Source organism: Chitinophaga oryziterrae (assembly GCF_009758125.1).
Classification (GTDB): domain Bacteria; phylum Bacteroidota; class Bacteroidia; order Chitinophagales; family Chitinophagaceae; genus Chitinophaga; species Chitinophaga oryziterrae.
In genome coordinates this window covers 461372-519042 of the sequence record NZ_WRXO01000004.1, presented here as the reverse complement: position 1 = coordinate 519042, position 57671 = coordinate 461372, and the positions used below count along the sequence as shown (strand labels likewise).

Genomic DNA, 57671 nt, shown 5'->3' with positions numbered 1-57671 from the left:
ACAGAACGCAAGACAAGCAGTTATAGATTCTATGAAAGCAGTTGACTCTATGAGAGCAGTTAAAAGGGCTCATCATGAGCACAACTCAGTAGCGGTACAGAACAACGAAGGTGGCGGAGGCGGCGGTACCAGCACTGCCGATGCAACAACGACCACTACAAAGAAAAAAGGATGGAGTCATACAGCTAAAGGTGCGGTAGTTGGTGCAGGCGCTGGTGCCATTACCGGTGCGCTCATTAACAAAGATCACCTGAAAGGTGCTGCAATTGGTACCGTAGTAGGTGCTGGTGCAGGTGCAGGGATAGGCGCTATTGTTGATCACGAGAAGAAGAAAAAAGCAGCAGCAGCTAATCAGTAATTTCTAATTGCTTTTTACATAATTGTCCCGGTTACGTTTGTAACCGGGATTTTTTATATAAATGAGATGATTGCCCAAAGTGCGGCAGCAGAGATGCCCACCCATAAGATCACACCCTGTATCATGGGCTTCACGCCTACTGACTGTAATACTTCACGGGATAAACCACAACCTATCAGGAATAACGTGAGTGTAAGTCCTGATTTGGCGATATATACGGCATAACGACTGAATACCTGTATTCCCGGAACATATGTGTTAATGATCATTGCGCCTATAAATAATCCTATAAAATAAGGTACTTTCAGTTTGCTGCTTTTATGCTTAAAAATGAAAGCGGATAAAAAGGCCACCGGGATGATCCATAACGCCCTGGCCAGTTTTACCGTAGTAGCGACTTCGAGCGCTTCTGCTCCGTATTTACCGGCAGCGCCTACTACAGAACTGGTATCGTGTATGGCGATGGCACACCATAAACCAAACTGCGTCTGGGACAAGTTCAGTGCATGCCCGATCACAGGGAACAGGAACAGGGCAATAGCATTCAGAATGAATACAGTGCCCAATGCTACGGAAATCTGTTTTTCTTCTGCTTTGATAACAGGTGCAATAGCAGCGATAGCACTGCCTCCGCAGATCGCAGTACCGGCAGATATCAGGTAAGACGTTTTCTTTTCTATTTTAAAGACCTTCCCCATCAGGAATCCTGCTGCCAATGTGCTGATAATAGAAATGATAGTGAACAGGATACCCTGTTTACCCGCTTTCAGCGCACTTCCCACATTCATCCCAAACCCTAATCCTACAACTGATACCTGTAATAAAATATGTGTAGCTTTATGGTTAAGATGTAAATAGGGATGCCCTACAAACTGGGCGATCACTAATCCCATTAATAAGGCCACCGGAGGAGAGATCAGTGGAGACAGGCAGAAAACGACTGCCAGTAAAAATATCACTTCCCTTGTGGTAATGCTTTTGTCCAGTATTTTATCGATCGCTTTTTCCATAATGACGCAAAGCTCATACTTACAGGGCTTATTCAGAAATTGCCATTAGTTATGGATCATAACTTTAAGTTATGCGTACCCTGCCACCAGAGTTAGGGCTGCCGGGATCTTTAAGTCTTAGGTGCAAGGCTTCTCCACAGATAAAATACCAGGTAGCTTTCCCATCCTTTGAAATGCCGGAAGAATGTATTGATGCCTTCAATATCCTTTTTATCACTGATAATCCTGTGTGCAATTAATCCGTTTAATAGTCCGGCATCTCCGTATGGAATGGAAGTAGGTATTCTCAATGTTTTCATCAGGGTATAATTAGCTGTCCATATACCGATGCCTTTTATAGCTGTCAATGCTTTTTGCTGCGCAGCTACATCTGGTAAATCCAGTAAGATTTGTTTACTCATCTTCCCTTCTTTAAACACATTGGCTATCCCTGTCAGATAGGCTATTTTCTGTGCGGAGAACTGCATCGCTTTCAGTTCTTCCGGGTTAGCTGCCGCTAATGCTTCCGGAGAGGGGAACGCATAATAGTCCTGCCCTTCGTAAATGATCTTTGTCCCGTATCTTTCTACCAGTCTGCGTTTGGTCTTATAAGCAAAGGTTAAATTAATCTGCTGGCCAATAATACACCAGCAGATAGCTTCAAATAAATCCGGAATACCTATCAGGCGTAAGCCTTCAAAATCCTTACTCATATAAGCCAGCTCTTTATGTGCTGATAATAGTTGATAGAAGGGCTTGATATCCCGGTTGATATCGAACCAGTCATGAATAAAGTTTTCTATAACAGGAGACCCCTCTCCTTTCAGAATTTTTATTATGAGTTTACTGTTCTTTTCCCTGATCTCAAACAGTACCGGCTGGTTTTCTACCAGGATAACTTTACGCACATGATCTTCTCCTACTGTATGCATACAGTCATCGAAATTCCTGTTGAGAAACCAGAGGCATTCTTTAAAACTGAAAGGTGAAGGAAGATTCATTTTCTGATTAGCAATTTAGAGGTGGGACTGCCCCACAAGCCTGGTAAACACTACTATTCAATAAGCAAACATCTTAAACAATATACAGAAAGAGCATAAACTCTCCTGTAAACTCTTCATAACTGGTATTAGACTCCTCTATAAGCCCCCTATAAGCCCACTCTAAATAAGGTGGGCTTATAGAGGGCTATGAATGGGCTTATAGAGGGCTTATATAGGGCTTATACCACCATATAGACTGAATCTCAGCAGGTTATAAGCAGTAACTACTATTTAAATACCTTTACTGATGATTATCAATACATTAATATATATGGGAAATTATTAAGACAGAAAATTTCTATTGTTTTAGTAAGGGAGCATATTGATAAAAATCTTATACTGAAAATACTTTACTGGCTTCCCAGCCTATTATCGCATTCTTTCTGGCACTACCCCAGTGATACTGTCCCAGCTCCCCGGTTGCTTTAATCACCCTGTGACAGGGGATCAGGAAGGCTACCGGATTATGGCCCACCGCCGTACCTACAGCCTGCATTGCCCGGGGATTATCTATTTCACCAGCCACCCCGGAATAGGTTGTCAGTCCGCCCATAGGAACTTTTAACAGGGCTTCCCATACTTTCAGTTGAAAAGCAGTGCCTTTCAAATGTAGTTTGATCTCTTTTAGTTTATTCCAGTCCTGCGTAAACACGAATAACGCATTCTGCTGGACCTGATCCGTAATATGGGTATAGACCGCATTCGGGAAATGCCTGTATAACTCAGCAAATGCCTCTTCATGCCCCTGATCCACAAAAGCTAAGTAACAGATCCCTTTATGAGTAGAAGCCGCTAAAATCGTCCCAAAAGGGGTTTCTGCAAAGCTGTAATTGATCTGCAACTGCTCTCCCCCGTTCTTGTACTCTCCCGGTGTCATGCCTTCCAGTTTGATGAACAGGTCGTGCAGGCGACTGGTACCGGACAATCCTGTTTCAAAAGCCGCATCAAACAGGGTAGCCTTTTCACCTTTCAGAATGGCTTTGGCATGCTCTACACTAAGGTATTGCAGGAACTGTTTGGGCGTTACCCCTGCCCATTGCTTAAACATACGCTGGAAATGGAATGGACTTAAATTCACGTGTTCTGCAGCCTGTTCAAGTCCCGGCTGCGATTTAAAGTTAAGTCTGAAATATTCAATGGCATCCGCTATGCGTTTATAATCGATCTCCTGTTGAATTTCCATGTTGTAAAATTATGATTAGCTGAGTGCATCATGAAAAATAATACCCAGGGTATGCCGTTCTCCGCTATGCAACGGACTTACCCCATGCTTCATATTTACCCGGTAATAACCTTTACTCCCTTTTACAGGCCGGAAGTTAGTGGTAAAGATCAACATGTCTCCCCGCTCCGGTTGCAGTACACTGGCTTTCGATTGTGCCCGCGGGATTTGCTCCGTCAGCACGAATTCTCCCCCTGTGTAATCTTCTCCCGGCTGGTTTAAGAACAGCACGGCCTGCATAGGGAAGTAAATATCCCCATATAAATCCTGGTGTAAAGTGTTAAATCCTCCCTTACCATATTTCAGTATCAGGATAGTAGGCTTCACCTGTCCCTTTTCTTCACAGATAGCTTTTAACTCCTCATGAAGAGGCGGGTAACTGGTATCTATCCTCAATAACTCCATCCATTTATTAGCGATGGGCGCCAGCCGGGCATACACCGTTTCCCGGATATCAGTGATCAGCGACGGCAAAGGGTACTGGAAATATTTGTATTCCCCCAGGCCGAAACGATATCTCTCCATCGTAATCTTTTTGCGGTACGTATTATCCGCATTGTAATTATGGATCAGTTCATCGCATTGCGATCTATTGAGAACATTTTTCACAATGGCAAACCCGTTTTCGTTCAGATCAGCTGTTATTTGTTGCCAGTTCATTTGTAATTTGTTTTTTGTTTTCCCATTTGATCATGGCCGCTTTACGATCACTGCCCCAGTGATAATTTCCCACTTCCCCATTGGACTTTATAACCCTGTGGCAGGGGATGAGATATGCTACAGGATTAGCGGCTACGGCTGTCCCTACCGCCCTGGCCAGCTTCACATCTCCTGCCAACGCTGTATAAGACAATACTTTCCCTGCCGGAAGATTGATCAGTTTCTTCCATATGGCCAGTTGAAAAGGCGTACACTTTACATGTAATGTAATGTCTGCTGATTCTCCTTCCAGTATGCGTAATGCAGCTTGTTGCAGATCATCCTTTATATTGCCGTAAACCGCATCAGGAAATTGGTTGTGAAGAAGCGCAAAGGCCTCGTTTTCTGTTTCATCTGCAAATGCCATGTAACAGATCCCCGTTTCAGTAGCAGCTATCAATACCTTTCCAAAGCGGGTATTGGCAAAGCTGTAACTGATGGTTAAATTATCTTCCTCTACCGGAATAATGCTAATTGTTTTCATAACACAAAATTAGCTTGCAGGGGAAGTCCGGGAAACCCGGTTCTTGCGGTCTTTATAATATGATTCTGAACGTGAGGTTAATCCTGCCGGCCGTTACTTTGAGTTGTTTGGGGATACTATGCAGCCAGTGATGTTGTGTACTGCCTTTCATCAACAGGAAACTACCATGCGTTAAAGGTATCTTTTCTGTCAGCGTTTTATCTGTATAATGTTTGAAGGCGAAAGTCCTGGGACTGCCAAAGCTCACAGAGCCGATTACAGGGTTCACCCCTAATTCCTTTTCATTATCCCTGTGCCATCCCATGCTATCCTGTCCATCGCGATAAAAGTTCAGTAACGCACTGGTAAAACGAACCCCTGCCACCGCTTCTATCCGGGTTTTTATCTCTATTAAAGCAGGCGTCCAGGGATGTGGCTGCATAGTAATGCCGGAATAGCTGTAGGGCTTGTCCGGATCACCATACCAGGCTGTTAGCCGGGGTTGCAGGATATTTCTGCCCATAATAAAGACAGGCTCCTGTTTCCAGGCGATTTCCTTAGAGAGTTTATCAAAAAAATGATCACTCTCGGGAGTTGTGAACAACTCCGGGTAAAAGTATACTTCTCCGTCTTTAGGCAGTAAATTGTGCATTCTTCCAGTGTTTGTACTTTTCGGGCATACAATGTGCGCAGGGTCTGTAACCTGATAAAACAGCTTCTTTCTCATCTTTAAAGAAAACCCTGTTTTCTATCTTCATCCGTTTACCGGAACGGCAATGCAGGGTGCCGTAAATCTTTTTGTTTTTATACCCTCCCAGGGTAATCTCCCCGGAACGGATTTTCCACTTCAAATTACCCCCTATATCAATGTGTGCGATCATAAGCGCAAAGGTATGGGCTAACGAACAAAAGGTAAAACCCGTTTCTTGCTATAATAAAAGAGGAATAGAAGCGCAATTGATAAGCTTTAAAACAGGTTCATCCTCCGTTTATCCTCCGTTAATTAACGGAGGATAAACGGAGGATGAACCTGTTTTATTCCTGTTTTGAATCTCTTCAGAGTATTACCAACCAGTATTATTGGGTAATAAGTTCGGGTTTAATGCTACTTCTCCCTGTGGTATTGCCCACAGATAATCACGTGGCTTCACAAAAGTACGCTGTTCTACTACTACATGCTTGCCATAATCAGCCCGACTGTTATCATAATTATTCAGTATACCATAAGCGGTCCCTGTCATTACGGTTTCTGCTATCTGCCAGCGACGGATATCAAACAGACGGTTATCTTCCATAGGGAACTCTACATGTCTTTCGCGTCTTACTGCGTCTCTCATATCTGCCTGTCCGCTTACAGTAGCTGCTGTTAATGCCGGCATCATTACACCAGGGCGTTGTCTTACTGCGTTAATAGCATCATATACCGACTGATCGATCTGTCCCATCTCTATTTTAGCTTCTGCATATATCAGCAATACTTCTGCATACCGGATCAGCACTACGTCATTGTAAGAGTTGCTATCCCAATTTCCCTGAATATCAGCAGGTACATACTTCTTGTAATAAAACCCGCTGAAAGAAGCATTGTTCTTACTCAATGCGTCCAGGCCATTCTTATTGGTAACATCGATCGTATCTCCGTTAACAATGACCCCTGGCACAACGACGGTCATTTTAAGACGTGGATCACGGTTATCGTAAGGATGTGCGGCATCATACACGGCGGATTTGTCTATCGTTTTACCATCTGTACATTCATAAGCATCTACCAGTGATTGCAAAGGCACTACCTGCGACCATCCGCCTAATGAAGGGCCACCTACCCATGTTGCCATCGCACTTGGCAAGGTAGTTTTCACATAAGCAGCAGCGAAAATGATTTCCAGACTGGTTTTATTCGTACCGTTAAAGAGGCTCACATAATCTTTATCTATCGCATAGTAACCAAGATCCATCACCGCCTTTGCAGCAGTAGCTGCCTCGCTGTTACGGCCCACATACAATAAGATACGTGCTTTCAGTGCCAGTGCAGCACCACGGGTAACACGACCCTGATCTGTTGTACCATAGGCTATGGGCAGATGCGGAGAGATGGCATCTACTTCGTCCACGATGAACCGGGCAATAGAATCTTTAGATGTACGGGCTGCTTTAAACTCACTCACCGCTTGAATATGGGTAATCAGCGGTACTGCGCCAAACATACCTGTCAGTTGCTGATAAGCATAAGCCCTGATAAAGCGGGCTTCCCCTTTCAGGCGTAAATTCATACTATCAGTAAGCGCTTTGTCCCTGTCTATATTATCCAGCACATCATTACAGGAAGCGATCATTTTATAGAGGTTACTCCAGAAGTTGGAGAACACACCTGTTCCGGAAGAAGCACTGCCGTTCCCCACCAGTCTCACATCACTTGGCCAGTCGCTCCATGAGTAACTGTCGTCAGTAGCACAGGAAATAAAGATACGGTTGTCTACATCTCCCAGGCGGCGGTAGCAGTTATTGACAGCGTTAACAGCATCAGCCTCTGTATTCCAGTAGGTTTGCTGACTTACTGAATCCTGTGGCTGCTCATCCAGGTATTTTTTACATGCTGTAAAAAACACAGCGCCTGTCAGCATAATTATTATTGATAATTTCTTCATGGCTTGCTTTATTTAGAATTGCACATTTAATCCGAAGGTGAATGTTCTCACCTGTGGGTAATAGCGGCTATCATTAGGGGCTTCAGGATCTATATCTTTTGGCAGGGAAGAGAAGGTAAGCAGGTTCTGTCCGCTTACAAATAATCTGCACCTGTCAAAACCTGACCTGTTAAGGATATGATCAGGTAATGAGTAGCCCAGTTGCAGGCTTTTCAGGCGCATATAAGCGCCACTCTTTACCCAGAAGGAAGACGACTGATAATTTTGTGTGGTAGTCAGCAAACGGGGGAAAGCAGCGCCGGTATTGTCTACAGTCCAGCTGTTCTTATGTTCTTCCCTGAAATTACCATCGTTTGCGGTAGGTGCTTTTTCAATCACCAGTGTATTGATAGATACTTTACCTACGCCCTGGAAGAAAGCAGAGAAATCGAAATGTTTGAAGGAAGCGCCGAGGTTCACGCCATAGGTGTAACGGGGAATATTGCTGCCCAGGTATACCATGTCTCCCCCGGCATTTGCAGCACCTGGTTTTACAACACCATCACCTGTCTGTTCTTTGTACATGAGGTCACCAGGGCCGGTAGTTCCAACTGTCTGCTGTGCATGTCCGGAAACCTGTGCTGCTGTCTGATAAATACCTTCTACCTGGTAACCATAAAAGCCATTGATGGGCTGACCTGCAACAAGACCGGTATAGATGTTATTATTGTCTTTGGTAACAGCATCTGTGTTCCTTAAGTCTATGATCTTATTATGTACATCGGAGAGATTTGCACCTACATTAAAATTAAATTCTTTCCCTATTTTTCCGTGGTAATTTAATGCCAGTTCCCAACCGGTATTCTGTACTTTACCTGCGTTCTGTGCAGATGCATCCAATCCTACAGAACTTGGTATGGGCAGGAATAACAGGATATTCTCCGTATTCTTTTTGTAATAGTCGAAATTAATATCCAGGTGATTCAACACACTTGCATCCAGACCGATATCCGTCATTTTAGTTGTTTCCCAGGTAAGGCCGGAATTAGGATAGGTCTGAATACCCGCAGTCGGATTTAAAGCACCGCCAAAAGGATAACTGTTGTAGATATAGGCAGATTGATAAGGGTAGTTGGTGGTATTTTTATCTTTATCCAGGATGATGTCATTACCCAGTTTACCCCATGAAGCGCGCAGTTTCAGATCGTTCAGGAAAGAAATGCCTTTCATGAAATTCTCTGATGAGATACGCCATCCTGCAGAGAAAGAAGGGAACATTCCCCATTTTTGTCCGTCGGAGAAACGGGAAGATCCATCACGGCGAAGATTTGCTTCCAGCAGGTATTTATCCTTAAAGGAGTAGTTTAACCTACCGAAGAATGATACCAGAGAATAGGCAGTAGCAGTACCGGTAGTTTTTTGTCCGGTAGAAGCACCTGCATTGATCTGTTCTATCGTTCCGTTAGGCAGATTCAAACGGTAACCGGTCAGATCATCTGTAGTTTCAGATAACCGGGAAGCACCTGCCAGTAATTTAAAGGAATGGTTGCCGAAGCTTTTAGTGTATTCCGCCAATCCCTGGAAGTTCCTGAACCAATAGCCCTGATATTCTTTCTGTATGGTATTTTGCCCTAATGTGAGGGTTTTGGTATTAGCCGGATGGTCCGTATAATAATCCAATGCCTTTTCATGGATGCTATTGTAATCAGAGCGATAATTAACGGCTGCAAGTCCTGTCAATGTCAATCCTTTTGCCAGTGCATAGTTACCCTTGAAATTTCCTGTAAAGAGGTTGCTTTTATATTCGTATAAACCGCCTTCCTGCTGTAAACGGATGGGGTTTTGTCCACCTCTTACCAGTGCCCAGGTACCATCTTTATATTTATTGGGAGTAAGCGGATTTACAACGGCCGCCTGTCCAAACTGGTACCAGGCAGAACCAGACACGCCCTGCGGCTCTGTTCTGTCGCCCAAACGGGCAGCGATATCTGCGCTGAAGGTAAGTTTTCTGGTAACGTTGATATCTGTATTCAACCGGACAGTAAGGCGGTTAAAATCCATATTGGAGATTAATCCTTTCTGATCAAAATAGTTGGTAGAGAAATGATATTTCAGATCTTCTTTACCACCGGATATACCCAGACTATGTTCCTGTTGGAACCCGCTGCCGGTGAGCACTTCTTTCAACCAGTAATTATCAGGGTACAGGTCAACATCGCGGTTGGGATCGTTATAAGCCGCCAGTTGCGCATCGGAATAAGTAGCACCGCCGCCGGAGTTGGCCGCCGTCAGGTTCACCAGTTTCATAAAATCCTGTGCACCTACGTATTTAGCCATGCGGGCAGGACGCTGCCAGGCAAAATAGTTAGAGTAGGTTACTTTAGGTTTACCATTGCTCCCCCTTTTTGTAGTGATGAGGATCACACCATTTGCAGCTCTTACACCATAGATGGAAGAAGCAGCAGCATCTTTCAGTACGGACATGGAAGCGATATCATTGGCATCGATATCGTTCATGCTCATCTGCACCCCGTCTATCAGTACTAACGGATCGCTGTTGTTCAGCGTACCTACTCCGCGGATACGGATGGTACCCTGGTCCAGTCCGGGCTGACCGCTGTTGGTGGTCACTGTTACACCCGGAGCAACACCCTGTAGCGCAGCAGATACCTGGCCTACGGGTTTCCAGTTAAGGTCTTTACCATCTACGGCAGTGACTGCCCCCGTAAGGTTGATCTTTTTCTGTGTACCATAGGCAACTACCACTACTTCAGACATGGAAGTTACATCCGCGATCAGTTTAACGTTGATGGTTGTACGTCCATCTACAGCTATCTCCTGTTTTACATAACCGATAAAGGAAAATTCCAGTACGGCATTGGCATCAGGAACCTGTAATGTCCAGCTACCATCTATGCCGGTTGAAGTACCGTTTGTTGTACCTTTCACCAGTACTGTAGCACCGGGCACCGGTTGTCCTTTCTCATCTGTAACAATCCCTTTTACGGTGATTTGTGCAGGCGCTACATTCGAAGCCGGTTCTTCATCTTTTGAAAAGACGATGTAGAAATCATCTCCCATCTTTTTATACCGCAGTTTATTACCCGCAGTAATATTATTCAGTTCCTCTTCCAGAGATGAAGCCGGCACCTTTTCAAGATTTGTAAGGGGTAGTTTAGCCAGGTTGCTTTTGTACATGAAGTGTACATTGTACTTAACTTCTAACCTGTCCAGCACGCTTTTCAGGGATTTTGCCTGCGCGTTTTCATAAGGAGCCGCATGCGTCCCAAGTGCTGCCAGGTCCTGGGCATTTGCAGGCATGTTTGCATAACATACCATGCCCACAACGGCCATACAGGCGCTGATGAACTTGTTCATGTTCAAATTGGTTTGAATGAATTAAAATGTGCGGTTATGACTGCATGTGGTTGTACACCCTACATACAGCGTTACTGCGTTGGTTAATACTTGTTATCCTTTTCTATAATTACTCTATTGTTCTCATTGGTCACCTTTAAATGGAAAAGCTGTGATAGTCCATTTAAAAGTACGTCTATCCGCTGGCCAGGTACAGTACCCGTAAACTGCTGATGTAACAATGATGAATCGCGTATTTCCACTTCTACCCCATAGGTATCTTCCAGTAATTGTGATAACTCTGCGAAGCTGGCATTTTCAAAGTGCAGGCTGTTATTTTTCCAGGAAGAATAATTGAGTGTATCTGTATGTTGTTTCAACGTGGTGCGTACTTGTTTCTTATATTCAACAAGGTCGCCTGGTTTCATAATTGTGGCTTCGTTATTATTACGTAATCTTACTTTCCCACTGGTCAGAACGATCTGCATCTTGCCATGACGATCTACCAGGTTGAACGTGGTGCCCAGTACTTCTACATTTATTTTACTGGCGGTATGTACAAGAAACGGTTTAGAACCGGCGGACGGTTTTATGGAGAAATAAGCCTCTCCTTCCATCCATACCTCCCTGTCCTTATAACGTAATGTACTGTTCGCATTTAAAGTAACAACCGACTGATCGGGTAATACGACCGTACGTACTTCTCCATATGCAGTGTGGATAACGGTGTTATCATTGCGGAATGATTTCCAGCCCCCATATCCCAGTAATAATGTACCGGTGAATATAGCTGCAACCTTTAGCGCGGCGAACCTGTTTTTCCGTGGCTGTGTAGTATCTAGGATCCGTTGATATAATCCTGCTGATTCCACCGGACTATAAGTCCCCTGTTCCAGGTCGTGCGACATCGCTGCTTCCAGGTATTCTCTTCCCTCTGCAGTGGTAAACCACTCCAATACTTTTGCATATTCTTCAGGAGAACATTCGTTCCGCCTGTATTTCTGCAACAGATTCTGGTCAAATTGCTCCATATTGATGGATTATAATTAGTACTACACCCGAAGAAAGGGAAAGTATTATATGAAATAAAAAAAAAGTTAAAAAAGGAGATAAAAGAGGATGAGGCTCAGGAATGTACCCATAATGACCTTTAAAAAGCCCCGCAGCGTTTTGCTGGCCTGAGAATATTGAAACTTCACTGTATTAATGGAAAGGCCCAGCCTTTGTGCTACTTCTTCATTACTGAGACCTTCTACTGATCTCATTTTAAAGATATTCTTTTTTTGTGCCGAAAGCTTATCTATGGCAGTATCTATTACTTTCTTATAATCGTTAAAGATGACGCTGGTTTCCGGATCCCGGTGATTCCTGGCGGTATTATATAATATCTCGTATTGTTTGATCAGGCTGCGTTTATGGTTGCGGATGATATTTAATACATGGAACTTCAGGCATTTGAAGAGGTAATTACGCACACCCTGAACCGGGTCCAGCTCGTCCCGGTGGACCCATAACTTCACGAAAGTTTCATGCACAGCATCTTCTGCAGCACTTCTGCTCTTAAGATAACGATATGCCACATCTAACAATAATTGATGATAGGCTACATACAGTTCTTCAAAAGCGGCGTGTTCACTGTCGCGAAGGCGTTGAGTTAAAAGTTGTTCATTATTGGATCGTAGCATCTTCCTTATTTCTGTTTCCCCTATAAACAGCCTCCCCTGATGCGAGAATTACTATAAGCTATTTGTTTTCGATACGTGTTTTATAAAAGTAGTACAGCTTCCCGTCTTTATTAAATGGTAAATTACCAAATAGTCATGTTTTTTTACCCATTCTTTTTAGGAAATTATTCCCAAATCCTTATATTTGATGATTGTTTTTTAATCTGGCAGCCCATTGCCACATTTTGTTAACCATTTTTATTCATTCATTTCGTGAATGAGGTCCTCAATACCATGAATACAAAAGAAGTAATTAATATTGAAAAGCTGGTTTCCACTATTCAGGAAACAAACCATTATTTCTTAAACCAGGCGCAAAAACAGGTAAATACGGCATTGACTGTGCGCAACTGGGTAATAGGATTTCATATTGTTGAATATGAAAAATATGGAGATGACCGTGCAGAATACGGACAAGGGCTATTTAAAGAGATCGTAAATAAGCTAAAAAATGGTGGTTTATCTTCCATAAGAGAGCGGCATTTATACCTTTGTAAAGACTTTTATAAAGCTTATCCAAAGATTTTGCGGACAGCGTCCGCAAAATTACATCTATCTGATAATCAATATAATACAATTTTGCGGACAGTGTCCGCAAAATCTTTGGAAGCCCCTTTTCCCCAAACTCAGACGACCAGATTTCAGACAGATCCGGAACTATTACTCAACAAACTCAGCTTCTCTCATTTTATAGAATTGCTCAAATCTGACTCCCCTGCAAAACGCAGTTTTTATGAAATGGAAGCGATAAAAAATAACTGGAGTGTGCGGGATTTACAACGAGCAATAAACAGTATGTTGTTTGAACGTACCGGATTAAGTACAGATAAACAGTCTGTACTAAAAAGTCATATAAAAGAAGAACCGTTAAAACCGGAAGACATATTTCGTAATCCTTATATGCTGGAGTTCCTGGGGCTGGAAGAGGATGAACTGGCAAATATTATCGAAGCAGAACAGTACAAATTAAAGTAAATGTATAATGACCAATATCATTCACACGACCATCCTGACTCATCCTCTCTAAGAGATATAAGTCGTAATTTTACATAAATCTTTCGTTATGGAAATTTATATCAGTGAAGAAGCTATTATTTCCAACATACAAAGTGATTTCAGGCAAGCTTACCCTTTTCTTAACCTGGAATTTTACCGGCAGCCTCATGAGGTCGGCGAACGTTGCAGAACAGCGGATAAACTCCCTCCGGATACTCCTATAGATGATATCCGCATGGTGCATACTTTTGGCTGGATAGACATCAGTAAAAACCGTACTGCAGCAGAAGTAGAACATGATTTTATGCATCAGCTGGGGCTTAGTGTACAGGTAATGCGTAAATCAGGTGGAATGTGGGTGCAAACTACCAAAACAGACCACTGGACTTTACAGCAGTTAAGTGAGGAAGCCAAGCTGGCAGAAAAATCTATCTTCTTTTATCCGGAAGAACCAGCAGAATAAAAATGGTTGATATTTATAGTACATTTAAATTTTATTATAAATAATCCATATAATATCTGTATGAGGAAAATGGTATGTCCCTATATATCTTATTATGAACTATCTCCGATCTGCGTGAATAACTAATCACAACATTTATTTTAAAAAAAATCCTGGTCCGCAATTATCATTAGTATTCAATAGCCCCATAAGCTTATGCGATCACAGACGCCTTGTTAACCTGCAATATTACCTTTATCTTCGTAACCTTCTCTTTACAATAACCCAGTTAATACTCTTATGTTTAAATTCACGTTACTGCTTTCATTAATCCTGTTCTCCTGCCAATTCTCAAAATGCCAGAAAACATTCATTACCATGCATGATACCATCATCAGCCTGTATAACAAAGATGACTTTAAGGGTATCTATAATTTTGCCAGTGAAAGTATGAAAACAGAAGAGCCTGAGGCAAAATTTGTAAACATGCTGAAAACAACAAAAGAACAAACGGGAAAAATCATTTCATCAACTTCACTGGGAGAATACGGTATTACCAGGTCGTTCATGTGGACAGGTGAACACGGAAATATACATTTCGATCTGCAATCGGGAACTCCCGGTGTAATGGACGACTATTTTATAAATGATGTGATCATGCAACCTGGCGGAGAGCACCGGTCACTACCTACCGACAATCCGTTAAGGAGTAAGATCGATTCCATTATACAGCAGGCTGCCACACTTTATATGCAAAATCCTAATACGGTGGCTCTTTCTGTGGGTATTGTATACAAAGGGCAAAAATATGCCTATAATTATGGGGAAACACAAAAGAACAGCGGCCAGCTTCCTTCATCAGATAATTACTATTGCCTGGGCTCAATTGCCAAAACCTTTATAGCTACTTTATTAGCAAAAGCTGTTACCGAGAAAAAAGTAAACCTGAACGACGATATCCGTAAATATCTCCCGGGTAAATACCCGGATCTTACATATAAAGGATATCCTGTAAGACTGGTGCACCTGACCAATCATACCTCGGGTTTACCAACATCTCCTGATGCTTTGCCACCAGGACTTTCCCGACTGCAACAACTGAAGATTTTTGAAAAATATAACCGGGATAGCTTACTGGACGACCTTCATCATTTCAGGCCGGATACATTACCAGGAGTGAAATATGTCTATAACGGAAATGCATTCCATATACTGATGCTGATTTTAGAAGAGGTTTATCATCAACCTTATGAAAAGTTAATGACCGCCTTTCTGAGAACGGAACTAAATATGTACCACACCAAAAACTTCTTTTCCGTTAATGAAAAAAAGATGCTGTTACAGGGCTACAACAACCACAGTGAGCCACAGACCTATTATTACCCAATGACCGCATTCAGAGGTGGCCCGGCCATAAACTCCACACTGAACGACATGCTTATCTATCTGAAGGCTAACATCGGGGAAAAATCACCGGCTATCAAACTTACCCATCAATATACATGGGGTAACAAAGATGGTTCTTCAATGGGACTTGGCTGGATGAGAAATCTTGATGCTGCTGGTAAACAATATATAATGCATTCCGGAAATGCCGGCGCAGGGTTCAATAGCCTTTGTTTATTTTACCCGGAGAGAGAACTGGGTATTGTGATCATGGTAAATGAAACCACAGGGCAGAATCGCCTGTTTGCATTAGAAAGGCTGATCACTCAGCAATTAAAATAACGGGAAGGTGCTATCCGCTCCGGGACAGCACCTTCTGCAAATTTATTTTTGCATTTGTAAAGGAAGATGATCACCCCTTAATGAAATGCTCTTTTCCAGATCATAAATCCAGTTGATCATGGTATCCCCGGGATCAGTAATCTTAATATCATAATATTTCATCAGCAGATCCGTAATATTTTTGAATAGTTCTGTTATTTCAAAGAGCCCTCTCCAGGTATCCTCCGGATCATAGCGGCTATAGATCAGTTTCACCCGTTCCATGATGGCAGGTTCAGTCCATTCCTCTATAAACCGGCCTTTATGCCAGGTTTCATAACTATTTCCCTGCTTGCTCATCGTATACCAGGTGATCATATTCAGCAGATAAGATTTCATCATATGGTCACATTCAAACTTTGCCCCAAAATATTCTTTTCTGGATATTTTAATAGCCATGCGAAATGCTTCCTGCCAGAATGCATTGACGGTATTTTCGAATTTACCTACCGGCATTTCTGATGATAGTCTATAGGTATATACCTGCTCCAGGTAACGGATCTTTTCCAGCTTTTTTCTTTTATCCACCAGCATATAAAAGCCTCTGTGTATATAATAAGTTGATGCGGTAATAGAGCTTTCAATATTGGCTATCAACGATGAAGGCAGGATTTTCAGTAATGAGGTAAAACGGCGTTTTAAGACAGCCGTAAACCAGGCAACAGAGAATGCATTGTTTGTTATGAATGTAATATCTGCACCAACACAATTTTCAAAATAGATCCTTTTTACAAATGATTCATGGATCATACGCCCGCCATTATAACAGGAGACAACTTTCCCCAACTCTCCCGCCCATGTTGACGATTGCTGGTAGTAATGAGGTTTGTTGGTGATAACGACCATATCGATATCAGAATACTGGTCTGTCCTGTTATCATTTCTCGCAAGTGATCCGGTGATAAGGATAGCACTGATGTCAGAACGGGAGATGCCCCATTTCCGGATAGCATTAATAATTTCCGTTCTGGCATTTTCTAAAACTAACGTAGTCTTCATAAGCGTTAACTCTTAAATTTTAATGAAAAATAGGGGGTGAATAGCATGCCTGCCCAATAATATTGCAAAGCTGTGCCGCGTAATTATGAATAAAAAAATGATTGCCGGGAAGCAGGATGGTCCTGACATCTGACAATCCAAAATTCTTCCAGTTTTCAATCCTGGATGATTTTTCCTCCTCGCTACCCATAATCGCACTGATACGGGCTTTGACAGGTGCAAAACTTAAGTCCCCCCTCTTTTCAATAATTTCAAGGTCCGCCCTTAAAATGGGCTCATAAAAATCAAATAGTTCTTCGTTGTCCAGTACCACTTCCGGGATACCTCCCATCAGTAATAATTCTTTTTTAAAGTCATCTTTCTCCATCAGGTACAATTGCTTATTCTCGCGTTCCCCCGGGCCGGGATTTCCTGTTACAATGATACTTTCAGGAAACCGTCCATTCTGCTCAAGCATAGCTGTTACACGCAGGGTTAGCAATGCGCCAAGACTATGTCCATATATAAAAAAACGGTTAGTATACAAATTACCGGTCAGTTGATTGTAAATATCGAGGGTAGCTTCGTCAAAATCATTGATCAGTTCTTCATCTACCCGTTTCCCCCGCCCTGGCAATTCCAGCGGAACTAACTCAAATGCCGAAAGATATGGTTTCATAAACTGGAAGGAATAAATGTTTCCTCCTGCAAAATGTATTAAGAACAACTGTGGTTTCATGATAATCCTACACTTAATATTTGCGAATCTTTTTTATATACAACCGGTGATAATTGCCCGTTTTCCATTCTAAAAAGCTTATCTGCACAGTGATAATACTGCTCATCGTGTGTTATCATAATAATGGTAAATCCTTTACTACGAAGCAATTCAAGAATCTCATTATAGAATCTTCTTTTAAACCGGGGATCCTGATCGGCGCCAAATTCATCCAGTACCAGTATTGGTTTTTTCTCCATCACCGCAGCAATAAGTGCCAGTCTTTTCCGCTGTCCTGCCGACATATTTGTAGAAGAAAACTTTTCTCCATTGAAAGTTATTTTATGGTCCAGCTCCATTACCTGCAGATATTCTTCCATCAGCAAAGGATCTATAAGCTCGATTCCATACAGTTCATCAAAGAGGTGGAAGTCGTTAAATACTGTCGCAAACAAAGAACGGTAATCCTGCAGTTGCGAAATCTCTACTTTATCTCCATCCAGTATGATCTCTCCTTCATGTGCAGCAAACAATCCTATCAGAATATTGATAAATGTTGTTTTACCACTGCCATTGCCTCCACTGATAAATATGATCTCTCCCTGTCTGATGTTGAAATCAACAGGACCAATACAGAAAAGCTGATCAGCCGGATCGTCTTCTGTACGGTACTGGTACATAATATTATTAAATAAGAGGTTATTAAAACCGGTATATACCCTGCGCTGTTCTTTGTCAGATTCAAATTCACTGATCTTTTTTTCCAGATCTGTAATACGTTGTAATGAGATTCTGGCCTGCGAAAGATTAGGGATCAGCAGTACAACCGTTTCTATAGGTCCCCATATGTACAGAATCAGGAAGATAAAATTGATAACAACGCTTTTCTCTATTCCCATGTAAGCACCCAGGAACAATAACAGTGATCCTATGAATACATAGAACCCCATCTGTCCTATGATACGGTTCGTCAAAAACTTGATCTGTGCCTGCTGATTAAGTGCAGATACATCATTGATGGCTGTCTCAATGTGTTTCTCTACGATGGACATTCCCTTTTTCCGCTCTACCACAATCTCTTTGAATCCGGACAATATTTCATTCACATATTTTACAAACACATCGTAACGGGCCATTGCTGCAATAAAGAGTTTACGGGCCATTCTTTCACTATAGAAATAGATCGCCAATGTAAAACACAGCAATACCAACATACAGCCAAGCAACTTAATAGAAAGCTGCCCCATAAATACAAAACATATAATAATAACAATAGAATTGGTAAAAATGTCCACGATATTCACCGATGCATTCACCACATTATCCGTATCCCTGGTGAGTGCACTGAAAATTCTTGCCTTTTCCCGGATGACAGGTGCATACGATGAACGCAATACCATTCTGATCATTTCCATACGTGTTTTCCGCAGGAGTTTCTGTGTAAAATTGATAATACTTCTGGCTGCCAGGGATCTGCAAACAAAAAACAATATCAGGGCTCCACCAAAAAGCATCATATACCGGTAGTACAACAATTGGGTACCACTAAAATAGTTATCAATCACCCTGTTGATCAGATAAATAACTCCCATATTACCGGAAGCTGCCAGGATACTTAAGATCGAGAATAACAAATACTTTCCTGTATATTCTTTCTTTATGAGCATGCGATTAATTTTTTTCCCAGTTCTGATAAATGAACTTCAGGGTTATCAATAATATGATTGAAAAGGTCTGTAATCCTCCGGTAATAATAACCCGGCTGCAAAACGCCGGCCCGGATCTTCCATTCCATATTTAGAACATCAGTATAATCAGTACATCGCAGATAACTAAAATAATTACTATCGGGTATTTCATACTCTTCCAGCCCGGTATCAGACAAAGGGGCAAAATTGCCGGTATTTAAAGTAGCCATTTCCAGGTGACTGAAAGCGCCATAAATATATTCTTCAGGATCTGCGCCATACTGCTCCTGGCAGGATGCCCTGATCAGTTCCATAGGGATCTGCTGATTTTTCCTCCCATCGAGATAATGGCCCTGAACGTTCTGTATAAACCTCACCAACGAGGTATCTTTTTCATGCACCGCATACACAGGGATACTGTTTATAAATACACCTGCAACATCTTCCGTTCTGAAACCGGGTAGCATCGTATCATTCCCATTTACAGTCACTTTCAGCAATTGCGGGGATTGTCCTGAAAATTCCAGCAGATCTATAATAAAATATACTCCTAAAATAAAACTGCTGGTAAATAGATGATATTTTCTGCAAAAAGCTGTGATCCTGTCTTTCTCCGGCTTGTTCAACTGCACACGGCACTTTATCCAGTTGCCGGCGGGAACTGCTGCTGCACTATTGACGATTTCTTTTAAATGGTTGTTCCAGTAATGCATCTTCTCTTTTGCTTCCTGTGTGCGAACATAAGCCCGCTGTTCCGTTATAAAGTCAAGATAGGAAGGATGTTCATGCGTGCTTAAACTACTCCCCTCTATATAAGCTTTAAAGGCATTCTTTAATAACTGGTTGGAAAAATGATCTGTTACAATATGATGCACGGCAAAATATATGTAGGAGCCTGAAGTATTATGCAACACGGCACATCTTATCACTTCCCCGTTCAGCAGATCAAAGGGCTGAAGGATCATTTCCTGCTGGGTCTTTTTTACATCCGCATCCTGAAAGTCCGGTACTTCCTTCTCTATAAAACGGATCTGAAAAGGAGTTGCGTCAGGATTCAATACTTTCTGCCACAGCTGTTGCCCGTCTATCCTGAACTGCATCCGGAGTACCGGAAAATCAGTTAACAACTGATGGTACGCTTTCATTATCATATCCTTATCAAAACTGTGTATGTACAATCCGAAAGTGCCGCAGGCATTAACAAACTGTCCTTTTTTAAAATAGCTCAGCTGGTTATACGATAAAGGCATCCATGGGTTTGTGACAGGTTGAGAAGTGAGTGATGCCGTTCCTTCATTATCCGGCACTAACCGGAGTGCCAGTTCACTGATCATCAGGTTCTGCAGGATATCTCCGATCTCCGCCCGTAAGCCCTGCTGCCTTAAATAGTTTAACAGCCAGATAGCCTTCATGGAATCACCTCCCGCATCAAAAAAATGTTCATTGATACTTACAGTCTTCCGGTTCAGCATTTTTTCAAATGCCTGCACCAATATTATTTCCATATCACTACGCGGAGCTATATAGGTTACGACTGCTGTCGTTGCCAGTATCCCGCTACCTGGCAAGGCTCCGGTATTTATTTTCCCATTTGGAGTAAGGGGCATTTTATCTAACCAGGAGAAGGATACAGGCAACATATATTCCGGTAAGTACTGCAACAGATGCTGACGTAAAACAGTAATATCCATACTTTCATCACTCACGTAATAAGCTTGTATATTCTTTTCTCCATTGACATCCGGTACTGCGATCACGGCGGCGGTTTTAATACCCGGGACCTGTTGTAATACATGTTCAATCTCACCTGGTTCTATCCGGTAACCCCGCACTTTTACCTGGCTGTCCATACGACCTGCATACAATATATTACCATCAGGCAACCAGCGCCCGATATCTCCGGTACGATACATCCGGGCTTCCTTCACATTACTGAACGGATCAGGGATAAACCTTTCTCCTGTTAATTCCGGGCGGTTCAGATACCCCCTGGCAAGCTGCACACCACCTATGTATATTTCACCGGTTACGCCCACCGGTACGGGCTGCTGTTCTTTGTCCAGTATATACAGACTGGTATTCGCGACCGGCTTTCCGATGGGTACCTGTGTAATACCTGGTGCGGTATCATAGTAACTAACGTCTATGGAAGCCTCTGTAGGTCCGTACAGGTTATAAACGGGCGCCTGCATGTATTTGTACCAGTCTTCAACTGCTTTTAAGGATAATGCCTCTCCGCTGGTCATTATTTTACTCAGCGTACCCAATGAAGACAAACGCGTGTTCAATGTTTGAGTGAAAGCCTGTAACATGCCTGGTACGAAATGCAAACAGGTTACCCCGTATTGTTCTATAACGGCTGCAATACGCTCCGGAGAGCGTATATCATCGTCCTCACATAATACCATTCTACATCCCTGGCAAAGGGGTAAAAACAGTTCCCATACGGATACATCGAATGTAAAAGTCGTTTTCTGTAAAACAATATCTGCTGATGTATAACCATATTTACGCCACATCCACTCTATCCTGTTTACTACTCCGCGATGTTCAAGCACACAACCTTTTGGCTTGCCGGTGGAACCTGAAGTATAAAGCACGTAGACAAGGTTATTTTCAGCGATCCGGATATCCGGCTGCTGCTGACTGTATTTGCCGGATGCCTGTCTGAAATCGCCTAATAACACCTCATCTATGCAAACCTTACAACCACTGTCTTCCATGATATACCGGCTGCGTTCTGCAGGAAAGGACGGATCAACAGGTACATAAGCACAACCTGCCTTTATGACTGCCAGTAATGAAATGATCATCCATTCGCTGCGCCGCAGGCATACACATACGAGGTCCTCTGATACTAAACCATAATTCTCCAGTAAGTAATGTGCCAAACAGGAAGATGCCTGGTCGAGTTCCTCATAGGTAAAAACGCGGGACTGATGCTGTAATGCGATCTCTGTTCCTCTTTCTTTTACCTGTCTGTAGAATAAAGAGACAAGCGTTTCTCCCCGGGGATAATCAACAACTGTATCATTGAAGTCGTATAATACCTGCTGCTTTTCTGCTAATGAAAGGTATTCCAGCTTTTTGACAGATAACTCCGGATTGATGACCACTGCCTGCATCAATGCCTGGTAGTGGGCCAACAGCGTCTCCATACTGTCTCTCTCGTAGAGGTCTGTATTATAACTAACCCTGATATGCAAACCTTCTCCGGATTCCTTTATATCAAATTGCAGATCGAATTTAACAGGCCGGGCACCTTCATCCTCTGCAATTACTCCTGATTGTCTGCGACGACCTTCATTATGCAATACCAGCATCACATCAAATAAAGGCGAGCGACCAGCATTCCGTTTCAGCGGCAGTTCATTGACCAGTTTATCAAATGGGTAGTCCTGGTATTCAAATGCATCCAATACCACGGTCTTTATATTGGCCAGCAAGACTTTAAAGCTGTCGGCTCCATTCAGCTCCGTACGTAATGCCAGTGTATTTACATAAAACCCTAACTGAGCTTCCAGCTCAGGATGTATGCGACCTGCTACCGGCGTACCCACGATGAGATCTTCTTCTCCGCTGTAACGGTATAACAATACCTGTAAAACGCCCAGTAATCCCATGAATAAGGTAACATCCTGAGATTGACAAAATTTATTGAATGCAGAACCCGGAATAAACACAGAAAGCGCATGCCCCCTGTATGTTCTTACAACCGGCCGCTGTTTTGCCTGCGGCAGCGTAAGGACCGGCAGCTCTCCTTCGAATTGCTTCAACCAATAAGCCTTTGATTTATCTGATAATGCAGACTGCTGCCAGGAGGCGTAATCTTTATACTGTATGCGCAGGGGAGCTATCTTTAACGGTGCCTGCATATTATATGCTTCGTAATATTGCAGGATCTCCTTCTGCAGTATTTCAACCGACAACCCATCACCGATAATATGATGCATGCTAAACCAGCATATGGCTTCCTCTGCAGTTTTTAATATACCTGCCTTAAACAAAGGGCCCTTACTTAGATCAAATCCTTCTTTACATATATCCTGTAACCGGTCCCGAATATCATCGACCTCCTGTATATCCAGCCGGAACATATTTCCCTTTTCCACAACCTGCCTTACTTCCCCATCCTTGTTCTGAATAAATATAGTCCGCAATATTTCATGGCGCTCTATAACACTTATTACCGATCTCTCAAGAACCGACACACTATAATCCACCGGTAACTGGTAATATCCGTTTAAATGATAAGCTCGCGAAGCGTCTTTCTGCTGACAGATAATCCATATTCGCTTTTGCCCGTCAGATACCGGATAATTATCACGCTCTTCCACTTTGGGTATAGCGCAGAATAGCACAGATGGTGCAACCTTTATCAATATTGCATGTTCAGTGATAGTTGGTTGATCAAATAAATGCTGCAGCGGTATCTTCACACCAAATTCCCGGCTGTAACGATTCGATAAATGCATTAAAAGAATACTATGCCCGCCAAGACTAAAAAAATTATTGGTAACACCTATTTTCTCCTGCTTTAGTAATGATTCCCAGATATGACTGATCCGTTCTTCCAGTTCATCAGCAGGTGCTATATATACCGCGTTCCGGATACTTCCGGGGGCAGGTAAGGCATTCCGGTCAATCTTTCCATTCGGCGTCAACGGTAAATCAGCCATCTCTATAAAATAAGAGGGCAGCATATAATCCGGCAAACGATCCTTCAATAAACCATATAATACATCTTCCCGGTAATGGCTGCTTACCGACAAATAAGCAGCCAGCAGGTTATTACCCGTTTCGTCTTTCACCGCAACTACCACACTATTACGCACTTCTTCATAACTGCTGATCACACTTTCTATCTCTCCGGTTTCTATACGATAACCTCTTACTTTTACCTGGTGATCTGTTCTCCCCAGTATCTCTATTGTTCCATCAGGCAACCAACGCGCAAGATCTCCTGTTACGTAAACCCTGCCAATACCGGACAATCCGATAAATCTTGATGCCGTAAGGCTCTCATTATTGGAATAACCTCGCGCTACCCCCGCGCCACCGATGAATAACTCCCCGATAATGCCTGCCGGGCATAATTCATGGTTCTTATCAAGGATATAAATACGGGTGTTTACAATCGGCTTGCCTGCTGTTACCTTACCGGATTCCAGCTTTGTTCCGCTCGACCAGATCGTGCTTTCTGTAGGACCGTACACATTATACACACTTGCTGAAGTATACTGCCTTACCCGGCTCAGTAAATCTTCCGGGAAACGCTCTCCTCCAACTATCAAATGCTGCAAACCCCGCAGAAATAAATGCGAACCGGTATCTTCCAGCAATACCCCTAAATAAGACGGCGTAATCTGTAATGCGGTGACGGTGCTATACTGATCAAAATTATTCAGCGACATACTGCTGCTGCGGATCGTGATCTTCATACCACGACTTAACGTCCACAGTAATTCAAGTATGGAAATATCAAAAGAGATAGAGGTAATGGCCAGCAGATGATCTTCCCGGGTTAAGCCCAGAAGATGGTCCATTCCATAAATAAAATTTACAAGATTACTGTGAGGGATCTGTACACCCTTTGGATTACCTGTAGAGCCAGAGGTATAGATCACATATGCCAGCTGGTCTGAATTAACTCCTTCTGAAACAATACCAAATGACTGATCAGGGATATCATCCGTTGTAATGATCTTATAACGGATATTATCTTCCAGTTGACCGGCTAATTCAGCACTTGTTATGATCACAGACGCTGCCGCATCATTGAGCATATACTGTACCCGCTGTAATGGATATTCAGGATCTACCGGCACGTAGGTACCACCGGCCTTCAGGATAGCTAATATAACTACAACGAGATCTGCTGATCTTGGCAGATAAACCGGCACCTGTACTTCTGCTGAAACGCCTTGTTGCTTTAATAATCCTGCAAGTGCATTGCTACGTATTTCCAGCTCATAATAACTATAATTCTTATCCTCAAATGACACCGCGGTTGCCGCCGGACTGGCTTCCACCTGTTCACGGAAAAGATCTATAATAGTTTTACCAGGGGTATAATCAAAACCCGTATTATTAAATGCAACAAGTAACTGTTCTTTTTCTTCCGGCAACAGGTAGTCAACTTTATCAATTGCCTCCCCTGCCCGTGCCGGTAAGGTTTCCAGCAGGGAGCAATAATGGGTTGCCATTTGTACCATGTATGCTGCATCATAGATATCTTTATTAAAAGATAACCGCAGATACAGTTCGTCGCCGGTTTCAGTAAAGTCGAACTGCAAATCAAATTTCACCGGGCAACTGCCTTCCCTTTTTACGCTGTAATCATTATGCACGCTACCCTGCTGTATATTGTCTTTCTCATTATGTAATGCAATCATTACATCGAACAATGGAGAATGACTCAGGTCGCGTGAAAGTCCTAATTGTTCCACAAGATGATCAAAAGGATATGCCTGATGTTCATGAACTTCCGGCATCATAGTACGAATACCGGACAATAATTTCCGGAAAGTAACATTGCCACCGGCCTGTATCCTTAAGGCCAGCATATTTACATACAATCCGATCTGATGATGAAGGGAAGCATGCTCTCTTCCTGAAACTGGTGTGCCAACAATAATATCTTCATGCCCGCTGTAGCGGTATAACAGGGAATGTAATACTGCCAGCAATCCCATAAAAAGGGTTGCCTGTTCTGAGCGGCATACTTCCTTTAAAGAAGCCAGCCGTTCCCTGCTGATCATAACGCTGACTGCCTCTCCTTTATATGTAAATACCGGTGGTCTTTTACCAGCAATGGGAAGCTCCAGTACAGGCAGTTGTCCAGACAGTGCCCCCAACCAGTAATTACGATGCATCATAAAAGCGGGCCCATTCAACTGCTGTTGTTCCCACACCGCATAATCCTTGTATTGCACCGGCAGCGGATACAGTGAGCACGGCTGTTTTTCCAGCAACTGTCCATAACACTGCATAAAATCCCTGGTTAATATATTCACAGACCATCCATCACTGATAATATGATGCATATTGCAATACAACAGATATTTTTCATCTCCGATACGGAATATCATGATACGTAACAACGGGCCTTGTTCCAGATCAAACACACGATACTTATCGTCCGCGATCACACCCTGTGCCGCATTGCGGTCAACATCCATATAGTTAATACGGAAATTCAGTTGTTCCGGAGAAAGTATCCATTGTTTCACAACACCATCATCTTCACGAAAAACAGTTCTCAGTATTTCGTGGTGCGCCACCAGGTAAGCAAAAGCCTGCTCTGCCAGCAATACATCAAAAGGACCATTGATCTCCGTTACTTTCGGTATATTATAAAAAGCAATACCATTACTTAGCTTATCAAGCACCCATAAGCGCAACTGGGCAGATGATAACGGATAGGCGTCAGCCCTTGTGGCAGGTTGAATTTCATTTCCTGTTTTTATCATTTGCAGATAATCCAGGATCTCCTGCTTATGAGTTTTGATCTGCCCGACAATATCATTTGTCAAAGCACCTTTAGGTGATTTTATATCAAGGTTGCCTTTTTCATTTATATTAAAACTGATCTCCTTCTCTCTCAACAGATCAAGTAAATTCCCAATATTCATTGTAGCTTTTTTTCTGGGTTAATCATCAGATTTCAATGACATCAAATTCTTTATCACTTTCTTCTGTGCCAATACCGGCCTTCAGCCATTGCTGCTGTAACACCTGTTTAGACAGGTACTCGACGGTAGCTTCTTTGAACATGGTTTGAATACTAAGTACTACACCAAATTCCTTTGATATACGGGCCAGCAACTTGATTACTTTTATACTATGTCCTCCCAGTTCAAAGAAATTAGCGGTTATACTAACCGGTGAGGAGAGACCAAGTATATCCTGCCACATTTTTGCAAGGACCTCTTCCGTTTCATTACGTGGAGCTACATACACTTTTTCCAGACTTACACCACTGAGATCCATTGCGGCCAGCTCTCTGCGGTTAATCTTACCATTAGATGCAAGAGGAAGGGATGTTAACAGCACCATTTGTGCGGGCAGCATATATTCCGGCAACTGTGTCCGCAGATAGGTGGTGACAGATTCCTTCTCTTCCACACCACTTACAAACGCCACCAGTTGTTGTTCACCAGTGCCATCAGCTATCAGCATTACCACTCCCTGTTTTACGCCGGGGGCCTTTTGCAGCATTGTTTCTATCTCTTCCAGTTCTATCCGGTATCCCCGTACCTTCACCTGGTTATCCATCCGGCCCATGAACAGGATGTTTCCATCAGGCAGGTAACGGACCTTATCACCGGTCTGATATAAAGTCCCATCCTCTCTGAAAGGGTCCCGGATAAAGCGTTGTGCAGTCAGCATATCATTATTCAGATATCCGCTGGAAATACCGGCCCCACCAATGTATAGTTCTCCAGGTACTCCCGCAGCACAAGGGCGGCGTTGTTTGTCAAGTATATACACGTAACTGTTTGAAAATGGCTTTCCAATGGGGATAGTCTCTCCATAGCCATCAGTTACTACATGTAATAATTTTCCAATGGTAGTTTCCGTTGGTCCGTAATGGTTAACAATAGTACAGTTACTGCCAGACAATTGTATGCGGCGAACAACATCAGCATGCAGCGCTTCTCCACCGAAAATAAGTAACCGGGCCGGCAATAATAATTGTTCGCCATGAGATAACGCCTTCCAGTGAGAAGGTACTATCTTCAGACAGTCAATCTTATGTTCAGCAAAATAATCACAGATACCAACTGCATTGTTGACCATATCTTTTGAGAAAAGATGCAGACAGCCTCCCTGTAACAATGCAGTATACAGCACGGTATTTCCCAGATCAGTATAGATGCCGGACACCAGTGCAAAACTTTGGCAGTCAGCCGTATGAAGGCTTTGTTGTAATCCATATACATAATCTGTAACGTTGCGGTGACTAATCAGCACTCCTTTCGGAATACCCGTAGAACCGGAGGTATAGATTACATAAAGAGGGGATTCCGGCGATATATGTACGGTAAGATTATCAACAGGCTGTGACTGCAACATTTTGTCTATACAGACAACAGCGGTTTCGCCCAGTCTGGCAGCATATTCAGTATTAGTTACAACCACTGAAGCACGTACATCATTCAATATAAAACGGATTCTTTCTTCCGGATAAGAAGGATCTACGGGCACATAAGCGGCTCCTGCCTTTAATATACCAAGTATACCAATGATCGTATCCAGTGAACGGTCTATACATAAGGGCACCAGGCTTCCTGGCTGTACACCTTTTTCCACCAGGTAATGTCCGAGCCGGTTCGCGGCTTCATTCAATTCACGGCAGGTAAGCTGCTTTCCTTCAAACTGCAAAGCAGGGGCATCAGGAGTTAACAATACCTGCTCTTCGAAAAGTGTAATAATATTTTTGTCAGCAGGATATACTACGGTGTGCTGACAAAACAGTGACTGCTGTTCGGCAACAGACATAAAATCAACAGCTGATAATGGCTGATCAACAGCTGTACTGAACGCCTGGACCACATTCCTGAAATGTACTCCTATGGTTGCTACCTGTTCCTTTTGGTAGATAGTTTCCCTGTACATAAAAGTGATGCGGAGGTGATCACGTACCGGTGCTATCTGCAGCGTAAAATCATAACCGGAGGCTACCGTAGTTTCTGAAGCAGTAAGTTGTAATGTGTCCAGTCCGTTATCTCCGGAGGAGATCATTTCCTGTACCGGAAAATTCTCATATACAAAAATATGATCGAACAATTCATTCCTGAGTGTGCTGGCAGACTGTATCTCAGACAGTCGCATGTAATGATGCGGCAGGCTCACAATGGCTGTTTCCTGGATATCCTGCATCAATTCACGGACTGTGAGGTCTTTATCATATTTCACGCGTACCGGAATAGTATTGATAAAGAGGCCTACCATATTTTCCACTCCTTCCAGTTCTCCTGGTCTTCCGGATACAACTGCTCCAAATACCACATCTGAGGTATTATTATAACGGCCCAGCAGCCAGCTCCAACATGCCTGCATAAATGTATTCTCTGTGATACCCAGTTCCCTGCAGGTACTCCTGATAGCAGCTACCGTAACTTCATCCAGTTCAAAACGTTCTTTACTGATAACGGTTTGCCCATCGGTAACAGACTGCTTTTTAAAAGGTACTGCGGATAACTGATCATAATCTGCCAGGTAGGACTGCCAATAGGACCTGCTTAACGCTACATCCAGATGAGATAACCAGTCTATATACGCTGCATATTTATGCAGCTTGTTCAGCTTTGGCTGTACTCCGGAAAGTAACGACTGGTAGATTACGTAGAACTCCCTGATCAGCATACCTCCGCACCAGCCGTCCATCAGAATATGATGATAACTCCAGATGAACACATACTGTTGATGTTCCTGTTCCAGAACGGTTAACCGCATCTGGGAGCCTGTATGCAAATCAAACCCTTTACGGATGTCTGCTTCTTTGCGGTTACGAACAAACTCATCGCTATCTGCTCTTTCATAACTAAAGCCTACAGCCGGATTTTTTGTTACTACCTGAAGATGTATTTCACCAAAATGATGTGTGAAAGAAGTTCGCATGATGGCATGACGCCTGCACAGATATGCATAGCTTTCCTTCAATATGGCTATATCCAGCTTACCACTTACATGATAAGACACCTGGTTTACATAAGAAGAAGAGCCGGGATCTGATAACCAGAAATAATAAATGCCCTCCTGCAACGGAGAGAGTTCATATACATCTTCTACATCTCCATTCGTGTTCAAACTGGCCAGCTCAGCTAAACCAAGTCCTTTATAGGTAAGGTCTCCCGGTGTTACATAAGTACCCTTCTCCTGTTCCAATGCAGAGATCAATGAAGTCAGCTGATCTGAATATGATTTTAACAAGCGGGAAATGGTGCTGTGTAAAAAACTGCCGGTAACATACCGGATACTGATATGCAAACAGCTATTCATAATAGCTACCGTGATAGTAACCGGTGTTTCCGGTTCGTACACTGCACTTACTTCATATCCTTTATATTCCGATGAGTAAAAAAATAAAGAACCTTTATCAGTTACCTCTCCGATACTACTAAATTCACCGAGGTAATTAAAGGTAATATCGGCTTCTCCGAGAATATCTTTTGATATAGCACTATCGGTACGCAGATAATGAAGCATACCATATCCCATTCCTTTATTGGGGATAGCACGCAGTTGTTCTTTGACTTTAATGAGATAATCTGTTTTACCGGTTGTACCGGAAGTATCCAGCAACAGAGGGTATAAAGTAGTGAACCATCCAATGGTACGGTCAATATTCACATCCCTGATAAGATCTTCACGGCCATGCCCTTCCTGTCGTAACAATACATGACTATTGCCGAATGTTTCCTGTATGGATAATCCTAATGCTGCCAGCAATACATCTTTTACATCTGTATTGTACACATGATGAATACCAGTCAATAAAGTTTCTGTAATAGCTGCATCAAGTGTAAAGTTCGCCGCATTACTCTTTCCTGCATGTACCATTTTCGCGGCTTCGATGTCCTTTGGTAAATGCAGGACATCGGTATCAATTATACTTTGCCAGTACGGTATTTCTGATAATAGTGCCTCACTATTGGCATAAGTATGCTGCAATGTGGCCCATTTCCGGAATGTATCTGTTTTAGCAGGAAGTACGGGTATTTCTCCTTTGTGGAACTGTTCATACAAAGTGGCCAGATCGTCGAGCAGGATACGCCAGCTCACACCATCAAATACCAGGTGATGTACAACCAGCAGGATACGATCGCCATCTGTCAGTCTGCATAAGGCGACTTTCAACAATGGCCCTGTTTCAAGCTGAACAGATGCCTGTAACTGTTCTCCTTTTTCACCAAGCGCACGTAATTCATCTGGTGTATTGCGAAGATCATGTACTTCCAGTGTATAAGACGGTGCTGTTACATCACGGTTAAACTGCCGCCACTTATTGTTTTCATATAAGTATACCATACGCAGTGCATCATGATGCCTGCCTATAAATCCCAGGCATTTTTCCAGTATGGTCCCGTCGACAGGTTCTTTAGAACGCAGCAACACAGACATGTTATAATGGTGTTTGTCCGGGTATGACCTTTCAAAGAAGGATGCCTGTGCGGGTAACAGTATCACATCCCCCTGTACCGGTTCATTATCAGTTATGATGACCTGCGCCACCGGCTGTACATGTCTGCTCAGCACTTCCAGCTGTGGATATTTCAGGATCTCTCCCACTTTCACAGTGTATCCCCTTTGCTTTAGCTGTGTGGCCAGTAATATTGCTTTAATAGAGTCTCCTCCTGATTCAAAAAAGCTATCTGCCATTCCACCTGCCAAAGGCCGTTTCAGCACTTTCTGGCAGGATTCAAGTACTGCCGTTTCTATCTCATTACGGGGAGCTACATATGTTTTTTCTTCTGTGTTGGTGGCGCTTTCCGGTGATGGTAATTTACGCCGGTCGATTTTACCATTTGCCATTAAAGGCAGTGTCTCCATATGGATATAAATACCAGGCAGCATGTATTCCGGCAGGCGTTGTCCAAGTTGCGCTCTTAATTTTTCCGGTGTAGTTTTTTTACCCGTATAATATGCTATCAGAAATTTATCGTTCTCCTGGTTTTCATGCAGCAACACAGCGGCCTGTGTGATGCCGGCAACGGTAACCATTACCTGGGAAATCTCTCCCAGCTCTATACGGTAGCCCCGCACCTTTACCTGGTCATCCGTACGGCCTGCATAAACAATATCCCCTTCCTCTGTCCAGTAGCCCACATCACCTGTACGATATACACGTTCACCCGCAAGAAAAGGATTAGCAATAAACTTTTCAGCTTCCATTGCCGGCTGATGCAGGTAACCAAGCGCTACACCTTCTCCGCCTATCAGCAGCTCCCCTGCTACTCCTACCGGACATAACTGCAATGTACTGTCTACTATATAAACCTGTGTATTGGAATACGGTTTTCCTACCGGTACAACAGGATACGCATGCTGGAGATCTACTTCATGCAGCAATACGCCAATAGTAGTTTCTGTAGGACCGTAATGATTAAATACCCGGCCCTGGTATGACTGGTTCCGTAAACGTTGCAGTACTGCCTGCGTGAATGATTCTCCTCCAAAGATCAGTACCTTTTCAGGTAAAATAAACACGTCCTCGCCTGCATAGGAATTCCACAATGAAGGGAAAATCTTAATACCGTCAATCCGGTGATCTGACAAATATTGCTTCAGCAGCATACCGTTATACAGTATTTCATCTGTAATAAGATGTAATTCGGCCCCCAGTAACAGGGACCCAAAAAAGATAGTATGATAGGCATCTGCTGCGAGAGATGCCATGATAGCAAAACTACGGCAGGAGGATAACCCTGCCCTTGGAATAGCATCCAGTAAATGATCAGATAATGAGGCATGTGAGATCATCACTCCTTTGGGCTGCCCGGTTGAGCCGGACGTGTAAATTATATATGCCAGCGCATGCGGATGGATATTCACAGCAGGCATGGAGACAGGGTATGTTCCTACTAATGTTTCTTCACTAATCATAAACCGGCTGCCGGTATCGGTAGTAATATAACGGATACGGTCTTCCGGGAATGAAGGGTCTACGGGCACAAAGGCTCCACCTGCTTTGAGGATACCTAAGATCCCAGGGGCCAGTGAAGCTGATTTACGGGCAGAGATCACAACTGGCTCTTCTGACTGAAGCCCCTCCGCCAGCAGGTAATTGGCCAACTGATTGCTTCGCTCATCAAGCTGGCGATAGGTAAGTTGTTCATTTCCTGATATGATCGCCACATCATCCGGCGTTCTGACAACCTGTTCCCGGAACAACTGCAATACTGTTTTACTCCTGTCGAAACTATGCCTGTTCACATTCCAGCCATTGCTTAACAACAAACGCTCCGAAGGCAACAGGAAATCTAATGTCTCCAGCGGCTGATCCGGTTGTTGTAATACCTTATCCAGCAATTGCCGCAGGTGCTGCATTAACCTTCTCATTGCTCTTTCCTCATATATATCAGCGTTATACTTCAGTTCTATATGCAACTGTTCTCCATGTTCTTCCACGTTAAACAGCATATCATATTTCACACTGGTATTCACCAATTCGTTTGTTGTGTTCCGGGTATAACCAGAAGGGTTATGCTGTTGATTCTGTAAGGTCAGCATTACATCAAATAAAGGTGCACGGCTGCTGTCTCTTTCCAGTTGTAATTCATCTACAATCCTGTCAAATGGATACATCTGGTGTTCATACGCATCAAGCGTAGTGTTACGGATGTCAGACAACAGGTTCCGGAAACTCTCCTTACCTGATATATGAGTACGTAATACGATCGTGTTGATATAAAAACCAATCTGATTTTCCAGCTCAACATGTTCCCGGCCGGCAACCGGACTGCCGATAAGGATATCTTCCTGTCCGCTGTACCGGTAGAACAGCGTATTCAGTAAGCCTAACAGCCCCATATACAGCGTACTGTTTTCTTCCGAACATAATTGCTTCAGATCAGTGGACTGAAGTGTTAATGCCAGACTGTACCCCCTTTCTGTTTTCCTCATGGGTCTTGTGCCGGAAGCAAACAGTTTTAATGCAGGAATGTCGCCGGACAATTGTTTCAGCCAGTAGTTGCGGTGTACTGTTGCACTTTGCAATTGCTGCAAATGCCAGGCAGCATAGTCTTTATACTGAATCCGTAATGGTGGCAGAATGATCGTTTCGTTCTTTTGCAATGCTGCATAACGGTCCATTACTTCCCTCCCTATTATATCCATAGACCAGCCATCGCTGATGATATGATGCAGATTGAACCAGAGGATATAACGTTCTGCTGATAGTTTCACCAAACCGGCTTTTACCAGTGGGCCATTCAGCAGATCGAAAGTCACGTCCGACAACTGGTTAATATAACTGTTCACGGCTCCTCTATCGCTATTCTCCAGGTCCATATAATCCATAGAGAAATTACCTTTTTCCTGTACCACCTGCCTCAATTCCCCTTGCTGATTCTCATAGAATACGGTCCGTAATATTTCATGTCTTGTTATCAGTCCACGGATAGCTTCTTCCAGCAGACCGGCATTATAGGAACCCGTCAGTTCGATACGGCCCGGTGTATTATAAGAGCGTGCGATATCTTCCTGGTGACTGATCACCCATAACCGTCGCTGTCCATCGCTGACAGGATAATCGGCTGCGGTTTCCTGCACAGGAATAGCATTATAGGAAGCCTTTCCCTGGTCTTTTATCAGTGCGGCATGTGCTTCTATGGTTGTATGCCTGAAAAGCTCCTGCAAGGGCAGTTTAACGTCAAAGGCGCGATAATAATGATTCTGTAGCTGCATCAGCCGCAGGCTATGCCCCCCCTGGCTCCAGAAGTCGTCCGTTACACTCACCTGCTGACGATGTAATACCTTTTGCCAGATACCGGCCAGTGAGGTTTCCATCTCATTTCTTGGGGCCGTAAACCTCTCATCTGTTGTCTGTAAGTCCATCGTAGCCAGCACTTTCCTGTCAATTTTACCATTTGCCGTCATGGGCAGATTGTCCAGCACAAAAAACTGTGAGGGTACCATATAATCAGGTAGCTGGGTCTTTGCAAACAAAGACAGCTGGGTTTTATCAATATTCCCGTCTCCAACAATAAAGGCCAACAGCAGGTTACTACCGCTACCATCGGCACGGGCTAATACAACAGCCTGACTAACAAGTCCACTCTGTAATAACACCTTTTCTACTTCTCCCGGTTCTATTCTGTAACCACGGATCTTTACCTGGTCGTCATTTCTTCCGGCTATTTCAATATTACCTTCTGCTGACCATCGCGCTAAATCTCCCGTACGGTAGATACGCTCCCCCTGATTAAAATGATTACTGATAAATTTTTCTGATGTGAGCGCAGCGTTATTACGGTATCCTCTTGACAGTCCCAGACCTCCGATAAAAAGCTCTCCGTATACACCTGCAGGGCAAAGATTTTTGTGTTTATCCAAAATATAAACGGAAGTATTCGCAATAGGCTTTCCTGCTGTTACCAGCGTTTGTGTGGCACTTAATCTTGTACCTGCCGACCAGATAGTTGTTTCCGTCGGACCATATACATTATAAATAGCGGCTCCCGTCTTTACCTGCAACTTTCTCAGCAACTCATCCGGGAAACCTTCACCACCTACAATAATATGTTGCAGTGTTTTGAGGAATAACTGACTACCTGCATCTTCCATCAGCGTATTCAGATAGGAAGGTGTGATTTGCATCGCAGTAATCCCGTCTGTGGTTTTTACCGCACGATGCCTGTATTGTTCTTTTAACTCATGGAGAGATGATAAACTTTCCAGCACTTCATCTGCGGGTACACCAAAATCCACCAGGCAGGCTATCTCAGTAACACCTGCAGCATATAGCGTATTCACCAGCTTACTACAGGTTTCTTTTGTACCCAGTAAAGCGGCCGTCTGCCAGTAACGCTCAAAGGCCATTTCCAGGATCAGGTCTGTGTCGTCCGCTGTCAGGTTATTCATATCCAGGTCCAGCCCCGCTGCCAGGTTCTTAAAAAGACTCAGATTAGAGCGTAAATAGGATTTGAATGGAGCTTTCACAGTTACCTTCACGTTATCGGCATCTTCCCCGATGAATGTATGCAGCATAATAGCAATCTTACACCTGGAAGGATGATGACCATTCTCCCATAATGCCTTTTTATAGGCTGCTATATTTTTTTCCAGCGTGGAAAGATCCTGGCCTAGCAAATGCGTAAGTATATTAGCCCCAATTTTACCCGCGCTGATGAACGTTTCCGTATTACCTCCGGAAGTTACCCATACGGGTAATTCTTTTTGCAATGGTCTTGGAAATATCCTGACCGTAGTCTCTTTATTATTACCGTTGGGTCTTTTTATAGATTCACCCCTCCATAATGCTTTCAATTCTTCTATCTGCCGGTACATCACCGCCTGCCTGCCGGCATAATTTCCAGGTAGTAATACAAAATCATCTACATGCCAGCCGGAGGCAATGGAAAGTGACACACGGCCATGCGACAGGTTATCGACCATTGACCATTCTTCCGCTACTCTGATCACATCGTGCAGGGGAAGCACCACACTACCTGAGCGGATCTCTATATTTTTAGTAATGGTTGCCAGTGCTGCGCCCAGTACTGCAGGATTAGGAAAAATACCCCCAAACTCATGAAAATGCCTTTCTGGTAACCATACTCCGGTAAATCCATGTTTGTCTGCAAAATCTACAGAACGCATCAGAAAATCATATTTCTGAGCGTCTCCGGCGTTATCCAGACTTGAAAAATAAAACAAGCTAAAATCCATTTCCGCTACACTGTCCTTTACATAACTATTAAAGTCGTTCAGCGAGCGGGTATTATCATGCAGCGTAATTTTTATACCACGGCAGAGTGTCCAGAATAATTCGAGGATAGAAATGTCGAATGATATAGACGTAATTGCCAGCAGATGATCTTCTTCTCCAAGTGGCAGCAACCGATCCATTCCGTACATGAAATTCAGCAGATTGCCATGTTCTATCATCACTCCTTTAGGCTTGCCTGTAGAGCCGGACGTATAGATCATATAAGCCAGCTGTTGCGCAGCAGGAGCATGCCCACTCACATCATAAGCAACTCCAGCAATTTCATCCCAGCTGCTATCCAGTAAAATCACATCAAATTGTTCCGGTATATGACTGGCAGAAACCGCGTTACTCAGAACAATAGTAGCACCGCTATCTTTCAGCATGTATTCTACACGATCGGCCGGATAATCAGGATCTACCGGTACATAAGCACCTCCTGCTTTCAGTACACCCAGGATGGCTACAAGCATGTCCACACAACGGTTCAGGCAAACAGGCACCAGCATTTCCGCGTGTAATCCTTTCTGCAACAGATAAGCGGCCATACTATCACTTCGCTTGTCCAGCTCTGCAAAAGTGATGGTTTTATCATCAGATATAACAGCAATAGCATCGCCCGTTTTTTTTGCATGTTCCCGGAAAAGGTCTACCATGGTTTTTTCAATGGGTATAATGGCAGCCGTTTCGTTGAACAGTTGCAGTAATTGCTGCCTGTCGGTATCCGGCAGATAATTCAGATCACACAGCGCAGTATCAGGTGTATTTGCAGCCGCTTCCAGTATATGATTGTAATGGCGTAGCAACTGCCGCATCATCTGCCTGTCATACACATCTTTATTAAATTCCAGCCGCAGGTATATACCATCTTCTGATTCAGCAAAGTCAAAGTTAAGGTCCATCTTCACCACACTACTTCCTTCTTCTTTAACATCTCCGGGTATCTGTATATCTGCCCTCATTTTATCACGGTGGCTTTGCAGGATTACCATTACATCAAACAATACAGACCTTGACAGATCGCGTTTGAGATCAAGTTCTTCTATCAGCCTGTCGAAAGGATATAACTGATGCTGATAAGCAGATAAAGTAGTTTGCCGTACGTGCTGCAGCAGATTCCTGAAGCTGTTTTCCCCGCTGAATTGTATACGCAGAGGCAGTGTGTTCACGTAAAAACCAATCTGTTCTTCCAGGTCTGTATGATCACGACCAGCTACCGGGGTGCCCAGTATGATATCTTCCTGCCCGCTATACCGGTAGAATAAAGCATTCAACCCTGCAACAAGCGCCATAAATATTGTAGATCCCTCTTTCCGGCAAAGCTGATGTAAAGCGGCTGTAACAGGACGGCCTATTTTCATCGACAAAGTGTCTCCGTTATGCGTTAACACTGCTGGCCGGGTAGCAGCAGTTGGCAGTTCCAATACCGGTAATGTTCCACTGAACTGCTGTTGCCAGTAACTGCGGTTTTCCTGGTATTTCTGCGTGTTAAGTTGCATCTGTTGCCAGGCTGCATATTCTTTATACTGAATGCGTAACGGAGAAGGTTGATAGGTAGTTCCTTCCGCAAATACACGATAAAATGCCAATACTTCTTTCTTCAGTAATTCCAGCGACCAGCCATCACTGATAATATGATGCATGTTGAAGTGGAAAATATAATACCCGGAACGAATTTTCAATAGTCCTGCGCGTAACAAAGGACCATTGGCAAGGTCAAACGGGCGGTCAGCTTCTTCATCAAGGTATCGGCGGACAGTCGTTTCATCCCAACTGCCAGCATCTTTAAAATCCAGGTTAAATGCAGCTTCCTGCACCAACTGTCTGATCTCACCATTTTCATTTTCCCGGAACACCGTACGCAATATTTCATGCCGGTGGATAACCTGCAATATGGCCTTCTCAAAATATTCAGGTGAATAGTCTCCTTCCAGTGGAATCCTAACCGGCATATGATAGGCACGGGAAGTACCGGGAAACTGACTGAGAATCCAAAGACGGCGCTGCCCGTCAGAAATGGCATAGTCGGCTGCAGGAGCTAATACCGGTATCTGCTCATATGCCTGCTGACTTCCATACTTTTTAAGGTATTGGATCAGTGCGGGTTTGTTCTTCCTGATCTCATTGATCACATCCTCTTCCAGTGTCCCTGATTCATTCTCAAAGACCAGCTTCAGATCTTCTCCTTCCACTGACACTGAAATTTTCTCCCGTGATAACTTATTGATTAATGCGAGCATACAATGGACAATTATATTGTGAGTTCTTTAATGTTTTTACTGCTAACAGCAACAGTGGGTAACTGTTGCATACCGATCGCTATCTCCACTTCCGTTGATAAGGAACGAACGTCAGGGTGTTTGAAAATAGTTTCTACAGGTAACTGTACGTGGAACACGCGATGGATCTTACCGGTCAGCGTCATGGCTTTTAGTGAATCACCTCCCAGATCAAAGAAATCATCATCCGGACCCAGATCTTCCTGTCCAAAGAATGACTGCCAAAGCTGCAGCATCTCTTCTTCTACAGGTGTTAACACAAATTCCTTTTTTATGATGCTCTTTTTCTGCAAAGGAGTAACAACAGGTTGCGCAATGCTATATTTATCTATTCTTTCCTGTAAAGGTGAAACAGACACAACTAAGTTTGGAAATCCTTTTAAGCTGAAAGAACGTTCAAATACATTTACCAGTTCTTCTTTTGTGATGCGGTTGTCGCCAATTCCATCGAGGTCCACAGTTACCCAGTTCCCCATATGATGAGCAGCTACAAAGTGGTCCATGAAAAGATTAGCCGCGGTATAGGTGCTGTATGTCAATCCTCCAAGCACAGCAGACAAACTGGAAGTAATCCATACAAAGTCCAGTTGCCGGTCTTTGAAAAGCGTATAAATATTCAGTAACCCTTTTATTTTCGGGTCAAAGTGTTCAGCACAGGTATCAGTGAATAATACAGGTTTGAATGATAAAGGGTTCACATTCCCGGCTGCGTGTATCACTCCGTTTATCTCACCCAACTGACCGGTGAGCGTACTCAGTTGATGTATATCCGCAACATCTGCTGCATGATAAATGACCTTACCGGATAATGATTCCAGTCTTTTTAATTCATTCCACTTATTATCCGGCGTAGTTAATACTGTTCTTCCAATCAGATGCACGGTTGCATCATATTGCGTCAACAGGTGTTCTGCCAGGGTAATACCTACATTTCCCAGTCCCCCTGTGATAATATAAGTACCATTTTTTTTAACAACGGTATTTACAGCAGTCGTCGCCACTTTTTCATATTGCCTTATCCAGCGTTGCTGCCGCCTTAATGCCACCAGTGATGATTCCGGTACGGATATAAGTTCTTTGTATATGGAGGCTAATGTTATAACAGGATCTTCCTCCAGAGAAATATCAAGATGCAGAAAAGAAAGTAAGGGAGTTTCCTGCGCCAGTACTTTTATCAATCCCGCAGCTGTTGCAGCTGTTGAGGAAGTCCCCTGTCCTTCGTCCATAATGGGATACAGACGGTCTGTGATATAATAAATAGATTTTTCAAATATCTTCGAGATCTGCAGTAAAGTATTGAAACATTCTTCTGCAACTGTTGCGGACTGAAGGTCCCACAGATAGATAATACAGGACGACGTCTCTGCCGGGGGAAATGTATTTCCTTTCAGTACCTCTTTTACAACGTGTCCTTTTCCGGTCAGATATTGTTTCAGTTGTGATGCAAAAACGCTTTCATCAGAAAATAAGATAACCTCCTGCGGAAGAGCCGTCTGCTTTTGTGGCAGGATACCGCGTTTCCATCCTGGTATATAAAACCATTCCTCTATGGGAACTTTTTTATCCTGTTGTATATATTGCTGCAGCAGCATTCGTAAGTCTGCGGCTGCGGGAAAGTCGTGTTTATCAAAGGAATAACCAGGCAAACCCACCTTAGCCCCCGCTGAGAAATTTTTCCAGCAGATCTCTACTCCCTGTTCCCATAATTTACCTATTCTTGTCAGCAGGTAACCTGTATCATCCTTTTGTTCCTGCGGATGCCTGAGCAGATTTACAACGGGAGCACCGGTATGTTTACAGAAATTACTTAATGTGTTGCCCGGACCAACTTCCAGATAAATGGCATCATTACCGGCAGATGACAGCGTATTTATACCGGCAAAAAAGTTCACGGTTTCGCGAATATGCTTTCCCCAGTATGCAGGATCTGTTACCTCTGTACCGGCTACCTGCCCGCTAATGTTGGAGATAAACGGAATGGTTGCAGCAGATAATTTAATTGTACTAACCTGATCACTGAAAGCTTTCACCGCAGGTTCCATCATAAATGAATGGAAAGCGTGCGAGGTGCGCAGGCGGGTAGCACTGACACCCTGTTGCTGCAATGAAACTGTCAGTGCGGCAATCCCTTTTTCAGTACCTGATGCAACACAGTATGTAGGACCATTTACAGCGGCAAGATCTGTTTCGTTTCCCAGCAATGGTTTAATAAGTGATGCGGAATGATTGATCCCCAGCATAACCCCTCCGGGTTGCTGTGCCATTAATGCGGCTCTTTGTAATACCATTTTTATACCATCACTGAAGGAGAACACACCACTGCAACAGGCTGCCACCAGTTCTCCTAAACTATGCCCAATCATCTGGTCGGGATGGATACCCCAATGGTCAAGCTGTTGATATAAAGCGTATTCAAATACGAATAACAACGGTTGTGTATAACGTGTATGGTTCAGATGAGTTGCGTCCGCAGATGTCCCGTGAGCGGGATACAACAGTTCCAGATAATTTTCTCCTGTAGCCTTTTCAAGTAAAGTACAACCTTCATCTATCCATTTTTTGAATACGGGTAACTGCGTATAGAGGTCCCTGCCCATATTGAGGTACTGGGCCCCCTGGCCCGGAAACATAAAAATAAGCCTGGTTCTTTTAGGAGCAGGCAGCACATCCGGCGTGTAATCCAGCAATGCAGCCAGTCCTTCTTCACGTGTACGGGCAGTAACACTTTTTCGATACCTGAAATGGTGGCGTAACCGCAAACTAAAGGCAATATCTTCCAGGGAACCTTTTTTTGCTTCCAGTACACTTTGTAAAGCCTGTACCTGCCTTTCCAAAGCGCCGGGGGTTTTGGCAGAACATACCAGCAGCTTGTATTCTTCCGGCACAGTCAAACGTTGTACAATTGCTGATGCCTCTTCCAGCACAATATGCGCATTAGTTCCACCTATGCCGAATGCACTCACGCCTGCCCTTAAGGGAGTATCTGCAAATCGCTGCCAGGACTGTAATGTCTTATTCACATAAAAAGGCCCTCCGTCAAAATCTATAGCCGGATTAGGTTGGTTGAAATGAAGACTGGGAGGTAATTCTTTATGATAAAGAGACAAAACTGTTTTTATAAACCCTGCCATTCCTGCCGCCGTATCCAAATGCCCCATATTGGACTTTACAGCCCCAATAGCGCAGTGTTTCTCTTTATTATGGCCAAAGGCTTCATTTAACGCCAGAATCTCCACAGGGTCCCCTAATTGAGTCGCAGTGCCATGAGCTTCCAGGTAACCCACTGTTTCAGCTCCAATACCTGCCAGCCGGTGTGCCAGCCGGATACATTCTGCCTGTCCTTCCGGACTGGGAGCTGTATACCCCACTTTCCTGTTCCCGTCGTTATTCACTGCAGAAGATTTCACCACCGCATAAATGCGGTCATTATCCCTCAGTGCATCTTCCAGCCGTTTCAATACAACAATACCAGCCCCTTCTCCGCTAATGGTGCCCGAAGATGCCGCATCAAAAGTCCGGCAATGTCCATCAGCAGAATAGATCATACCTTGCTGGTAATGGTAACCGGCAGATTGGGAAGAATCAATCCTTACAGCACCGGCAACTGCCATATTACATTCCTGCATCAGTAAATTACGGCAGGCCATATGGATCGCTGTAAGCGATGTGGAACAGGCGGTATTGATATAGTAAGCCGGTCCCCGGAGGTTCAGTTTATAAGCGATCAGTGTTGGCAGAAAATGTTTGTTCGCCAGCAATCCGGCATAAAAAGGATCTACCTGACTGCCCATACCGGAAATCATAGCATTCGCCAGCCAGTTCAGATGATCAGAAGCTCCTGCGAATAAACCGATCTTACCGGTATAAACATATGGATCATAACCAGCATCTTCCAGTGCATGCCAGACCTCTTCATGAAAAATCCGGATCTGGGGATCCATCAGGGCAGCTTCATCACGTGTATATCCAAAAAAAGAAAAGTCGAATGATGTTTTATCTGCTACAACAGAACGGGCTTTAATAAAAGCAGGATCATTAATCTGCGACGCGGGTACATTGCCTGCTTTTAATTCTTCCGGAGTATAAAAATGGATCATTTCATCACCAGCCCGTAAATGTGACCAGAATTCTTCAATAGTATCCGCTCCGGCAAACCTGCAGGACATGCCAATTACAGCAATATCTTTCTTATTAACGTTACTCATATTAAGGGTTTACTATTGTTCTTCAAATAGAGATAACATATTATCCAGTCCTGATTCTTCTCCAACAGGTTCTTCCAACGGGATCTCCTGATGTGAAGGGATTCCTGAATAATGATCTGCCAGTGCCTGAATCGTAGGATAACGAAACAGTAAAATAACATTCAGCTGCCAGCCGAACTGCCGGTTGAAGCTGTTCATCATCTTTATCATTGTTATTGAGGTTGCGCCCAGATCAAAGAAATTGGTTGTAGTGCCAATATCCCCGGAGCTACGGCCTAACAGCCCTGCAACTATCACTGTCATTTGTTCTTCCGTTCTATTGCGTGGCTGAATATTAATACCAGTTGTCGCAGGACGTAATGCTGGTTCGGGTAATGCTTTACGGTCAACTTTTCCGTTAGCCGTTAGTGGCAGTTTTTCAAGCTGTATAAAATAAGCAGGTATCATGTAAGCAGGCAACATGGCAGTCAGCAATTGTCTCAATTCATGATCTGTGAAAGATCTGTCGCCTTCAAAATAAGCGACCAGCTGAGGCTCGCTTCCCACAAACACATTCACTACCACTTCACGTATCCCTGCAATCTGCCGCAAAACATGTGTGATCTCTCCTGGTTCTATCCTGTAACCACTAATCTTTACCTGATCATCAGTACGTCCGCAGTATTCTATATTACCATCCGGTAGCCATTTACCGGCATCACCGGTTTTGTACAGGCGCTCATCACTGAAAGGACTTTTCACAAACTGCGCAGCAGTAAGGCCTGGGTTATTCCAGTATCCTGTGGCCAGTTGTACCCCACCGATGTAGATCTCACCCATTACACCTATTGATACAGGATTGCGGTAACTATCCAGAATATAGATCCTGGTATTTGCAATAGGTTTGCCAATAGGCGGAACTGTATAACCAACACCCGTTACCGGGTAATCTGTTACCATCACCGTACTTTCCGTTGGCCCGTATTGGTTCACCAGTGTATAAGAAAGATCTGATACGTCAATATAAGGCAGCCTGTCACCTCCTATCAGGATATAGCGTAGCGACGGCACCCGTACCCCTGTGGCTACCAGTTCAGGCACTAATGCAGTAGGTACAAACGCATGGGTAATATGATGGGTATTGTAATAGTTCATTAAAGCATAGCTGTCAAGCTTTATTACATCCGGTAAAATATGCAATGGAATACCTGCCAGCAGCGCAGACCACAATTCAAGTGCACCGGCATCGAAACCTATACCAGCCATCATCGTAGAGGCGCTCTCTTCATTCACATCATAACGGCTTATATGCCATTGTACCAGGTTCACCACAGAAGTATGTGAGATCATAACACCTTTCGGCACTCCGGTAGAACCGGAAGTATAAATAACATAGGCCAGCTTACCACTTTTAAGATGCTCCCGCATATTGCCTTCAGGGGATTCTTCCACATTCACTACCCTGATATCTGTGAAATCATTTAATAACGGATTGTATTTCTTCTGTGTAAGAATGATACCGGCACCGGTATCCGTAATCATATACCGGATCCTGTCCTGCGGATATGCAGGATCTACCGGCACATAGGCTGCACCTGCCTTCACTATACCCAGTATTGCTATAACCAGCATTGCAGAACGTTCCATACAAACAGGTACTAATTCACCGGGCATCACACCTGCTTCCTGTAAGAAAAACGCCAGCTTATCACTCTCTTCATCCAGCTCACGGTATGTAAGACGAAAATCACCATCTATGACTGCATTTCTTGTAGCAAAACGGGCCGCATTTTCTTTAAAAATGTCCGTGATTGTTTTCCCTGAATCATAATCAACCGCTGTATCATTAAACGTATTTAACAATAACTGTTGCTCAGCACTATCCATATAAACAGCCTGATGTAATGACAACTCCGGGTTCTCCAGGAAGCTATCCAGCAGGGTGGAAATATGACGGATCATTCTTTCAACAGCCTCCCTGTTATACACATCACGGTTATACTCTACCCGCATATACAATCCGTCCGCAGACTCAGTAAATCCAAAGTTGAGATCAAACTTCACCGTACAACTGCCTTCATCTTTTATAACCCCTGCTACCGGTTGTTCCGGATTTGTTTCTGTACGGAAATTCTGCAGCATGATCATTACATCGAATATAACAGAGCGGCTCACATCACGTTTCACAGACAGCTCATCTACCAGTCTGTCAAAAGGATAAGACTGATGTTCAAAGGCGGCAACCGCTGTTTCACGTACCTGTGCAAGTAATGCCTTAAAACTCTCCTCTCCTTTAAAACGGTTACGCAGTACGAGTGTATTTACATAAAAACCAATCTGGTTTTCAAACTCTGCATGTTCCCTTCCTGCTACAGGGCTTCCCAATATAATATCCTCCTGCCCTGTATAGCGGTAAAAGAGTGCATTCAATATAGCTGTCAGCGACATGAACAATGTAACCTGTTCCTGCCTGCAAAGCTGTCTTAATCCATCTTTTGTACTTTTAGAGAAGCAGGTAGATAATGCGTTCCCATTGTAAGACATAATAGCTGGTCTTACTTTAGGTGCAGGCAATTGTAACACAGGTAATTCACCTGATAATTGTTTTAACCAGTAGTTACGATGCCCATTCGTTTTGCCGGCAGACAGCTGCCGTTGCTGCCACACCGCATAGTCTTTGTACTGAATACGCAGTGGTAGCAAAGCAGGCCTGCCACCCGCGGTAATTGCGGCATAAGCAGCATCGATCTCCCTGCTTAGAATCCCAAGCGACCAGCCATCACTGATAATATGATGCAGGTGATAGAATAAAATATATTCATCAGCGGCGGTATGCAATAAACCAACACGTATCAACGGTCCTTTCGAAAGATCAAATGGCTGTGCTGCGGCATCGTCCAGGTATTGCATGATCTTTTCCTGTTCCCATTCAAAAGCATTTACTACCGGCAGTTTAAACAACACTTCCGCCATCACTACCTGCTGCAGTTCTCCGGCCTCATTTTCACGGAAAACAGTACGCAATATTTCATGACGATCAATTACAAATCTGATTGCCTGCTCCAGATCATGTACAACATAGCTGCCTTTCAGCGGCATCCTGCCACCCAGGTGATAAGATCTGGCTGCATGTGCCATCTGGCATAAGATCCAAATCCTGCGCTGTCCGTCAGATACAGGGTAACCGGCAGCCACAGGCTGTGCTTCAATATCTTCATAAATACCCGCCGGCTTATGCTCTATTAACGCCGCCTGCCCCGCAATGGTCGTATGAGCAAATAATTCGGGCATCGTCACTTTTATACCAAAAACACGGTAATAACGGTTAAACAACTGCATTAACCGGATGCTATGCCCTCCCAGGTTAAAGAAATTATCTTCTATCCCAATGTCTTCCGTACGCTTCAGGATCTCCTGCCAGATTTTCATCACTTTTTCTTCCGTAACGGTCCGCGGGCCTTTGTAAATGATCTCAGCGTCTCCCGGATGTGGTAATAACCGCCTGTCAACCTTTCCATTCACATTTAATGGCAGTTTATCCATCTGCAAAAGAAAACCGGGGATCATATATTCCGGCAACAATGTGCTCAACTTTACACGTAAAGCTGTGATGTCTGTTTTGTTCTCTGCCACAAAATATCCTGCCAGCGTTTTATCTGTACCTGTACCAGATATATTCACTACCGCAGCTTTTATGCCTGGTATCTGTAATAACTGCTGTTCAATTTCGCCCTGTTCTACACGATATCCGCGGATCTTTACCTGGTTATCTGCCCGGCCCATATAATCCAGTCGCCCGTCCGGTAACCAACGCGCCAGATCACCTGTTTTATATAAGCGCTGTCCGGCATTATAAGGGTCTGCTATGAATTTCTCTGCTGTTAGTGCTACACGGTTCAGATAACCTTTTCCTACACCGGCACCTCCAATACATAATTCTCCCTGTACTCCTGCCGGCTGCAGATTGCCATCCACATCCAGCACGCGGGCATAAGTATTGTCAATGGGAAAACCTATACTGATACGCTCTTCTGTGTACCCACGACTGATACGCTCCACAGTACATCCTACCGTAGTTTCTGTGGGACCATATTCATTATAAATGACGATATCTCCAAGGCGGTGTACCTGTAATATCTCCGGCCACCGCAACTCTTCCCCTCCTACTATTAACTGCTTTACAGCCGTAATCCCATCTCCTAATAACTGCAAATGACCGGGTGTACATTTTAACAGGTTAATATCTTTGTTGACAAAAAAGATATCTTCTATAATATCAGGACTCTCCAGTTTTTCAGCATAAATAAACAGTGTGCCTCCAGCTATCAGTGTACCCAATAAACTGGTGACCGTCAGATCAAAAGAAAGCGAGGTAAACAAGGGTACCTTGTATATTTCATCCCCTGTAAAATACGTATCAAGACAATGTTGCAGATAATGGTACAGGTTTGCATGACTGATCATCACACCCTTGGGGACGCCTGTAGAACCCGACGTATAGATAACATACGCTGTACTTTCAGGGTCTGGTGTTACTACAGGAAGTACTACAGCTGTTTCAGACAATGTTATGATCTCCTTCAGTACCTGGCTATTGATCACCAGTTTGCTGTTACTGTCTTTTGCTATAACAGCTAAACGTTCCGGCGGATAACTGCTATCAACAGGTATATATGCAGCTCCACATTTTAAAATACCAAGGATGACCGGAACCGTCCAGTGGTCCCTTTCCAGTTGTAATGTAACAAAGTCATTGGTTTGTACATTATACCCTGAACGCAGTACTTCTGCTACCTTGCCGGAAATAATATCCAGCTCCCCGTAAGTAATTCGGACATCCTCATAGCTAAGCGCTATGCGATCGCGATAGCGGTTAATTGTATTACTAAAAAGATCCAGTATGGTCAACTGCGATGGTTTACCGGCAGCACCTGTCAGTAAACGGACTTTCTCCGCAGCCGGGATATATTCCAGCTTATTTAAACCGGTTTCAGGATTTTGTACAACAGCATCCAGCAAATGAATAAAATGCTTCATCATTGCAGCCACCATTGCTTTATCATAGATATCAGTATTGAACTCAACACTCATATCCATGCCCCCTTCCAGTTCTGTAAAATAAAACAGGTAGTCAAACTTCGCAGCCGTGTTCCCTCGTTCTGTAATAACTGTTTCCTGTAATACAGAGGCTGTACCCTTTTCTCTTTCATTATGCAGTATCAGCATAATATCAAACAATGGAGAACGGGACGGATCACCTTTCAGTTGCAGGTCTTCCACCAGGCTGTCGAAAGGGTACAACTGGTGTTCGTATGCAGCCAGTGTAACTTCACGGATATTCTTCAGTAAAGCACTGAAAGATAACTTACGGTCAAATTTTGTTCTCAATGCAAGTGCATTAATATAAAAACCTATCTGGTCATCAAGGACAGCCAGCTCCCGTCCTGCGGTAGAAGTACCTACTATAATATCTTCCAGACCGGTGTAGCGGTACAGTAATGTCTTTAAAACAGCCATCAGTCCCATAAACAAGGTACATCCGTTTTGGAGGCACAGGCTGTTCAGCGCAGTAGTAGCATGCTGAGTGATACGGGTAGATAACTTGTACCCATTATAGGTCTTAACAGCTGGCCTGTTCTTCCAGGATGGCAGTACCAGGACAGGTAGTTCTCCGCTTAACTGTTGTATCCAGTATTCTTTATGCACACTGGCACTGCCTTTTTTTTGCCAGGCAGCATAATCTTTATACTGCAATTGCAGGGGAGGCAAGGTTGCGTTATTCAGCAATGCAGTTACCTCGCGACGTAACACTTCCAGCGACCAGCCATCACTGATAATGTGATGCATGGTGTAATGAAAAATGTATTTATCTGGTGCAGTCTGCACAAAACCACATCGTAGCAATGGCCCGGCTGCCAGATCAAAATCTTTTTCATTATTGATTGCGTCATATGTAAATACAGGCAGATAAGGCGCTTTTACAATTTGTCTGAGCTCACCGGCCTCATTTTCATGGAATACAGTGCGTAATATTTCATGCCGGGCAATAACTGCTGTAATGGCCCGTTCCATTTGCTCCCGGCATTGTGGCCCTTCTATGGAGATTTGTCCGGACAAATGATAAGCCCTGGAAGCCTCAGGTTGCCTGCTCAGCAACCATAACCGGTACTGCCCGTCAGACACCGCATAATCCGCTGCCTCAGGAATAGCAGGGATTATATGTGTCATCACAACGGACCGGCCAGAAATGAGGATTGCCTGGGAAGCAATAGTGGTATACGTAAACAGTTCCTGTACAGATAACTTTACACCAAATGCACGATGGTACAGGTTCGACAACTGCATTACCCGCAGGCTATGTCCTCCTATACTAAAGAAATCGTCTTCCACACCTACGGGCTGTTCTCTTTTAAACAGTTCATTCCAGATTACGGACATTTTTTGTTCCAACGGGTAACGGGGTGCCACATACGTAATCTCACTGACTACTTCAGGCGCCGGTAATTGTTTTTTATCAATCTTACCACTGCCCGTTTTAGGAAATTCCTCCATTTGTATAAAGAACGAAGGCACCATGTAATCCGGCAGATACGCGGCCAACTGACGGCGTAACAGCGTTACCTGCAATGGTTCACTGCTGATACAGTATGCAACCAGGTAAATCTCCTCATCACTTCCCGTACAGGCGGTCACTACCGCCTGTTCTATACCATCCAGTTGCAAAAGCACCTGTTCTATTTCACCCGGTTCTACCCGGTTGCCACGGATCTTAAGCTGATCATCATTACGGCCCAGGTATGCGATATTACCATCTGTAAGCCACTTGCCCTGATCTCCTGTTTTGTACAGTATTTCGCCCTCTATAAAAGGATGCGGAATAAAACGTTCTGCGGTAAGATCATCCCTGCGCAAATAACCGGCAGACACTCCTGCACCACTAACGCATATTTCTCCGGGGATACCTATTGGTAAAAGGCTCAGCTGATTATCGAGTATATATATCCGGAAGTTAGCAATAGGCTTGCCTATAGGCACTATTGTCCCTCCTTTATCCGTAAAAAGATTCAGGTTATCGGACAACAACAGGCGTTCCATGGCAAAAGGAGAACCCTGCTGCACCTGTGTAGCAATTACATCCTGCTCTTCCAGTAAAGTATCAAAATCCTGTGCAGTAGTGCCGGGGTTCATGATTACGGCCCTTAATACCACTACTCTTTCAAGATCAAGACCTGCAGCAGGATTTTTCAATTCAAGTTCCGTAAAGGAAACAAAGTATTTGCCATTGGTGAACTGCAGCTTCTGCAGCTTACGGTTAATTTCATTCACATACATCAGCTCTTCGGGTAGCAATTTTCCGGCTGCAGCCTTCTCCTTCAATAAAGCTGGAATAAAACGATAGGTAAGGATATTCATTTCCGGAGCCGTAATAATCTCAAAGTTATCACGTGCCCGGATCTTTTCTGCAAACAGCAGCGTTTTACTGTAATTCACTTCCATCAGATCACTAAAGCCTTTAGCCCCTAATAATTTCAGTGCTCCATGAAAAAGCAGGGATACAAAAGACCTGGAACCTTCTATGCTGAAACGTCCGAGATCATAACTTCCTTTCCTTGCCTGATAGAAAGTATTATTTTCCGACCAGGAAGCAAAGTCCGGCGATTTAAATAAACAGATGCTGGCACCCATTGGCAGGTACATTTGTTTATGCCCGCAGATAGTAACAGTATCCGCACGGTGAATGCCTTTCAGTTTTTTCGATAATTCCTTTGAAAACAGGAGTGCCCCGCCAAAGGCGGCATCCGCATGAAAATGGATATTGTACTTTTCTGCTACATCAGCCAGATCCTCCAGCCGGTCTATACTGCCGGTTTCTGTTGCACCGGCTACGCCAATGATAGCCAGTATCAGTATATTTTTTCTACGCAGGTCTTCCACCAGTCTTATTAACCGCTCACGATCCTGCTCCGGGTCTTTTTTATCAAAATGAAGTTTTATGCTGTTGGAGATTCCTAATCCAAGGGTACGCATTGCTTTGTTCACAGAATAGTGCGCCAGTTTTGAGCTGATCACCACCACTCCGCTATAGCCATAATGTGCCAATGCTTTTACGATGCCATCCTGTACTACTCCTCCAAAATCTTCACTGGCAGGTAACGCTTTGTTCATCGCATAACTAAGTGCCGTGATGTTGGACATGGTGCCGCCGTTAGTTACTACTCCAAGCGAGTAACGCGCATGCTGTGTATGTTTGCGGTAAAAGGTATAGCGCATCCGGTACACCACTTTATGCATCATTCCGATTACCTGCCGTTCGATAGAACTTCCTGCAAATGAGGTGTCAATTTTAACAAGGTTCTGGTTCAGTTCTGTCATCAGCACACTCAGGTCCTTGATAAATTCCGGCACCCTGCTGGTCATATGTCCTACGTAATTCGGACTGGATACATTCACAATATTTGGCAACAGGTCATTTCGCAGAAAGGAGATATACTCCTCCGGAGTCCATGCTTTATCTATGGATACATCATAAAAATTCTGTGCCGTATAGTTCTTGCTGACAGTCTTTATGATCTCTGTTCTGTTATTAAATTCATCTATCAATGAACTTACATCTTCCCTTATAGAAAGGTCAAATACAGGTGCAGTAAAAGTATCTGCTTCACGCCTTGCAAAAGCAGGTGCTGTATCATAACAGGTCCCATCTCCCATTATTTCTGAAGAGCCATAGATGTTAAGTAATCTATGTTCGGGAAAAAGGGAATAAAAATCATGTACCAGGTCGGCGGATAATATTTCACCACTGCTGGTCCAGTATGTAAGTTTTTCCAGCACAGAGCGGTCCATACCTTCCAGCAGTTGCAGCATTGCTTTTAAAAGCGAAGGCACCAGTACCAGTCTTGTTACATTCATTTCAGACAGCCGCCTGATAAATTGCGCAGTATCAAGCAGTTCTTCTTTTGTAAAAATCACAGAAGGAATGCCTTTCAATAATGGTCCGAACAGCTCCCATATATGATCGACAAAACCAACGGAAGTTTTCAATGCGTTACACTCACCTGCTTCAAAAGGATACTGTTCCCACATCCAGTAAAGGCGGTTCAATACTGATGTTTCACGGACCATCACTCCTTTGGGATTGCCTGTTGATCCGGAAGTATAAATCACACAGAAAAGCGTTTCTGTTTCACGCACATTCACAGCATCGGCTGCTTCTTCCATGATTGCTGCTGCAAAAATATCGGTATTAAGCACCAGGCTGCCCTTGGGCACATCCAGCTGTACACTGTTATCCGTAAGAATTACGGGGGCGGCTGTTTCTTCCAGCACATGTGCGATCCTGGAAGGCGCATTTCCGGCATCAATGGGCACATAGGTCCCACCGGCTTTTAAAATAGCCAGTATAGCAGTTACCAGTCCGGCGGAAGGCGACATGCATACCGGTACCAGTGTACCCGGAGTAACTCCTTTTTTATAAAGATGACGTGCCAGCCTGTTGCTGGCAACATCCAGTTCGTAATAAGTATATTGTTTATGATCTGTTATCAGTGCAGTTTGTCCGGGAGTCAGTGCTGCCTGTGCGGCAAAAAGGGCTGTTACCTGTTTATCCAAAGGATATACTGTAGTTGTCTGATTGAAAGTTTCCAGTAAAGCAACCTCTTCCCGGGTATCCAGGTAATTAATTTTATTCAGCGGTATAGTGGATTGATTTTTCACCAGGAACGTTACAATGTTCCTGTAATGCTGCAGAAGCCGCAGCATACTTTCCTGGTCGTAGATATCAGTATTGAATGCAAGCCGTAGAAAAATAGCTCCTTCTGATTCTTCAATATCTATATTCAGATCGAATTTCACAGCATGCGGACCGTTGTCTGTTAGTGCCGCATGCATATCAGCCGCAATTGTATCCGCTGTTTTTTCATTGTGCAGTATCACCATTACATCAAACAGCGGAGAGCGGCTGAGGTCTCTTTTTAGCTTCAGCTCTTCTGCCAGCTGATCAAACGGATAGTGTTGACGCTGGTAAGCGTCCAGCGTCACCTGTTTAATATTGGTAAGTAGTTGTGCAAAAGTATCCTTCCCGGAAAAGCGGGTGCGCAGCGGCAGGGTATTGATATAAAAACCGATCTGCTGTTGCAGGTTACCCTGTTCCCTTCCGGCAATAGAAGTACCAATGATTATATCTTCCTTACCGGTGTACCGGTAGAATAATGTTTTCAGCACTGCCAGCATGCCCATAAAGAGAGTAGCCTGCTGTTGAGCACAGATGCGTCTTAAACCATCTGCCTGTTCCTTCTCAAATTTTATCGTATACGCGTACCCCTTATCCGTTATTACGGCAGGTCTGGTAGCTGCCATAGGTAAGTCCAGAAGTGGCAGCTTACCAGAGAACTGCTCCAGCCAGTAAGCACGGTATCCGTTATATTTCCCCGACTGCAACCTGGCCTGCTGCCATACAGCATAATCTTTATACTGTATGTCCAGCGGGGCGAGTTGCAAAGGTATATTTTTACAAAATGCATCATAATAGTGCATGATATCGGATGCCAGTACATTCATAGACCAGCCATCACCAATAATATGATGCATGTTGAAGTATAACAGGTAATGTTCGTGGTTCAGCCGGAAAAGTATCAAACGGAACAGTGGGGCCAGGTGCAGATCAAAAGGCAGTTTCCTGTCGGCCATTATCAGGTCTTTTGCTTTCGTTTCCCCCTGTTCATCTTCTGAAAGATCATAATACGGCAGACTAAACTGTACCTCATTCACCGGTAGAATATGCTGCTTTACCACACCTTCTTCGTTTTCCCTGAAAGAAGTACGAAGAATCTCATGTCTTTCTATCACAGCTTTGATAGCCGCTTCATAATGCTGCGGAACAAAAGCGCTTTTAATATCCACAGTATTGGAAATATGATAAGCGGATGATCCCCGGTTGATCTGGTCTACCAGCCAAAGACGCATCTGAGCAGAAGACAACGGATATGCCGCCGCCGGTGCGGCCACCGTAATCTGCTGTCCATCAGCATTTTCTTCTTTTATATCTTTCAGATAAGCTGTCAGTTCCTCTTTACGCTGCCTGATCTGCTGAATGATTTCCGTTGTCAATATACCTTCAGGAGCTTCCACATCAAGATCATTGTCCTGGTCCAGTCCCAGTGTAATACCTAAATTTCTAAGGCTGCTCAAAAACTCTTGCCTGTTCATACCAATGGGTTAACTATGAATTAATATTTCCTGCGTCGTAAGCGGCTTCAATAATAGCAGTGGCAATCAGTCTGTCGCCTTTGTAAGGATAACGTCCGTGTGCAGCCAGCATGTTATCGAGGAAAATGATATCCCCCTGCTGATAAGGGAATGCTACAATATTCTGTTTGTAGGCTGCTGCGATTTCTTTATATTCTTCCGAAGAGATCTCTGTACCGTCACCAAAGAATGTTTCAGAGGTAAGATATTCACTCGGGAAGAAATCATCATGTTCCAGTTCAAGTTCTTCATAACGTGAAAAACGGTGAAAGAAGTAAGCATGATTAAACCATGTATCCTCCTGTGTAACCGGATGTTTTACAATTGCATCCTTTACCCATTCAATTACCATATGGTCTTTATCCAGTATTTTATACTCAATATTATTCTTCCTGCAGGTTTCATCTACTACTTTCAGATCATCTGTCTGGAATACTTCCTGCCATGGCATGCCAAGGTCCGGCAACAGATTACGACGGTATCTTACACCTTTTGCCCTGAACTTTTCCACCAGTGCAGGACTCAGTGCCTGTAAAACCCTGCGGGTATCTGCAATAGGCGTTTCACCTCCTTCTGTGGCAGGAATGATACAGCAGAAAACTATCTTTTTCCCCCATACCCTGCTATAGGAAGATTCACTATGCATGTTGATGGTACGCTCATTAGGATATATGGTAGAGGTATAAATATTTTTGATATTGAGATCTACTTCCTTTCGGGGAGAAGAACGGAACATGTAAGGCAGCGGGTCTGTATTGAAACATTTCATAAAGTTGTTAAAATCCTCTACAGACCTGATCCCGAAACCACGAAAAAGAATGCCACCGTGTTGGACCAGCAGACGGTCGAACGCTGCTGCATTTTCCTTTACCCACAGGCTCAGGTCACTATCCGGACCAGCAGGAGTGATCAGTAAAGGCAATACCTGGTTGCTCTGCTCATCGAATGGTTTTTGAATAACACTGCTCTCATTGATCAGTGTATCTATAATGTTTTCCATAATTGATTTTTTTAGAGGTTATATTTTGATCTTTTCTTTGGGTTTATCACTGGGTTGCTGTTGCTGGTTGAGCCAGCGGATGTTTTCTATTTCATGAGCAAGATGTTCAATGGTCGCTTCTTTGAAAATGGTCTGTATACTTAGTACTATTCCAAAAGCTTTTGAAATACGGGATAACAGTTTAATTACTTTTATGCTATGGCCTCCAAGATCAAAGAAATCAGCTTTTACACTTACCGGATTTTGTAGTCCAAGCACCTCCTGCCACAAATCTGCCAGCATAATCTCTGTTTCATTACGCGGAGCAACATAAACGACCTGTTCCTGCATACCTGTAATATCAAGTATTGCCAGTTCTCTCCGGTTGATCTTACCATTGACGGTAAGTGGCAAAACCGGGAGTTGTAACAATTGTGAAGGCTGCATATGCACTGGTAAACGTTCCTGCAGGTAAGCAGCCACGTCCTGCCTGTTTGCCGTTCCGGTGATGTATCCTACCAGTTGTTTGTCACCTGCGGCATCTTCTACGATCACAACGGCCCCCTGTGTTACACCCGGTGCATTTTGTAATACGTTTTCAATCTCTTCCAGTTCCACCCTGTAACCACGTACTTTTACCTGGTTATCAGTACGTCCCAGAAAAACAATATTGCCGTCTTCCAGGTATTTTACAGCGTCTCCTGTTTTGTACAACATATCATCTGCAAAAGGATTTACCACAAAGCGCAGGGCTGTTAACTCCGGGTTATGTAAATAGCCCGCTGATACGCCAATACCGCCGATATACAATTCTCCGGTCGTACCCGCCGCACATAACTGCTGTTGTTTATCCAGGATATATATCTGTGTGTTGGAAAACGGCCTGCCTACCGGTATAATATCCCCATAATCATCCGCGTCGGTTACTATGTGTAACAATTTACCAACAGTAGTTTCCGTAGGACCGTAATGATTAACGATCGTACAGGTACTACCGGTTGCCCTTACCTTCCTTACTACATCCGTATGCAGGGTTTCTCCTCCAAATATCAGCAAGCGGGCAGGCAGCAGCAGCTGATCACCGGATGATAATGCTTTCCAGTGAGAAGGCACTATCTTGAGACAATCGATCTCATACCTGTTAAAATATCCGGTAAGCGCATTTCCGTTATTCACCATATCCATAGAGAACAGGTGCAGGCAACTTCCCTGTAAAAGAGATGTATATAATACGGTATTCCCCAGATCGGTGGAGATACCGGATACAAGTGCCAACTGTTTACAATCTGATAACGGTAATTTTTGCTGTATGCCATAAACATAATCCACCATGTTTGTATGACTGATCAACACTCCTTTTGGAGTGCCTGTGGAACCAGAAGTATAGATCACATACAAAGGATTGTTACCCGTATTCACAACAACAGTATTTGCGGAAGAACAGGCTGCAATTAACTCCGCATCATTATCCAGCAACACCTTGCTGCCAGTTGTTATTTTATCCGCACTCCCGCTAAGGGTTACCACAATATCAGCCCCGATATCCGAGAGGATATAACTGATACGTTCCTTTGGATAAGAAGGATCTACCGGTACATAGCCGGCACCTGCTTTCATAATACCCAGCAGGCCAGTCACAGCCTCTACAGAACGGTCTGCACATAAAGGCACCAGACTTCCCGGTTGCACCCCTTTACTGACAAGGTAATGTCCCAGACGGTTAGCTGCATCATTCAGTTCTCTGTAGGTCAATATGTGCCCTTCAAATGCCAATGCCGGGGCATCCGGCGTTAATGATGCCTGTTTTTCAAACAGGGAGATAATCGTTTCCTGTACAGGATATGCTACTGCCGATGTGCATTGTAGTAACAGTTGCTGTTCCACTGCACTAAGGAAACGTACATCACTTAACGGTACCTGCTCATCCTCTGCAAACCCTGTAATCACATTCATTAAATGAGCGTGCATCTCTGCGATGGCTGCAGCAGAAAAAGCGGTATCCCTGTACATGAATGTGATCCGTACCTCATTGCCTACCGGGGCTACCTGTACAGTGAAATCATAGTTGGATTCCACATACACATCAGATGATACCAGCGTTAGTGATTCCAGACCTTCTCCTCCTGATAATCCGGAGGAAATAATTTCCTGTACAGGAAAGTTTTCATATACAAAAATATGATCGAACAACTCATTGCGTAATATACTTTCTGCCTGTGCTTCTGCAAGTGGCAGGTAATGATGTGGCAGGGTATCTACGGCATCTCCGTGAATCCGTTTAAGGAAACTTCCAATGGTATCCTGATCTGTATAATGAGCTCTTACAGGAATAGTATTGATAAATAAACCTATCATGGTTTCCACACCTTCGAGTTCTCCCGGACGCCCGGAAACAACCGCCCCAAACACCACATCCTGTGTATTATTGTATTTGCTTAGTAACCATGCCCAGCAACCCTGTATAAATGTATTTTCTGTAA

Annotated in this window: 24 protein-coding genes (2 of these 24 running past the window's edge); 4 read left to right on the top strand and 20 right to left on the bottom strand. The window is 43.7% G+C overall.

Annotated elements, in window-relative coordinates; translation table 11 throughout:
* Positions 1–358: the 3' portion of a glycine zipper family protein gene (locus tag GO495_RS16925; RefSeq protein ID WP_157300900.1), read on the top strand. It extends 80 nt beyond the left edge of the window; only the last 358 of its 438 coding nucleotides appear in the window; the start codon falls outside the window, past its left edge; its stop codon occupies positions 356–358.
* Positions 359–411: 53 nt separating this feature from the next.
* Here GO495_RS16925 and GO495_RS16920 read toward each other — a convergent pair whose 3' ends face one another.
* From GO495_RS16920 to GO495_RS16870, 11 genes are all read right to left on the bottom strand, one after another.
* Positions 412–1368 (bottom strand): YeiH family protein, encoded by a 957-nt coding sequence (locus GO495_RS16920; RefSeq protein WP_157300899.1) that lies wholly within the window; start codon positions 1366–1368, stop codon positions 412–414.
* Positions 1369–1478: 110 nt separating this feature from the next.
* The gene (locus GO495_RS16915; RefSeq protein WP_157300898.1) at positions 1479–2348 is read right to left on the bottom strand and encodes a DNA-3-methyladenine glycosylase family protein; all 870 of its coding nucleotides are present in this window, start codon (positions 2346–2348) and stop codon (positions 1479–1481) included.
* A 376-nt stretch (positions 2349–2724) separates the two neighbouring features.
* Positions 2725–3573 (bottom strand): methylated-DNA--[protein]-cysteine S-methyltransferase, encoded by an 849-nt coding sequence (locus GO495_RS16910; protein WP_157300897.1) that lies wholly within the window; start codon positions 3571–3573, stop codon positions 2725–2727.
* 15 nt (positions 3574–3588) lie between these two features.
* Positions 3589–4272 carry a 2OG-Fe(II) oxygenase gene (locus GO495_RS16905; RefSeq protein WP_157300896.1) on the bottom strand — a complete coding sequence of 228 codons (684 nt, stop codon included), beginning with the start codon at positions 4270–4272 and terminating at the stop codon, positions 3589–3591.
* Positions 4247–4795 carry a methylated-DNA--[protein]-cysteine S-methyltransferase gene (locus GO495_RS16900; RefSeq protein ID WP_157300895.1) on the bottom strand — a complete coding sequence of 183 codons (549 nt, stop codon included), beginning with the start codon at positions 4793–4795 and terminating at the stop codon, positions 4247–4249. The genes GO495_RS16905 and GO495_RS16900 overlap by 26 nt, the downstream gene beginning before the upstream one ends.
* 52 nt (positions 4796–4847) lie before the next feature.
* Entirely contained in the window at positions 4848–5426 is a 579-nt protein-coding gene (locus tag GO495_RS16895; RefSeq protein WP_157300894.1) for an alpha-ketoglutarate-dependent dioxygenase AlkB family protein, read from the bottom strand.
* A complete protein-coding gene (locus tag GO495_RS16890; protein ID WP_157300893.1) occupies positions 5407–5655 on the bottom strand; it encodes an Ada metal-binding domain-containing protein in 249 nt (82 codons plus the stop codon). The genes GO495_RS16895 and GO495_RS16890 overlap by 20 nt, the downstream gene beginning before the upstream one ends.
* 183 nt (positions 5656–5838) lie before the next feature.
* Positions 5839–7419, bottom strand: a complete 1581-nt coding sequence (locus GO495_RS16885) for a RagB/SusD family nutrient uptake outer membrane protein (RefSeq protein ID WP_157300892.1) — start codon at positions 7417–7419, stop codon at positions 5839–5841.
* A 12-nt stretch (positions 7420–7431) separates the two neighbouring features.
* Entirely contained in the window at positions 7432–10776 is a 3345-nt protein-coding gene (locus GO495_RS16880; protein WP_157300891.1) for a SusC/RagA family TonB-linked outer membrane protein, read from the bottom strand.
* 83 nt (positions 10777–10859) lie between these two features.
* On the bottom strand, positions 10860–11786 hold the full coding sequence (locus GO495_RS16875; protein WP_157300890.1) for a FecR family protein: 927 nt from the start codon (positions 11784–11786) through the stop codon (positions 10860–10862).
* Between the two features lie 66 nt (positions 11787–11852).
* Positions 11853–12440, bottom strand: a complete 588-nt coding sequence (locus tag GO495_RS16870) for an RNA polymerase sigma factor (protein ID WP_157300889.1) — start codon at positions 12438–12440, stop codon at positions 11853–11855.
* Positions 12441–12713: 273 nt separating this feature from the next.
* On the opposite strand from GO495_RS16870, the gene GO495_RS16865 reads away from it, so the two are divergent.
* The 3 genes from GO495_RS16865 (at position 12714) to GO495_RS16855 (ending at position 15645) form a co-directional block, all read left to right on the top strand.
* Positions 12714–13454, top strand: a complete 741-nt coding sequence (locus tag GO495_RS16865; protein ID WP_157300888.1) for a DUF1016 N-terminal domain-containing protein — start codon at positions 12714–12716, stop codon at positions 13452–13454.
* An 88-nt stretch (positions 13455–13542) separates the two neighbouring features.
* The gene (locus GO495_RS16860; RefSeq protein ID WP_157300887.1) at positions 13543–13938 is read left to right on the top strand and encodes a hypothetical protein; all 396 of its coding nucleotides are present in this window, start codon (positions 13543–13545) and stop codon (positions 13936–13938) included.
* Positions 13939–14217: 279 nt separating this feature from the next.
* The gene (locus GO495_RS16855; RefSeq protein ID WP_157300886.1) at positions 14218–15645 is read left to right on the top strand and encodes a serine hydrolase; all 1428 of its coding nucleotides are present in this window, start codon (positions 14218–14220) and stop codon (positions 15643–15645) included.
* A gap of 42 nt (positions 15646–15687) precedes the next feature.
* Here GO495_RS16855 and GO495_RS16850 read toward each other — a convergent pair whose 3' ends face one another.
* The 9 genes in view from GO495_RS16850 to GO495_RS16810 are tightly spaced (at most 25 nt apart) and all read right to left on the bottom strand, a layout consistent with a single transcriptional unit that may run on beyond the window.
* The gene (locus tag GO495_RS16850; RefSeq protein WP_157300885.1) at positions 15688–16683 is read right to left on the bottom strand and encodes an aminoglycoside 6-adenylyltransferase; all 996 of its coding nucleotides are present in this window, start codon (positions 16681–16683) and stop codon (positions 15688–15690) included.
* Positions 16684–16702: 19 nt separating this feature from the next.
* The gene (locus GO495_RS16845; RefSeq protein ID WP_157300884.1) at positions 16703–17401 is read right to left on the bottom strand and encodes a thioesterase II family protein; all 699 of its coding nucleotides are present in this window, start codon (positions 17399–17401) and stop codon (positions 16703–16705) included.
* Positions 17398–19047, bottom strand: coding sequence for a cyclic peptide export ABC transporter (locus tag GO495_RS16840; protein ID WP_157300883.1), 1650 nt, complete (start codon positions 19045–19047; stop codon positions 17398–17400). The genes GO495_RS16845 and GO495_RS16840 overlap by 4 nt, the downstream gene beginning before the upstream one ends.
* A complete protein-coding gene (locus GO495_RS16835) occupies positions 19038–26702 on the bottom strand; it encodes a non-ribosomal peptide synthetase (protein WP_157300882.1) in 7665 nt (2554 codons plus the stop codon). The genes GO495_RS16840 and GO495_RS16835 overlap by 10 nt, the downstream gene beginning before the upstream one ends.
* A gap of 25 nt (positions 26703–26727) precedes the next feature.
* Positions 26728–38745 (bottom strand): non-ribosomal peptide synthetase, encoded by a 12018-nt coding sequence (locus tag GO495_RS16830; RefSeq protein ID WP_157300881.1) that lies wholly within the window; start codon positions 38743–38745, stop codon positions 26728–26730.
* An 11-nt stretch (positions 38746–38756) separates the two neighbouring features.
* A complete protein-coding gene (locus GO495_RS16825) occupies positions 38757–42989 on the bottom strand; it encodes a type I polyketide synthase (RefSeq protein WP_157300880.1) in 4233 nt (1410 codons plus the stop codon).
* Between the two features lie 12 nt (positions 42990–43001).
* Positions 43002–54173: a non-ribosomal peptide synthetase gene (locus GO495_RS16820; RefSeq protein ID WP_157300879.1), complete on the bottom strand. Its 11172-nt coding sequence runs from the start codon at positions 54171–54173 to the stop codon at positions 43002–43004.
* A 13-nt stretch (positions 54174–54186) separates the two neighbouring features.
* Positions 54187–55212, bottom strand: coding sequence for a TauD/TfdA family dioxygenase (locus GO495_RS16815; protein ID WP_157300878.1), 1026 nt, complete (start codon positions 55210–55212; stop codon positions 54187–54189).
* Positions 55213–55230: 18 nt separating this feature from the next.
* A protein-coding gene (locus tag GO495_RS16810) for a non-ribosomal peptide synthetase (RefSeq protein ID WP_157300877.1) crosses the window boundary here: on the bottom strand, positions 55231–57671 show its 3' end. It continues 11560 nt past the right edge of the window; only the last 2441 of its 14001 coding nucleotides appear in the window; the start codon falls outside the window, past its right edge; its stop codon occupies positions 55231–55233.

What these genes read in the sequence shown, in the direction of transcription:
- GO495_RS16875 (WP_157300890.1), bottom strand. Translation starts at nt 11,786, where the DNA reads ATGGAGCAATTTGACCAGAATCTGTTGCAGAAATACAGGCGGAACGAA.
- GO495_RS16835 (WP_157300882.1), bottom strand. Translation starts at nt 26,702, where the DNA reads ATGAATATTGGGAATTTACTTGATCTGTTGAGAGAGAAGGAGATCAGT.
- GO495_RS16870 (WP_157300889.1), bottom strand. Translation starts at nt 12,440, where the DNA reads ATGCTACGATCCAATAATGAACAACTTTTAACTCAACGCCTTCGCGAC.
- GO495_RS16825 (WP_157300880.1), bottom strand. Translation starts at nt 42,989, where the DNA reads ATGAGTAACGTTAATAAGAAAGATATTGCTGTAATTGGCATGTCCTGC.
- GO495_RS16905 (WP_157300896.1), bottom strand. Translation starts at nt 4,272, where the DNA reads ATGAACTGGCAACAAATAACAGCTGATCTGAACGAAAACGGGTTTGCC.
- GO495_RS16820 (WP_157300879.1), bottom strand. Translation starts at nt 54,173, where the DNA reads ATGAACAGGCAAGAGTTTTTGAGCAGCCTTAGAAATTTAGGTATTACA.
- GO495_RS16890 (WP_157300893.1), bottom strand. Translation starts at nt 5,655, where the DNA reads ATGATCGCACACATTGATATAGGGGGTAATTTGAAGTGGAAAATCCGT.
- GO495_RS16860 (WP_157300887.1), top strand. Translation starts at nt 13,543, where the DNA reads ATGGAAATTTATATCAGTGAAGAAGCTATTATTTCCAACATACAAAGT.
- GO495_RS16920 (WP_157300899.1), bottom strand. Translation starts at nt 1,368, where the DNA reads ATGGAAAAAGCGATCGATAAAATACTGGACAAAAGCATTACCACAAGG.
- GO495_RS16885 (WP_157300892.1), bottom strand. Translation starts at nt 7,419, where the DNA reads ATGAAGAAATTATCAATAATAATTATGCTGACAGGCGCTGTGTTTTTT.
- GO495_RS16840 (WP_157300883.1), bottom strand. Translation starts at nt 19,047, where the DNA reads ATGCTCATAAAGAAAGAATATACAGGAAAGTATTTGTTATTCTCGATC.
- GO495_RS16850 (WP_157300885.1), bottom strand. Translation starts at nt 16,683, where the DNA reads ATGAAGACTACGTTAGTTTTAGAAAATGCCAGAACGGAAATTATTAAT.
- GO495_RS16910 (WP_157300897.1), bottom strand. Translation starts at nt 3,573, where the DNA reads ATGGAAATTCAACAGGAGATCGATTATAAACGCATAGCGGATGCCATT.
- GO495_RS16880 (WP_157300891.1), bottom strand. Translation starts at nt 10,776, where the DNA reads ATGAACAAGTTCATCAGCGCCTGTATGGCCGTTGTGGGCATGGTATGT.
- GO495_RS16845 (WP_157300884.1), bottom strand. Translation starts at nt 17,401, where the DNA reads ATGAAACCACAGTTGTTCTTAATACATTTTGCAGGAGGAAACATTTAT.
- GO495_RS16900 (WP_157300895.1), bottom strand. Translation starts at nt 4,795, where the DNA reads ATGAAAACAATTAGCATTATTCCGGTAGAGGAAGATAATTTAACCATC.
- GO495_RS16865 (WP_157300888.1), top strand. Translation starts at nt 12,714, where the DNA reads ATGAATACAAAAGAAGTAATTAATATTGAAAAGCTGGTTTCCACTATT.
- GO495_RS16855 (WP_157300886.1), top strand. Translation starts at nt 14,218, where the DNA reads ATGTTTAAATTCACGTTACTGCTTTCATTAATCCTGTTCTCCTGCCAA.
- GO495_RS16830 (WP_157300881.1), bottom strand. Translation starts at nt 38,745, where the DNA reads ATGCTCGCATTAATCAATAAGTTATCACGGGAGAAAATTTCAGTGTCA.
- GO495_RS16815 (WP_157300878.1), bottom strand. Translation starts at nt 55,212, where the DNA reads ATGGAAAACATTATAGATACACTGATCAATGAGAGCAGTGTTATTCAA.
- GO495_RS16895 (WP_157300894.1), bottom strand. Translation starts at nt 5,426, where the DNA reads ATGCACAATTTACTGCCTAAAGACGGAGAAGTATACTTTTACCCGGAG.
- GO495_RS16915 (WP_157300898.1), bottom strand. Translation starts at nt 2,348, where the DNA reads ATGAATCTTCCTTCACCTTTCAGTTTTAAAGAATGCCTCTGGTTTCTC.